We start from the raw sequence: 56928 nt of genomic DNA, 5'->3' as shown, positions 1-56928 counted from the left end.
CTTGAGGACTACATGGACGAGGTCGAACACAACGGCCAGAACCTGCTGATGGAACTGAAGTCACCGGAGCTCTACCCCGGCATCGAGCTGCAGACCCTGCGGGAGCTGCGGCACCAGGGCTGGCTGGACAGGTCGCACGTCAAGCGCCGGCTGATCATCCAGAGCTTCAACGCCGACTCCCTCAAGACCGTCCACGGCCTGCGGTGGGACATCAAGACCGGCTTCCTCGGCAGCCCGACGGTCGCCGAGCTCCCCGAGTACGCGAAGTACTGCGACCAGATCAATCCCCCGTACACGGCGGTCACACCGGACTACGTCTCCGCCGTGCACGGTCTGAGGGGCCCGCACCACCGCGCGATGGAGCTTTACACCTGGACCGTCAACGACGGTCCGACGGCGCTCAAGGTCGCCGGAATGGGCGTCAACGGCGTCATCACCAACAAGCCCGACGTGGTGCGCGACGCCCTGGAGGGCGGCGGCCACTGACCGGGCGGCCCCGGACGGCGAGCGGGACGGACAGGGCTTCCGGACCGCTCGGCGTCCCGTTGTCAGTGGTGCGTCCTACCCTGAAGACGTGACGCATGCAGAGCAGGGTCCAAAAGGCGTGCCGAGGCCCGCTGAGCATCAGGGGTCCGGTCCGGGGGTGGCGCCGGAGGCCGGACCGCCCGCCGGGACGGCCGAGCGCCGCGACTGGGGCTGGACGCGGCTGGAGACCTCCGTCGGGCCGCTGCTGCTCGCCGCGACCCGGGAGGGCCTGGCCGAGGTCGTCTTCCATGCCGATGAGCGGACGACCCGGCGCGCGCTGACCCGTCTGGAGCAGCACTTCTCCTCGGCCCCCGTCCCGGACATACCGCCGCTCGCGACCGCCGTCGCCGAGCTCACCGCCTATTTCGCCGGCGAGCTGCGTACCTTCACCGTCCCTCTGGACTGGTCCCTGTCCACCGGATTCCACGCCCGGGTCCTGCACGCCCTGGCCGACGGCGTCCCGTACGGCAGCGTGGTCGGCTATCAGGACCTCGCCGACCGGGTCGGGGAGCCGGGCGCCGCGCGGGCGGTCGGTGCGGCGATGGGCTCCAATCCGCTGCCGGTGATCGTCCCCTGCCATCGAGTCGTGGCGAGCGACGGCGGGATCGGCGGCTTCGGCGCCGGCCTGGAGACCAAACGCCTGCTGTTGGCCCTCGAGGGGATCCTCCCCGCGCCCCTGTTCTGACCTCCCCCCTCCCCCGGCCGGATCCGGCCCCCTATGGAATGCAGGTGCGATGTCCCGTCAGATCGCGTTGCTCCGCGGCATCAATGTCGGCGGCCACCGCTCCTTCCCCAAGGCACGGCAGCTGGAGCTGGCCGAATCGATGGGGCTGAAGGAGGTCTCGGTGCTGCTGCAGACCGGCAACATCGTCTTCGCCGACCCCGGCACGCCGCCCGGGGAGACCGAGCGGGCCCTCGCGGAACGGATCGCCGACGAGCTGGGGCTGTCGGTGCCGGTCCTCGTCCGGACCCGCGACGAGCTGGCCGCCGCCGTCGCCGCGAATCCGTTCCCGGAGGCCGTGGCCGAGCCCAAGAGCCTGCACGTCACGTTTCTCTCGGCGGCGCCCGCCGACACCTCCAAGCTGGACGCGCTCGACCTCGCCGCGTTCGCACCGGACCAGTTCCGGCTGACCGGTCGTGAGCTGTATCTGTGGTGCCCCGGGGGCATCGGCCGCTCCAAGCTGGCCGATGTCGTCAGCCGCACCCGGCTCGGGGTGACGGCCACCGTCCGCAACTGGAACACCGTCACCAAGCTGCTGGCACTGGCCGACGCCTGACGCCCGCGGGGCCCCGGGGCGGACGGCGCCTCAGCGCCAGCCATACCTCTCGCGCAGCCGGTTGACGACCAGGTTGAAGCGTCCCCTGTCCAGGGCGCAGGCCTCCCGCCGCATGCCGTCCGGGTGCACCCGCAGCACCCGGTCCACGTCGACCCAGGAATCGCGCCCCGCGCGGTCCCAGGGCCCGGAGCCGAGCGGGACCCACTCCCGGTCGTCGCTGTGCCGCTTGCTGGAGAGCTGCACCGCCAGCAGCGTCCCGCCCTGCTCCCGGGCGACGACCAGCACGGGCCGGTCCTTGCCCCGGCCGTCGTTCTCCTCGTAGGGCACCCAGGTCCACACGATCTCGCCGGGATCCGGATCACCGTCCGGGTCGGGCGCGTAGGACATCAGCACGGTGCCGACGGCGCGCGGCCGGGCTTCGACCGTCGCGGTGGGCCCCTGGCTGCCGGGCAGCGCCGGGGATTCTTCGGATGCGTGGAATGAAGTGGTCACGGGATCACGCTAACTGCCGGGCCCACCGCGCCGGCCTGCGGCCCAGGGCCGATTGTCAGTGGTCGACCCTACGGTTTTCAGCAGCGGGGGACGGTCGCTGGGACCGCCCGGGGAGGGGATCGCCATGTCCGAGACCACGACGACGTATCTGGAACTGTCCCAAGAGGGCGGCGGGGCCCACAAGTTCTACGAGGTGACCGTGCACGGCACCCTCGTCTCGGTGCGCTACGGCCGGATCGGGGCGGGCGGCCAGCAGCAGACCTCGACGTTCCCCACCCGGGAGAAGGCGCAGGCGGCGGCCGCCAAGAAGATCGGCGAGAAGGTCCGCAAGGGCTATGCGCCGGCCGTCCAGGGGCAGCGCGCCGCCCGTCCGGTGACGCGGCGCCAGGTTTCCTCCGCGCCGTCGACGGCCCGCGCGGTCGCACCGGTGCTGTGGCGCTTCCGTACGGGCGCCGCCGCGTTCGGGATCCACATCGCGGAGGACCGCTGCTGGGTCGGAAACCAGAACGGCGACGTCCACACCCTCGGCCACGACGGCGAGGTGCTCGCGCACTATCAGCTGCCCGACGGCGTCAAGTGCCTGGTGGCGGACGACTTCTGGATCTACGCGGGCTGCGACGACGGCTCGGTCTACGACCTCTCCTCGAAGCTGCCCTTCGCCGCCTACACCATCGCCCCGGACGTCGACATCTTCTGGCTGGACATCCACGAGGGCATCCTGAACGTCGCCGACCGCAACGGCGGCCTGACGGTCATCGACCACGAGGACGAGCACCAGTGGTCACGGCGCAGCGCGGGCGCGCACGCCTGGATGGTGCGGCGTGACGACCACGCCGTCTACCACGGCCATCAGCAGGGCGTCACCGCCTACTCCGCGGACGGCAGCGGGGAGTTGTGGCACACCCCGACCAACGGCGGGGTGCTGTTCGGCTGGCAGGAGGACCACGCGGTGTACGCCGGCACCGACCGGCGCGTCGTACAGCGGCTGGCGAAGGGCAACGGCGCGCTGGAGGCCACCTACCGGTGCGACACGGTCGTCTACTCCTGCGCCACCGCGCCCGGCGGCCGCTATGTCTTCGCCGGCGACTCGGCGTCCTCGGTGTACTGCTTCGCCGCCGACGGCACCCGCCTGTGGAAGCTGGGCACCGGTGGCGGATCGGCCCTGTCGATGCAGTATCTGGACGAGAAGCTGTACATGGTGACCACCGACGGCTCCCTGGTGTGCGTGGACGCGAGCGAGGCGGCGATCGCGGCCGCACGGTCGGGCACGGTCCCGGTCGCGCGGGACGTCAAGTCGGCTGCCGCACTGCCCACTTACACCCCGTCGGCCACGGTGGCCACGGTGTCGGCGGCCGCCGCCTCGGGAATCGTGGTGGAGTGCGTCCAGGAGTCCGGAAGGCTGCGGGTCCACGTCGTCTCGGCCGGCTACGAACCGTCCTGGAACGTCCAGTTCCCGCGCCACATACGCCGGCCCGGCGTGCGCTATGTCGTCGACGACCTGTCGCCGGCCTCGGGCGGCTTCTACCGCGTCCGGGGAGAGATCCGGCAGTTGGTCTGACACCCGGCCGGCCCCGCCGCCGTCCCATGGCGGGGCCGCCCCGGATAGGCAGGCCGCTCAGGCCGACCCGCTCCAGGCGGGCCGCCGGGGGTCATCGGCCCGTACGACGATGTCCGCGGCCTCCTCGGGCCGAGTCTCGCGCTCATAGCGGGCGAAGGCGGGCAACACCCAGCGGTCGCCCTCCGGCGTGCGGCGCGCGAGGGCCGCGGGCGACAACTTCAGATGGACGGCGAGATCGAAGGGGAACCAGTGGCCGAACAGCAGCGGACCATGCAGCAACAGGACGCCGCCCGGCGGAAGTTCGACGTACCCGCTGCGCGTCGCCCGGTCCGCCGCCGCGTCCCAGAGGTCCGGCAGCACCCGCCCGGTACCGCCGGGATCCAGCGGCTGGAACACCTCACGCCACAGCGCGCGGCGGTCGAACCACTCGTCGTGGTAGGCGTCGGGGTCCTGGTGGCCGTACTCCAGCCGCAGGGAGGCGGGGCGCAGGAATCCGAAGGTGTCGACGGGGCGCACGGCCCGCCCGCGGATCCGCAGCGCCTCGGCGAGCCGCGCCGCCAGGTCGCCGGGGGCCGCGGCGGGAGCCCCGTCGACGGCCACCCGCAGCCAGGGGCTCCCGTCCTGCGCCGTCGTCGCGGCAATGCGCTCGGCGAGCGCGTCGGTCAGTCGTTCCCAGGTGATCGCTTCGAGCCGCACCCCGCCATTCTGCCCGTCCGCTCGGCGCGCGGCATCCGCAGGTCAGCCGGGACTCCGCGCACTGCCCGGAGGCTCGTTGGTGGTGCGCACGGAGGCGCCCCCGCGGGGACCACCGTGCCGTACCGCACCCCGCCGCCGCTGCTGCGCTGCACCTCGCGCACGGTGTCAGGGCGCCGCTCCGGCACCGGTTCGCCCAGCAGGGCGCGCAGTTCGGCCCTCGCTGCCGGGTCCTCGCTCGGCAGGCGGCGCAGCCGCCAGGCGGCGGTGACTCCCGCCATCCCCTCGTCGTCGCCCGCATCGCCCTCGTCCCGCGCCGATGCCGGACCGGCGCGGGAGACCTCCGGCCCGCCGTCCATCGCCTCCTCGTCCGCCGTGCCCCGGCTCCGGGCGAGGGGCGACGCCGCTCACCCCGGGCCGTCGCCCCGCCCGGCCGTCGCCTTCTGCCGCACCGGCGTGACGGCCCCCGCAGCGGCCAGGGACGCCAACTCCGCTCCCGTCAGACCGTCTTCTGCCCCGGCGGCCGGATATCCGGCCGCCTGCCGACCGGTCGCCGGTCCTGAGGCAGCAAACCGCCCGTTTCTCGGTGCCACGGTGGAGAGGCGGGCCACCTCATGAACAGGACCGGGTCCTGCACGACCGGGGCGCCGGCCGGCCGACCCGGCTCAGGGCTGGTCCGCGGTGGGCAGGGCGGCTCCGTAGCGGCTGAGTGCGGCAGCCGCCTCCTTCGTCGCCTCGATGTCGCTGTCCAGGGCCACCGGCATCGCCGACTTGAGCTTGAGAAGCAGGACCGCCCCCATGATCGCGCCGTCCCACATGATCGGCGCGGCGCAGGAGTTCCAGCCCGCCATGCACTCCTCGTAGCCCAGTGCGTGCCCGAGGTCGCGGACCTCCGCCAGGGAGGCCAGCAGCGCATCGTTGTCCCGGTAGACGCCAGGGCCTGCCTGGTCGGGGACGGGCTCGCCCAGCACCCGCTGCTGGAGCACCTCCGGCAGGTAGGCGAGGATCGTCCGCCCCGACGCCCCGGTCCGCAGCGAGCGCGTCACGGACAGCACATCGCGCGGTGTCATCCCCAGTTCGGCGAGGTCGGAGTCCCCGACGGCCATGTCGACGCACTGCCGCTGCGCTCCGGAGAAGGGAGCCACCATGTAGAGGAACGCCAGTCCGCCGTCGGTGGCCTTCCGCAGTTCGCACAGCGCGGTCTGCGAGGTGGCACCGTCGAGACGGTGATCGAGCGCGGTGAAGGCGAGCTGGGCGGCCGAGGTACGCAGCCGGTAGAGGCCGCGGCCCACCCGCTCGAAGATCCGCTGGTAGATACCCGATTGCAGGATGCGGTAGACGACGGAGTCGTCCAGGCCGGTGAATTCGGCGATCTCACCGGGCCCGTGGGCGGACCCGCCGAGTTCGGCGAAGGCGGTCTGGACGAGGAAAACGCGTTCGGCATGGCCGGATCCCGACGCCCGGGGCCCCGCCGGCGAAGCCCCCTTGCCCGTCTGGTTGCCCGTCTGGCGCGCGCCCTTGGGGCGGACCGGGGTGCCCGGCGCCGCGGCCGGGGCGTCCGAAGCCGTGCGCGCCGCTGTGGATGCCGACGCCGTGGTGCTGTTGCCCATCGTGTGCTCTCTCCCCTGTCAGTGATCCGCGCCCCGAGGCGCGCAGCGTGTCCGGTGCGAGCGGTCCTCTCCCCCGCCCGCGGCTCCCACCGCACCCCGTGGCGGGCTGCTCCGGGACACCTCCCCGGAAGCACTGCGCCCGCCCGGCGCCCGGCGCTACCGCGTGACGTCGAGTGCGAGCTTCCCGGTCCCGGTGCGGGCCCCCAGGTCGTGATGCGCCTGCGCCGCCTCACCGAGCGCGTAGGCGGCGCCGGTCTGCGGCGTGAGGGAGCCGTCGGCGACGGCCGCGAAGAGCGCCCGCATGGAGGTCGGCAGCGCCGTCCGGTCCCCGTAGAGCTGCGGCAGCCAGAAGCCCGAGACCGTCAGGGACCGCTCCATCAGGTCCCGCGTCGGTACCGTCGCCAGCTCACCGCCCGCGTACCCGTACACCGCGAGCCTGCCGCGCGGCGCTACAGCGGCGAGGGTCCGCGTGAAGGTGGCGCCGCCGGTCATCTCCAGCGCCGCGGAGACCGGTCCGCCGGCGGCCTCCAGGATGCGTTCCGCGAGGTCGTCGGCGGTCGAGTCGACCACCGCGTGGGCACCCAGCTCCTGGGCCAGCTTGCGCTTCGGCGCGGAGCCTGCCAGGCCGATCACCTTCGCCCCGGCGCGCGCGGCGAGCTGGACGGCCAGCGAGCCGAGACCTCCCGCGGCGGCGGGGACGACGACGGTCTCGCCCTCGGTGATGCGCAGCGCGGTGAAGAGCAGATGCCAGGCGCTGTTGCCCTGCAGGGCCAGCGCGACGGCCTGTTCGTCGGTGATGTCGTCGGGAACGTCCCAGGTGACCCGGCGGTGCAGCAGCGTCCGCTCCGCGTATCCGCCGCCGCGGCACAGCCCGACGACACGCCGTCCGCCGTCCAGCGTCCCCACGACCTCGTTGCCGGGTGTGCAGGGCAGCTCGACGGGCGCCAGATAGGAGTCGCCCCGTACGTGCAGGTCCGCGTAGTTGACGCCGGCCAGCGTCACATCGACCAGCGCATGGCCGGAGCGCGGCGCGGGCTCGGGCACCTCTTCGAGCCGCAGCACATCCGGGCCGCCGAATTCTCGCATCACGATCGCGCGCACGACTCTCCCTCGGGTCATCAGGTGCTGTGCCCGCACAGGGTAGGCACGGTGTCCGCGGGCCCGGAGGCGCCCGATCAATTCGCGCCAACCATGCGGCCCTTCGGGCGCCCCGGCACGGCATCGCACGAGGAATACCGGCCGGCTTTCTCTCCCCGCGAGAAAGCAGCCGCGCGCTTTGAACCCATTGCTTCGTTTTGCAGTCGATCTACCGCTCGGTATCGCCGTGGTGGCTCCCGCGCGTCCTTCTCCCGCGTCCGGGTACCGGATGTGATCCGCGCCGCCTACGATCCGGAACCGTGCCCACCGTCGACCGGATGTGACGGCTGCGACTCCCGGGGCGGAGCGTGTTGTGCTCCACCGCCACACCGACCGCGCCACTCGATGGTACGGGCGGGTGGCCGAGAGCGTCGCCGCGGATGCGGTGGCGCGGGCACGGCCTGAGGGGGAGTCATGATGGGGAAAACGGGGGGCGGCAGGCCGGCGATTGCGCCGGCCTGCCGGGACCTTCAACGAGCGGAACCACTTCCACCGGCGCACCGGCGCCTCCTGCGGAGCGCGTCCGCTTCACTGCCGGCCACCTGGTCGGCGTCGCTCGCCGCCGCCACGGATGCCGTCATCGCCGCCGCGCGCCGACGGACCCGCCCGTACGCGCCACCACCCTTCCTGGACGCGTCCCGCTTTCGCGCCGGAACCCTGCCGTACCACTGCCCGGAACGGGACTGCCCATGAACGGATCACGCGGCACGAGCGGCGCCGGCCTGCACTTCAGACATCCGCATCTCGCGGTGGTGCTCGGCGGCGGCTTCACCGGCATGCTCGCAGCGGCGGCCCTGTCCGAGCACGCCGATGTGGTCGTCGTCGAGCGCGATCGGCTGCCCCGGACCCCCGCGCTGCCTACGGATCTTCCGCAGGCGCGGCATGCGCAGCTGCTGGCGTCGGACGGCGCCCGGATCGTCGAGAGCCTGCTGCCCGGCACGGTCGAGCACTGGCTGGCCGCAGGAGCCCGCCGCGTCCCGCTGCCACCGGGGCTCGCCGGTCTCCCTCCGCAGGGCCGGCTGCGCAAGCCGCGCGAACGCCATCTGATCGCCTGCTCCCCCGACCTGCTCGACCGGACCCTCCGCCAACTCGTTTCCGGCCTCCCCGGGGTGCGTGTCATCGACGGGACCGAAGCGGGGGCGCTGACCGGTACGGCGGAGCACGTCACCGGCGTGCAGGTCCGGTGCTGCGATACCGGCGAAACGTATCGCCTGGACGCCGATCTCGTCGTCGACGCCACCGGCCGGAACTCCAGCACCCCGGCCCGGCTCGTCGCACTGGGCCTGCCCGCGGTCCGCGAAGAGGCCGCGGACACCGGGGTGGTCTGTGCCACCCGCATCTTCCGCGCCCCCGACGGCCAGGAGAACTGCCCGGTCATCGCCGCCCGTGCGGACGCGCACCGCCCCGCGTTCCCCGGACCGGAGTCCGGGCACGGCGGGTGGGAGCTCCCCGGACCCGGCTCCGCGGGCACCGGCATGACGGCGACGCTGGTGCCCATCGAGGACGGCCGCTGGCTGGTCACCCTCACCGGCGCCGGGGCGGACCGGCCCTCCGCACACGCCGACCGGTTCGTACCGTTCGCCCGTCGCTTACCGCACTCCACCGTGGCGGACCTCATCGCCGGCGCCGAACCGCTCAGCGAGGTTCGGCTCTCCCGCGACACCGCCAACCGCCGGCGCCACTACGAACACCTCGCGTCCTGGCCCTCGGGCTTCGTCGTCCTCGGCGGGGCGGTGGCGGCCTTCAACCCCGACGGCGGCCAGGGCCCGTCCAACGCCGCCCACGGCGCCGCCGCGCTGCGCGACGCCCTGCAGCGGCGCGGGCTGGACGACGTGGCGCTCGCCCGCGGCGTGCAGCGGAGCGTGGGCCGCATCGTGCACGCCCCCTGGGCCACGGCGACCGGCAGGGGCCTGATCCCCGACCCGGGAGCGACGGCCGGAGTGTGGCCCTCCGCGACCGCGCGGCTGGCGCGTGCCGCGAACCGCGTCCTGAGCACCGCCGTCGGCGCCCCCGCCGCCCGCCGTGCGTACGCAGAGGAGGCTCCGCCCCCCACCGCCCCGGTGGCGCCCGTCCGGCGTCCCACCGATGCAACAGGGCTCGCCACCACGTCCGTTCAGGGCCCTTCCTCGCCCTTGCCGCGTTCGCGCACCGAGAGCAGGCGACTCCCTCGCCCGCTGGTTTTCGGGCCGACGGCGCTGCGGCGCCTGGGCAATTACGGGCGGCGGAAGCCGACGGGCTGAGGCACCGGATCATGAGGGGCCGCAGGGCGCCGGGCGGGCCGACGCGGCTGCTGCCCGCGCACAAAATGGGTCGCCGGGCGCCACGCCGTCGATCACAGTGAGGGCGGGCCTCGCAACGGGTGCGGCCGCGGGAATGCGCCGAACGGGGAAGAGACATGTCGACGCTGCGCGTCACGGTCGAGCAGGTGACGATTCACGAGCATCCGAACGCCGATGCCCTCGAACTCGCGCAGGTGGGCCTGTATCGCGCCGTCGTCGCCAAGGGGGTCCACCGGACCGGGGACTTCGCCCTGTACGTGCCGGAGCAGTCCGTTCTCCCGGCCGAGTTGGTGGCCGAGCTGGGCCTGACCGGGAAGTTGGCCGGTTCCGCGGGCGACCGGGTCAAGGCGATACGGCTGCGCGGCGAGCTGTCCCAGGGCATCGTCTGCCGGCCGCGCGCGCTGGACGGCGCGGACCTGGCGCGGGCGTGCGCGGAGGGCACCGACTTCGCATCGGTGCTCGGGATCGTGAAGTGGGTGCCGCCGGTTCCTCTTTCGATGAGCGGAGAGGTCGAGCCGGCACCGGATCTGCTGCCCTGGATCGATATCGAGAATCTGAAGCGCTACCCGGAGGTCTTCGCCGAGGGCGAGCCGGTGGCGGTCACCGAGAAGGTTCACGGCACCGCCTGTGCGCTGACCTACCGCGCCCGCGACGGTCTGGTCCGGGTGACGTCCAAGGGGCTCGGCGCACAGCGGCTGGCGCTGGCCGAGGATCCGCGGAATCTGTACTGGCGTGCGGTGCACGGGCACGCCATTGCGGAGGTCGCGGCCGGGATCGCCGGGGAGTTGGGGGCATCGCGGGTCGGGGTGTTCGGTGAGGTGTTCGGCGCCGGTGTCCAGGATCTCGCCTACGGCGCGGACAGCCGGCGCGGTGAGCCCGCGTACGCCGTCTTCGACGTCGCCGTGGAGGTCGGCGGACAGGTGCGGTGGCTGGCGCCGGAGGAGATGACCAAGGTCCTGGACGGGCGGCTTCCGGTGGTACCGAAGCTGTTCAGCGGCCCGTATGACACCCGGCGGGTGATGGAGCTGGCCGAGGGCCGGGAGACGGTGTCCGGCCGCGCCGTGCACCTCAGGGAGGGCGTGGTCGTCCGTCCGCTGGGTGAGCGCTACAGCGCCGTGGTGGGCGGGCGCGCCATCGCGAAGGTGGTCAGCGGTGCGTATCTGACGCGCAAGGGCGGCACGGAGTACGAGTGACGGGGGCCCACGGGGCCGCGGCGTGGCCTCGGGTGGCCGCCCGGGTCATCTCCCGCCGGCCTGCTCCGCTCCCGCCGTCCCGGTCGCCGGGCGGGTGTCGGTGTCCTTGTCCGCCTGCGGTGCGAGGCCCAGGAGACGGTGGGCGAGGGCGAGCGGGGCGCCCGGGTTCCGGGGCGGGGTGGCGGACTTCGCCCGGTGGGTGGGGAGGCGTTCGACGGTCGTGGCGCCGGTGTCGGATTCGAGAGTGGGGGCATAGCCCGCCGCGCGCAGCGCCTCCAGGGTGGCGGCCGGTGGGCGAGGGCTGACCAGGACCGTCGGGGCAATGGCGCGCAGCCCGAGGTCGTGCAGCGCCCGGTGGGCGGCGAGTTCGGTGACGAGGGTGGGGTCGTCGGAGCGGATGCAGCTGGCGGCGGGCAGCACCCGCATCCGGCCATGGGTGCGGGCGGTGTCCCGGATCAGGTAACCGAGGGGCTGCGGCAGGGTCCCGGTCGGCGACACCGCACGCAGGTCCTCCAGCAGGGCGTCCGCGGTCCGGCCCGTGTCGAGGGCACGGCGTACGGAGGCGGGGGTGAAGCGCCAGGTGACGGCGTGGCCCTCGGATTCGCGGTCGGCCGAGGCGGCGAGCAGGTCGGTGAGGGCGGCGGCGGGGCGGCCCGGGACGACGGCGGTCAGGTCGGCCTGGAAGTGGGCCTCGGCGAGGAGCGGCGGGAGCAGGTCGCCGAGCTGCTCCCCGAGGGACTGCGGGGCGGCGAGGAACGCCTGGCCCAGTGGAGTCAGGGTGCCGTGGGCGACGAGGCCCAGGAAGGCCGCTTCGTGGAGGGTGTGGGCGGCGCGCTCGCCGGTCATCGGCTCCCCCGCGACGGCGAGGGGCCGGTGCCAGGCGGCCGCTTCGAGGAGTGCCCGGGGCGCGGTGGCCGGGTCCTCTCCAGAGGCGCTCAGGGGCGGGAGGGGCTCACCGGCGCCGAGGGGGACGCCGGCCAGAGCGGCCAGCAGGGCGTGGCGCAGCGCCGGTGCGTACCGGTCCTGGCCGCGGACGAGTGCGGTCGCGGTCTCACCGAACGGTGTGTGCGTGGGGACGTCCCACAGTGCCGACCAGGCTGCCAGGACGGGGGCCAGGCGGGCTCCGGGCGGACGGGCCAGCCAGTCGTCGTAGGCGTCGGTGGGGAGCGCGGTGATGCCCGCCGGGGTGCGGGTGAGGGCGATCAGGTCGGCGGCGAGGGTGAGGTCGAGGAGGAGGCGGGTGTGCACTTCGGTGGCGCCGGCCGCTTTGGCCAGTCGTTTGATCTCGCGGATGGCCAGCCCGCCCGACTTGCGCAGCGCCGCGGGCTGCGTCGCCAGGGAGGCGAGGAGGCGGTCGACCGTGGTGGCGAGCGCCGCGGTGGCCGCGGCCGCTTCGTCGTGCAGCGAGGTCGCGGTGACGGCGCTGGGGCGGCCGGGCCGCGCGACGGACGGCGCGGTGCCGTCGGGGGTGGGCCGCGGGGCGTGGGCGGCGAAGGGGCCGAGGTCATGGGCGGCCAGGAGCTGCGGGGTGCGCGGGGGGACCACGACACGGCCGTCCTCGGTGGGGGCGGCGAGCCCGTCCTCGTAGAGGGCGTCCAGGGCCGCGTCGGCGGTCGTGCGCACGGGGCCGGGGTCGGCGGCTCCGAGCGCGGCGTGGATGTCCTCGGGCGGCACGGGCTCGGTGGCGAGCTGCGGGAAGGACAGCCGGTGCGCCATCAGCGACTGGTATCCGGCCCCCGGGGCGGGGGCCGCGGGAACGGGGGCGTCGCGCCCGGCGCGTTCCTGGCTGATGCGGGCAGCGGTGGCGAGCACCTGCAGCCGGGGGTGGTCGAGGTGCAGCACCAGGTGGTGAAGGGTTTCGTACGACCACAACGCACCTGCCAGCCCGCGCAGTTCGGTGGACGCGGGCCGGCGGGCGAGCGGCTCCGCATGCCGGGTCAGAAGTGCGGCGAGCTGCTCGGGGGTGCGCTGCGCGAGGGATCGGGTGAGTGTGTCGAGGCCTTCCACGTCCTTGAGGTTAGTCATCGCGCGAGCAGGGTGCTGAGGGCGCCCACGGGGTCGCGGTCCGCCGGGCCGGTGGGCCACCAGTCCTCGGCGCCCGGCTCCGACTCGTAGGGATACCAGCGCTTGTCGTGGCCGAATCGGAGCTGGATACGACGGCGGGCGTCGGTGAGGTGGTTGTGGTGCGGGCGCAGTGCCGGGAGGTCCGCGGCGAGCAGGGCGCTGCGCGCCCGGTCGAAGTCACCCGCCGGGGGGTCCCACGGGGCTTCGAGCAGGGCGAGCCCTTCGGGGCCGCCCTGGCGCCAGGCGGCGACGGAACGGGCGACGTCCGAGGGCGTGCGGCCGGTGGCCGCGGCGAGGTCCCGGAAGAGGGCGCGGGTCGCGGAGGTCAGACCGGCCGTGGGGTGGGCGGTGGCGGCCAGGCGGATGGCGTCCTCCCACGGAGGGAGCGCGGGGAACGGGCCGCTGGCGGGCGGACGTTGGCCTCCGGAGGCCGTGGAGGCCGTGGAGGCCGTGGAGGCCGTGGAGGCCGTGGAGGCCGTCGCGGGCGCGGCAGATGCGGCGGATACGCAGGCGTGGGCGCGGGCGGCTGCGTCGGCGGCCAGGAATTCGAGCGCCGCCGGGTCGAAGGGGAGGCCATCGGCATCCGGGAGGGCCGGCAGCCGGCCGGGGTGGGCCGGCGCCGGCAGGGGCGGGGGGAGCGGCGGACGGAGGCGGTCGGCGAGCGCCTCACGGGCGAGGACGCCGCGGGGGGTGCTCGTCGTCCCTGGCGACGCCGTCTCCGAGGCGACCGCGGCCGTCGGCCGGCGAGCGCCTGAGACACCGGCCGTCTCGGGGGCACCGTCGGCAGGGGCGGCGACGGCAGGGTCATCGATGCCCGGGGCGTCGAGGGCGGCCTGCCCCTTTGCCGCACGCGTCGTCTCCGCAGGCTTCGTGTCCGCAGCCTTCGTGTCCGCAGGCGTCCTGTCCGCACGCGTCGTGGCGGCATGGGCCGCCCTGGCGCGTCCGGTGGGCGCAGCGCCCGGTGATCCATGGGCAGGCGTTGCGCCGTCGGGCTGCGCGAGGGCCGCACCGAGGGTGTGGGCGCGCGTCTCGCGGGCCGTGTGGGTGGCGTTGCGGCGGGTGAGTTCGTCGAGGAGTTCACGTTCACCGCGGCCGCGCATCAACAGCAGGACGAACGGGTCCGCGTCCAGCAGCCGGGCCACCTGGAAGCAGAGCGCGGCGGCGTGCTTGCAGGGCCGGCCGCTGTCGGGGCACGAGCAGCGGGGGACGAGATCGCCGGGGCCCGGGAGCAGCCGCACCTCCCCCTCGGCCAGCGCACGGGGCAGCTTCTTGGCCAACAGGGCCGTGAGCTGGGTGGGCTCTGCGGCGATGGTGTCGAGGAGGACGTCCCATTCCTCGCCGGAGAGGGTCCGGAGGCGGACCTCGGCACTGTAGGGGCGGGGCTTGCTGCCGCGAACGGTGGCGACGATGCGGCCGGGGGTGATGTTGATGGTGTCCACGTGGCCGTCCCGGGCGTAGGTCCGGCCGCGGGCCAGCCGGGCGCTGTCGAGGGCGGTGGTCTCCAGGGCGTCCAACCAGGCGCTCCCCCACCAGGATTCGGCGAACAGGCCACGGGCTCCGCCGCGCTCGGGCAGCGGCGGGAACGTACGCGAACGGTCCGCGCGGGCCAGTCTGTCCGCGGCGGCGGCACGCCCCGACGGGTCCTGGCGCCCGGAGGGACGGTGCCCCAGCGGTCCCATCGGACCCGTAGGGCCTGTGGGGCCCCTATGACTCATGGGGCTCATGCGGGCCTCCTCAGGGAGACGAGGTCGGCCAGTTCGGTGTCGGAGAGTTCGGTGAGCGCTCTCTCGCCACCGGAGAGCACCGCGTCGGCGAGTGCCCTCTTGGCGGTGAGGAGTTGGGCGATGTTGTCCTCCACCGTGCCCTCGGCGATCAGACGGTGCACCTGCACGGGCTGGGTCTGGCCGATGCGGTAGGCGCGGTCGGTGGCCTGTTCCTCGACCGCCGGATTCCACCAGCGGTCGTAGTGGATCACGTGTCCGGCCCGGGTGAGGTTCAGGCCGGTGCCGGCCGCCTTCAGGGACAGCAGGAAGACGGGGGACTGCCCGGACTGGAAGCGGTCGACCATCCGTTCCCGTTCGGCGACGGGTGTGCCGCCGTGCAGGAGTTGGTGCGGGATCCCGCGGGTGGTGAGATGCCGCTCCAGCAGCCGGGCCATTCCCACGTACTGGGTGAAGATCAATGTGGCGCCGCCCTCGGAGAGGATGGTGCCGAGGAGTTCGTCGAGGAGTTCGAGTTTCCCGGAGCGGGCGGCCAGCCCCGGGGCAGCCTCCTTCAGATACTGCGCGGGGTGGTTGCAGATCTGCTTGAGGGCGGTGAGCAGCTTCATCACCAGGCCCCGACGGGCGATGCCCTCGGCGGCCTCGATCCGGGAGAGCGTCTCGCGGACGACGGCCTGATACAGCGCGGCCTGCTCCCGGCCCAGCGCCACCGGATGGTCCGTTTCGGTCTTGGGCGGGAGTTCGGGCGCGATCCCGGGATCGGACTTCTTGCGGCGCAGGATGAACGGACGCACCAGCCGGGCCAGCCGCTCCGCCGCCTCCGGGTCCTCACCGCCCTCGACCTCGCGGGCGTGCAGTGCGCGGAAGGTCTTGAGCGGGCCGAGGAGGCCGGGGGTGGTCCAGTCGAGCAGCGCCCACAGCTCGGAGAGGTTGTTCTCCACGGGGGTGCCGGTGAGTGCGATCCGGGCCGGGCTCTTGATGTCCCGCAGCGCCTTGGCCGTCGAGGAGCGCGGATTCTTCACGTGCTGCGCCTCGTCGGCGACGACCCACGCCCAGCGCTGTGCGGCGAGTTGGGCGGCGCTGCTGCGCATCGTCCCGTAGGTCGTCAGGACGAAGCCGCCCTCCAGGCCGTCCAGACTGCGGCCGGCACCGTGGAAACGGCGCACGGGTGTGCCGGGGGCGAACCGCTCGATCTCACGCTGCCAGTTGCCGAGGAGGGAGGCGGGACAGACAACGAGGACCGGCGCCGTCGGTTTCCGGTGGAGGTGGAGGGCGATGACGGTGATGGTCTTGCCGAGGCCCATGTCGTCGGCGAGACAGCCGCCGAGACCGACCGAGATCATCGTGTCCAGCCAGGCCATACCGCGCAGTTGGTAGTCGCGGAGCGTCGCCCGCAGGCCGGGGGGCTGGGGCAACGGGCGGGCTTCGGTGGTGAGGCGGCCGCGCAGCGCGGCGAGCGCACCCAGGGGCACCACGTCGACCTCTTCGCCGTCCACCTCGGTGGTGCCGTGGAGTGTCGCGGCGAGCGCGTCGACCGGGTCCAGGTAGCCCAGTTCGCGCTTGCGGGCCTTGCGGACGAGTGCCGGGTCGACGAGGACCCACTGGTCGCGCAGCCGGACGACGGGGCGGTGCGCCTCGGCGAGGGCGTCCATTTCCGCCTCGGTCAGCGGGGCGCCGTCCATGGCCACCTGCCAGCGGAACTGCAGGAGTTCATCGGTGTCGAAGAAGCCGAAGCCGTCCGCGGCGGAGCCCGGCCCCGGGCGCAGCACCGCCGCCGCCGTCAGGCCACGGGCCAGCTCCTTGGGCCAGTGGACGGCCACCCCCGCGGCGCCCAGCCGGGGCGCGGCCTCTCCCAGCAGTTCGTACAACTCGTCCTCGCCGAGCGGGAGCACATCGGGGACCGGGCGCTCCAGGAGGCCGTTGAGCGGTGGCCAGACGCGGGCCGCCCGGCGCAGCGCGAGGAGGGTGTCGACGCGGGAGCGGGGGCCGAAGTGGTCGGGTCCCTCGCCCTCCCAGAGTTGGCCGGCGTCGGCCACCAGGGTCGGGTCGGTGAGGCTGTGGACCTGCAGCACGGCGGCCGCCGCGCTCCGCTGCCGGCCGCGCCCGCCGGTGCGCCGGTCATGCCCAGCGGCTCCGCCGTCGTCCCCGGCGCCCGCCTCCGCGTCCGGGCCGGCGTCGAAGAGCTTGTGGGGGGCGAGATCGAGCCGCAGGGAGAGCCGGACCCCGGCGTCGACGCCCGCCGCGACCTCGGCGGCCCATTCGCGGGCTGCGGGCATCCGCTGCGCCGCGCTCGCGGCATACGGAGCGCCGGCGACGAGCGCGGCGGCGGGGGTACGCGGCAGGGTGTCGGCGACCGCGTCGACGAAGAGCCGCACCAGGGCTGCCGGGTCGGGCAGTTGGAGCGGCCCACTACCGGGGAGCGGCACGGCATACGCCTCGCCGGGCATGGCGGCGGCGACGGCCCGGAGGTGCGCCACGTCGTCGGGATCCAGGGGCCCGGCGCGCCAGGCGTCGGTGTCCTCGGCGGTCAGCCCCGGCAGCAGCCTTCCGCGCGCCGCGAGGTGCAGGGCGTGCAGGGTGGCCGCGCCCCAGCAGGCGGCGGCCGGATGGGCGGCCGGGTCGTGCCGGGCGCGGATCAGCAGGGGGACGGCTTCGGCCAGCGGGAGCAGCAGGGCGGGGACCTCGCGGGTGCGGGCGCCGTTGCCGTGCCGGCGGGCGACGGACAGCCGGGCCGGCTCGGCGGTCTCCCCGGGCGCCTCCTGACCGTCACGCACCGTTCGCGCGGCGCCCGCCCCTCCTCCGATGTCCGGGAGGGGGCCGCCGTCGGGCCGCCAGAAGGCGATCTTTCCGGCGCGCGGCGTCCGGGCGGGCAGGAAGACCGCGGCGCAGCGGACCGCCGCGGCCTCGGCTCCACCGGCCTCCGTGCCGCCTGCGGGCATTCCGGCGGGCGGGGCGTCCGACGGGCTGGGCGCCCCCGCTGCCGCTTGCCACCGCCTCGCCATGCCGTCCCCTCCCGCCGGTTCCTTGTGTGTCCGATCCGTCCACGCCGGCCGTGGCAGCCGCCCGGCCTGTCGCGGGTCCGCGCCCCCGACCTGCGAGTCTACGGTCGCACCCAAGCGCTCCGGGCTGTCACGCTCCGTCGCCCGCCCCTGCCTCACGATGCCCTCCATCCCCCACTGCCCCTCCCCCGCGTCGGGCCTCCCCGACATCGTTCGGTCGCTGCCGGCGGCCTGAGATCGATGGAACCAGACACCACTGACAATCCGTCCCGCGCAGGCGCCTGCGCGGTGGCGAGCACGCCCCGGCCGGCCCCCGCACCCTCGCCGGATCAGGGTTATCCACAGGCCGAGAACTCCCCCTCCCCCTCCGCGCGGCAAGCCATTACAGTGAGTGACGTCATCACTATCGGTAGTCATTCTGTGTCGATGAGGAGTTCCCATGCATGTGCCCACAGCCGAGCAGATCGCCGCGGCCGACGCCTTCCGGACCGGATCGCATCTCGTGATCCAGGCCGGCGCCGGCACGGGCAAGACGACGACTCTCGCGATGCTCGCGCGGGCGGCGCAGCGGCAGGGCAGGGCCGGCCGCTACCTCGCCTTCAACAGAGCCATCGCCCGCGACGCCGCCCGCACCTTCCCCGCGGAGGTGACCTGCGGGACCGCCCACGCCCTCGCGTACAGCACCGTCGCCAGGCGCTATCAGGCACGGATGAACACCCCACGGCAAGCAGGATGGCGAACGGGTGCCGCCCTGGGCATCGACGACGGCATGTCCGTACGCATCGGCGCACGCCGGGTCGACAACAAGGCGCTCTCCCACACGGTCCTGCGCACGGTCACCCGGTTCTGCCAGTCGGCCGACAGAGAACTCGCCGCCCACCACGTACCGCCCCTGCGCGGAGCGGAAGCCGAGCCGCTGCGCGAGGAGCTCGCCGGCCTCGCCCTGCCGTACGCACGAAAAGCCTGGGCGGACCTCCAGCAGCCGGACCGTGGCGTCGTCCGCTTCGAGCACGACCACTACCTCAAGATGTGGGCGCTCCGGGAGCCCGTCATCCCGGCGGATTTCCTGCTCCTGGACGAGGCGCAGGACACCAACCCCGTGATCGAGCAGGTCTTCACCGCCCAGCGGGACCACGCACAGCTGGTGCTGGTCGGGGACTCCGCCCAGGCCATCTACGGCTGGCGCGGCGCACGCGACGTCATGACCGGATTCGACGGACACCGGCTCAGCCTCTCCTGCTCCTTCCGCTTCGGGCCGGCACTGGCGGCGGAGGCCAACCGCTGGCTGACGATCGTGGGCGCACCGATCCGGCTCACCGGATCGCCATGGCTGACGACGGAATTACGGCCGGTGCAGGAACCGGCGGCGATCCTGTGCCGGTCGAATGTCGGGGCGATGGTCGAGGTCATACGGCAGCTGGAGGCGGGCCGCCGGGTCGCGCTCGCCGGAGGCGGCGAGGCCCTGCGCGCACTGGCAGGGGCCGCCCATGACCTCGAAGCGGGACGCCGCACCGCCCATCCCGAGCTGATGCTCTTCGAGTCCTGGGCCGAACTGCGGGAGTACGCGGAGTTCGATCCGGCCGGGCGGGACCTGCTCCCGCTCGTCGAACTCGTCGACGAGCACGGCTCATCAGCGGTACTGAGCGCCCTGCACCGCCTCTCGGCCGAGGGCGATGCCCAGGTGACGGTGTCCACGGCTCACCGGGCCAAGGGCCGGGAGTGGGCGAGCGTACGCATCGCGGACGACTTCACGGGCCCGGACGATCTCGAGGAGCGAGGCGACGACGGCGCCCCGGTCCCCGGGAAGATCGACGCCGACGAGGCGTGCTTGGCCTATGTGGCGGTGACGCGGGCCCGGTCCCTGCTCGACATCGGCGGGCTGGCGTGGATCAACGGGCATCCGGCGGGAGACCCGCCGCCCCCGGAAGCCAAGGCCGCCGGGCAGACGGGCGCAGACGACCCGGCCCACGCCCACAGCCCGCAGGCCGGCCACCGCCACTCCCCCGCGCCACACCATCCACCTCCGCACCTCGGGCACGGCCCGGGCCCCGGGATCGCGGATCGCCACACCTTCCACCTCGCGCAGCGGGACGGTCACGGAGGAGCGCTCAGCGGCGGCGCTGGGCCCAGGGCACCGGATCTCGGACACCGGGCACCGGGCACCGGGCACCCGGGCACCGAAAGCACCCCGAAAAGACAGGTGACTGAATCGGCGATCGGAGAGACCCTGGAGACAGGAGATGGGTGCCGATGCGTACGGGAAATGAGCCCCTGCAAGCACGCAGCCCGCTGAAGATCCGCCGCGGACTGGCGCTGTGGGGACTGCTGTGGGCCGTGGCCGGAGCAGTGGCCTTCGTCATGGCGGGCCGGCCGGAGTGGGCCGCGGCATGTGCCGCCGTGGCGGTCCTGGCAGCCATGGATCTGGCCATCGTGATCCGGCACATCCACCAAGGGGCGCACTATCAGCCTGGCAAGGAGATACCGCCCTATGAGCCCGATCGAGGCCGCAACAGCGCCTTCGGCAGAAGCAGCACGACCGGCCGAAGAAGGGGGACCCGACCGTAGACGAAGGGCCCGTACCGCATGAGGCCTCCGGCAGCGCGGCATGCCGGGCCGTGGCCGGCCGCTGCGGCCGGGCCGTCGCAGGCCGCTGCGCCACACGCGGTGGGCAGCCCGGTCAGCGCGTACGCTCCCGGATGCGCGCCCGGTGGCCCTTGATGTCGGGGTAGCCGATGTGACCCGGCGCGCGCTCCGACTCACCGAGCCACAGGTGCGCGGCGTAGTGCTGGACCGCCGTGACCAAGGGTTCGCGGTCGGCCCCCTTCGCGGGGAGGCGGTAGCGCAGTCGCGGCAGGGACGGGTGGATGGGTTCCTCGTCGCGGACGAGGTTCCACACTGCCGGGTGGTCCACGTCGATCGGACCGTTCGGGCACATCTCGATCGAGTATTGCTTCGGGGCGCCCCGCTTCTCCCCCTTGCTCCAGTACAGGCCGACTCCGGCGAGGGTGTCCCAGGGGATGACCTTGTTGCCCTTCGGGTTGCTGATCCACAGGCCGACATGGTCGACGCAGAGGAAGGAGTGACGGGCCGCCCAGAAGCCTTTGATGATCCCAACGGCGAAGAACCCGGCCACCAGTCCGAGGAGAACCCCCGCGTAGGCCCCGGGCTTCGGTTCCTTGCCGGTGAGACCGAGAGCCGCTACCAGACCGGCGACGATGGCGAGCAGTCCGAACACTCCACATCCGACCCCGGCAGCGAGGCCGCTTTTCATCTGGTTCCGACCGGTCTTGATCAGCGTCGCACCAGGCGCGGGGCCATGCGGATACGGGTTCGTCATGAGCATGAAGTGTAGATCCGGGCCCCCGCCCGTCCCCGCTCGACCCGGCACACTCCAGTGGATCCGGGCCGCGTTAGGCTCCGCCTCCATGAGCACATGGGGGAATCCGCACCGGCAACACACGCCTCAGCTGGACGAGTTGAGGGCAGGCTTTCATGAGCAGGGACGGTCGACGTTCGCAGAACACCGCTCCCGGGAGGCCCGGTCGGTTCGCAAGGCGGCATTGATCGCCTCACCGTTGCCGTTCCTCATCGGTCTCGTCGTCATCGTGGCGCGCATCGGCCCGGCCGGATTGGGGGTCTGGATCGCTCCCTGCGTACTGGCCATGCTCATGTGCCTACCGGCCTGGATGCTGGCGAAGCGCGGGCGAACTCGCTGGCAGATGGCGGCGATCGCCGCCGGCGCGGTGCTTGCCGAGGCAGGCGACCTCATCGCCACACACGTGACGCACTGAGCCCTGCGTCGACCGGTGACACGCCACACCCGTTGCGGTTCTACACGGTCCTCCACGGCCCGGGGAAGAACCGGGCAGGTCACGCGACCGCACCACCGGTCCGCACCCGGTAATGAACTTCCGCGATGACCTGCCCGTGGTACCGCCACCGGCCCACCACAACCCGCTACGCCCGCTACGCACCGACACAGGCGGCTGTAGCCGCTCCGCTCCCACTCGCCCTCCGCGAGAGCGCCCCGCACCACGCCCGGACCCGCCCCGGCCAACGACCCACACGACCGGCCAGGACCGATCGGACAGCCGATCGACCGGCCAAGCCCCACCCGTTGCTCCGGCCGATCGACCGGCCAAGCCCTACTCGTTACCGGTGCCGTTCTCGTTACCGGTGCCGTTCTCGTTCCCGCTGCCGTTCCCATTGCTGCGGTTGCCCGTGTCGCGTGCGAATCGCGCCGCTTCGATGAATTCGGGGCGCGGCTCCAGGGCGGCCGCGAGCCGGAAGTGGCGCAGCGCCTCCTCGGGGCGGCCGGCACGCTCCAGGGTGCGGGCCAGCGCGAAGTGCGCAAAGGCGTTGTCCGGTTCGCGTTCGAGGACGATCTGGAACTCAAGTTCCGCCGGGCGCAGTTGGGCGGCGAGGAAGAAGGCGCGGGCGCGCAGCAGGCGGGCCGCGGTGTTCTCGGGGTGCGCACCGATGACGGAGTCCAGCAACCGGATCGCGCCGCGCGGGTCGCGGGCAGCCAGCAGCTGCTCCGCAGCGCGGAAATCGATGACATGCGTCTCGGGGCTGCGCTCGGGCACGGCCGTCTCCTCTCCTTCGCCGTACGGGAGACCTCGGCCGTCCGCCGTCGGCGTCACGTGGCGCACAACAACCAGGCCGAGGACAGCATTCCCGGCCTGATGCGCCGCACCCCTGCGCCCCACGCCCGTACCCCTACGCCCCAACGCCCCTACGCGCTGATGTGGTACGCCTTGCGCAGCGTTTCGTGGACGGTCCACTCCGTACGGTCGCCCTCGCGCAGGACACAGGCATCGCCCGGTCCCACCTCCAGAACCGAACCGCCCTCCACCTTGATCGTGGCGCGACCGCTGACGACCACGAACAGTTCGTTGGCCTCGGTGTCCGTCACCACGCCCGGAGTGATCTGCCAGATTCCCCGGATCTGACTGCCGTCAGGGGACTCCCACAAGACCTTGCCGGTGACCACCGGGTCCCCGGAGACGATCTGGTCGGCATCCAGCGGCTCCGGCTCCAGTTCGGCGTCGGCTATGCCGGGGATGTGCACGACGAACGACGCGGGCCCGGAAGGGGCGGCGGCGGTGCCGGGCTCGATATCGGGGGCCTGGGAATCACGATCGGTAGCGCTCATGGCGCGAGGCTATCGTCCCGCCTCACGCCGCTCGCAGGCGCTCCCACACCTCGCGGACCTGCGGTTCCAGCGCCGCCAGCGGCCCGTCGTTGTCGATGACGAGATCCGCTGCCGCCAGGCGCTGTTCGCGGGTCGCCTGGGCGGCCATCCGGGCTTTTGCCTCGTCCTCCGCCATGCCGCGCAGCCGCACCAACCGGTCCAGCTGGGTCTGCGGGGCGGCGTCCACCACGACGACCAGGTCGTAGAGCGGCGCCAGGCCGTTCTCCGTCAGCAGCGGCACATCGTGCACCACCACCGTGTCCGGCCCGGCTGACGCCTCGAGCTCGGCCGAGCGCGTGCCCACGAGCGGGTGCACGATGGCGTTGAGCGCCTTGAGCTTCGCCGGGTCGGCGAAGACGATCTGGCCCAGCTTCGGGCGGTCCAGGGTGCCGTCGGGGGTGAGTACACCGTCCCCGAACTCCTCGACCACCGCCGCCAGTCCGGGCGTGCCCGGCTCGACGACCTCTCGTGCGATCTTGTCCGCGTCCACGATCACTGCGCCGTACGACGCCAGCAACCGCGAGACCTCGCTCTTGCCCGCACCGATTCCGCCGGTCAGCCCCACCTTCACCATGGGCCCACGCTATACGGTCGCGGTACGGCCCCGTCAGGCAGCGGCCGCACCTCACCGCATCGCCCACCGCAGGCAGCGGCCCCCTCGGCCGCCGCCCGGAACGGCGCGAAGGTCAGTGCCCGCCTCCGCCGCCGTCGCTCTCCCGCTCCGCCAGGAAGCGCTCGAATTCCCTGCCGATCTCGTCGGCCGAGGGGAGTTCCACCGGCTCGGCGACGAGATTCCCCCGGCTCTCGGCCCCTGCCACCGCGTCGTACTGGTGCTCCAGGCCGCTGACCAGGGCGACCAGCTCCTCGTCGCCCTCCGAGATCTGCCGTTCGATCTCCTCCTGCGTCCGCAGCGCTTCCGTACGCAGCGAGTGCGCCGCGGTGGGAAGAACCAGACCGGTGGCCGCCGTCACCGCCTCCAGGGCGGTCAGTGCCGCATCCGGGTAGGCGGACCGGGCGATGTAGTGCGGCACATGTGCCGCCACACCGAGTACGTCATGGCCCGATTCGGCCAGCCGGTACTCGATCAGCGCCTCCGCGCTGCCGGGCACCTGCGCCTCGTTGAAGAAGCTGGCGTGTCCGGGCATCAGGTCCGTGCGATTGCCGTGCGGGGTGATGCCCACGGGGCGGGTGTGCGGGACGCCCATCGGGATGCCGTGGAAGTTGACCGAGAGCCGCACACCGAGCCGTTCCACTATCTGGCGCACGGCGACCGAGAAGCGTTCCCACTCCACATCCGGCTCGGGGCCGGACAGCAGCAGGAAGGGCGCACCCGTCGCGTCCTCGACCAGCCGCAGCTCGATGCTCGGCGTCTCGTAGGCCGTCCATCGGTGGCTCTCGAAGGTGAGCAGCGGGCGACGGGCGCGGTAGTCGATCAGCCGGTCGTGGTCGAAGCGCGCGACGACGCGGTGCGTCAGGCCCTCCAGCAGCCGCTCCACGATCTGGTCGCCGGTCTCACCGGCGTCGATGTAGCCGTCGAAGTGGTACAGCAGCACCAGTCCGGCGGAGTCCCTGGCGGCGATGTCCTCCACCGCCGCGAGCCCGCTCGGCTCCCATTCGTACAACCCCTGGGCATCCAACACAGTGACCGCTCCTCCTCATATCCGTGGGCAAGAACGCCGCGCAGCGGGCCCGCATTCCCGCCCCCGCATTCCACCCCCGCATTCCGGCCCCGCGCCTCTCCCACTTCGCCGATCACCACCCTCGCCGTACCCGCCGACCGTACGGACGAGATCGCGCCACGCTCCTCCCGCCCCCGGCGCCCCCGTGTGGCGCGCCACACCGAATCCCGGCCCGTGCCCCACTGCTCAGGCCCCGTCCACAGGCGACCACTGCGCTCCCCCGCCGATTCACATCGCTGAACACCCGTGACATACGGGCCAGTTGATGCCCTTGCCCGCGCGCCAGCCCTACGGACCTCCCCCAACCCGACTTGGCCTGGACCTTGACGCCCCATCCAGCGCACCTCTAGCTTCACGGTCACTCTCGCTGTTCACACTCCCGCCCAACGTTCATATACGGAAAGGCAGTTGGATGCGCACCGGACTCCTCGCCACCGTCCCGGCCGCCGCGCTGCTGGCAGCCGGCACGCTCCTCACCGTCTCCACCACCGCCGTCGGCATCCCCGCCGACGCAGCCCCCTCCCCCTCCCCCTCCCTCTCCCACTCCCCCGCCGGCGTCATCGAGGTATCGACCGCGGCCCAGCTCAAGGAGGCTCTCGCCGGCGCCGGGCCCGGCGACACGATCCAGCTCGCCGATGGCACCTACAGCGGCAACTTCACGACGTCGGCGGCGGGCAGTTCCTCGTCCCGCATCACGCTCACCGGCTCATCGAAGGCCGTCCTGACGGCGGGCGGCGGCTACGGCCTGCACCTGGACGGCGCCTCCTACTGGACCGTCCAGGGGATCAGCGTCACCGGCGGCCAGAAGGGGATCGTGATGGACGCCGCCGCCGGCGTCGTCATCGATTCCGTCAGCGTCCACGACCTGGACATGGAGGGCGTGCACTTCCGCACGTCCAGCAAGGACGGCGTCCTCAAGAACTCCACGATCCGCGACACCGGCAAGGACGGACGCGGCATGGGCGAGGGCGTGTACGTCGGCAGCGCGGGCGGCACCGACGACAGGAGCGACCACGTTCAGATCCTCGGCAACACCATCGGTCCCGGCGTCGGCGGCGAGAACATCGACATCAAGGAAGGCACCACCGGCGCGAGGATCAGCGGCAACACCTTCGACGGCAGTGGCCTCACCGGGGCGCACTTCGACGACTCCTGGGCCGACATCAAGGGCAATGACACCGTCGTCGAGAACAACATCGGCCGCCGCACCACCAACAACGGCTACGAGACCCACTCCCAGCAGTCCGGCTGGGGCTGCGGCACGGTCTTCCGCGGCAACACGTCGGACCTGACCGGCGCCACCGGCTCGGGCCGCTACGGGTTCAACGTGACCAACTACGACGCGTCCGACTGCCCGGTGACGATCGCCGGGGACAACACCGTGAACGGCGGCAGGGGCGTCGCCAACCCGGGCGTCCCGGTGGGCTGAGCACCCACCGGGACGGCTCCGTGCACCACCGCCCCGGACACGACGAAGGCCCGCTCCCCGAGGGGAACGGGCCTTCGCCTATCGGCTAGTGCCTAGCGGTGAGCTTTTCAGCTCTGGCCGCCGGCCAGCTTCTCGCGGAGCGCGGCCAGGGCCTCGTCCGACGCCAGGGCGCCGGAGTTGTCCGCCGACTCCGAGGAGTACGAGCCGCCGCCGGAGGCGTTGCCGCCACCGCCGGTGCTGCTGCCGGCGCCCGGGGCCGCCGGTGCCGCAGCACCCTCGGCCGCGGCCTGCTCGTCGGCCTCGCGGGACTTGATGACCTGAGCCTGGTGCTGCTCGAAGCGCGTCTGCGCCTCGGCGTACTGGTTCTCCCACACCTCGCGCTGGCTCTCGAAGCCCTCGAGCCAGTCGTTGGTCTCGGGGTCGAAGCCCTCGGGGTAGATGTAGTTGCCCTGGTCGTCGTAGGACGCGGCCATGCCGTACAGGGTCGGGTCGAACTCGACCGTCGACGGGTCGGCACCGAAGGCCTCGTTGGCCTGCTTCAGCGAGAGGCTGATGCGGCGGCGCTCGAGGTCGATGTCGATGACCTTGACGAAGATCTCGTCGTTGACCTGGACAACCTGCTCCGGGATCTCGACGTGGCGCTCGGCCAGCTCGGAGATGTGGACCAGGCCCTCGATGCCCTCGTCGACGCGCACGAACGCACCGAAGGGAACGAGCTTGGTGACCTTACCCGGGACGACCTGACCGATCTGGTGGGTCCGGGCGAACTGCTGCCACGGGTCTTCCTGCGTCGCCTTGAGCGACAGGGACACGCGCTCGCGGTCCATGTCGACGTCCAGGACCTCGACCGTGACCTCCTGGCCGACCTCGACGACCTCGGAGGGGTGGTCGATGTGCTTCCAGGACAGCTCGGAGACGTGCACGAGACCGTCGACGCCACCCAGGTCCACGAACGCACCGAAGTTGACGATCGAGGAGACGACGCCGGAGCGGACCTGACCCTTCTGCAGGGTCGTGAGGAAGGTCTGACGGACCTCGCTCTGGGTCTGCTCCAGCCAGGCACGGCGGGACAGGACCACGTTGTTGCGGTTCTTGTCCAGCTCGATGATCTTGGCCTCGAGCTCCTTGCCCACGTAGGGCTGGAGGTCGCGCACGCGGCGCATCTCGACGAGGGAGGCCGGCAGGAAGCCACGGAGGCCGATGTCGAGGATGAGACCACCCTTGACGACCTCGATGACGGTACCGGTGACGATCCCGTCTTCTTCCTTGATCTTCTCGATCGTGCCCCAGGCACGCTCGTACTGAGCGCGCTTCTTGGACAGGATGAGGCGGCCTTCCTTGTCCTCCTTCTGGAGAACCAGGGCCTCGATCTCGTCACCGACGGCGACGACCTCGTTGGGGTCGACGTCGTGCTTGATCGACAGCTCGCGGCTGGGGATCACGCCTTCGGTCTTGTAACCGATGTCGAGCAGGACCTCGTCCCGGTCGACCTTCACGATGACGCCGTCGACGATGTCGCCGTCGTTGAAGTACTTGATCGTCTCGTCGATCGCGGCGAGGAAGGCTTCCTCGTTACCGATGTCGTTGACCGCAACCTGCGGGGTGGTGGCGGTGGTCTCGGTGCTGCTCGTCATGTGGGTAAAGGCTCCGGTGCGGACATTGAAGTCGTAGGTACTGCTACGCCGAGAGCCGTTATCGCCTCTGCACAAGCCGGACAGCGTCAGAGGCGCACTCTCCGGAAGCCCCGCGAAAAACCGGAGCAACCCGAAACGCCTCGAAAACCGAGGGGACATACATACAGATACGAGCGCGGCCTGCTCCGTCTGAGGCGCGCAAGCCCGCAGCGCAACTTGTAGCATACGGGGGCAGCCGGACACGGTCAATGCGCGAAGGCGCACACCCGGGGCGGAACGCCCCATTTCCGGCACACGCGATGTTCCGCGAGGTCGAACGGCCTCACAGTCCCTGCAGCGACAAGCAGACGAAGACTACGACGACGGGCGCCATGAACCAAGAGGACGAGCCGGAGGCGACCCGCCGTGTCACCTCCGACACCGAGAGCAGCCGGGCCAATCGTGGCTGGTGGGACCGCAATGCCGACGAGTACCAGAGCGAGCACGGCGCGTTCCTCGGGGACGACCGCTTCGTCTGGGGCCCCGAGGGGCTCGACGAGGCGGACGCCGCCCTCCTCGGGCCCGCATCGGAACTGAAGGGGCGGCGGATCCTGGAGATCGGGGCCGGCGCCGCGCAGTGCTCCCGCTGGCTGGCGGCCCAGGGCGCCCGCCCGGTGGCGCTCGACCTCTCGCACCGGCAGCTGCAGCACGCCCTGCGGATCGCCGGGGACGTGCCGGGCGACGGTTCGGCCGACGGCCTCGAACTGATCGAGGCGGACGCCGGGGCACTGCCGTTTCGCGACGGCTCCTTCGACCTCGCCTGCTCCGCGTACGGCGCGATCCCGTTCGTCGCCGATCCGGTGCGGGTGCTGAGCGAGGTGCGGCGGGTGCTGCGCCCCGGTGGCCGGTTCGTCTTCTCCGTCACGCACCCCGTCCGCTGGGCCTTCCCCGACGAGCCGGGGCCCGAGGGCCTGTCGGTGGCCGCCTCCTACTTCGACCGCGTGCCGTACGTGGAGCAGGACGACACGGGAGCGGCCGTGTACGTCGAACACCACCGGACGCTGGGCGACCGGGTGCGGGACGTGGTGGCCGCCGGGTTCCGGCTGACGGATCTCGTCGAACCGGAATGGCCGGAATGGAACACCCAGGAGTGGGGTGGCTGGTCCCCGCTGCGCGGGCATCTGATCCCGGGTACGGCGATCTTCGTCTGCGAGGCCGGGCGGTAGGACCAGGATCCCGGGGCGGCAGACTGGGGCCGTGACCCTCCCCCAGCCGCCGGCCGGGCGCAGCCCTGGCGACGCTCTCGACCAGCTGCCCGTCCGCACCGCACTGCCCGCACTGCGCGCCGCCCTCGACGGGCCCGGTGCCGCGGTGCTCTGCGCGCCACCGGGCACCGGCAAGACGACGCTGGTGCCGCTGGATCTCGCGGGCCTGACAGGTGCGGGCCCGCAGCGGCGGGTGCTGGTGGCCGAGCCGCGGCGGATCGCCGCGCGCGCCGCGGCGCGGCGGATGGCCTGGCTGCTGGGCGAGAAGGTGGGTGAGCGGGTCGGGTTCACGGTGCGCGGCGAGCGCCGGGCCGGGCCCCGTACCGCGGTGGAAGTGGTGACGACCGGGGTGCTGCTGCAGCGGTTGCAGCGCGATCCCGAGCTGGCCGGTGTCGATGTCGTGGTGCTCGACGAGTGCCATGAGCGGCATCTGGACGCCGATACCTCCGCGGCGTTCCTGCTGGACGTACGCGAGACGCTGCGGCCGGAGCTGCGGCTGGTGGCGGCGTCGGCGACGACGGACGCTCAGGGGTGGGCCCGGCTGCTGGGCGGCGCCCGGGGGCCGGCTCCGGTGGTGGAGGCGGCGGGAGTGTCGCACCCGGTGTCGGTCGAGTGGGCGCCGCCGGAGCGGCCCGTGCGGCCGTCGCACGGGACGCGGGTCGATCCGGCGCTGCTGACGCATATCGCCGGTGTGGTGCGGCGGGCGCTGCGCGAACAGGCTGGTGACGTGCTGTGTTTCCTGCCCGGGGTCGGGGAGATCGGCCGGGTCGCCGGGCAGCTGGACGGGGTGGACGCCGAGGTGCTGCAGGTGCACGGGCGGGCGTCGGCCGAGGTGCAGGACGCGGTGCTGGCGGGCGCGGAGGCGAGGGCGCGAGGCGCTGCGGGCAGGCGGGTGGTGCTGGCGACGTCGGTGGCGGAGTCGAGCCTGACGGTGCCGGGTGTGCGGGTCGTGGTGGACAGCGGTCTGGCCCGGGTGCCGCGGATGGATCACGCGCGCGGGCTCAGTGCGCTGGCGACCGTCCGGGCCTCCCGGGCCGCGGCGCGGCAGCGCGCCGGGCGGGCCGGGCGCGAGGCGCCGGGTGTGGTGTACCGCTGCTGGCCGGAGGGGGAGGACGGGCGGCTGCCGGCGTTCCCCGATCCGGAGATCAAGGTGGCCGACCTGACGGCGTTCGCGTTGCAGGCCGCGTGCTGGGGCGATCCGCGGGCGACGGGGCTGGCGCTGCTCGACGCCCCGCCGGCCGGTGCGCTGGCAGCGGCGCGGGAGGTGCTGACGGCGATCGGCGCGGTGGACGCGGACGGGCGGGCCACGGCGCGCGGGGTGCGGATGGGCCGGCTCGGTCTGCATCCGCGGCTGGCACGGGCACTGCTGGACGGCGCGCGGGAGGTCGGTGTGCGCCGGGCCGCCGAGGTGGTGGCGCTGCTCAGCGAGGAGCCGCCGCGGGCGTACGGCGACGATCTGGCCGCGGCGTGGCGGACCGCGCGGCGGGGCCAGGACGCGTACGCGGCGAAGTGGCGGCAGGAGGCGCGGCGGCTGACGGCGGCGGCCGGGGCGGAGGGTGACGGCGCCTCCGGGCCGGGCCCCGGGGACGATGCCGCGGCCGGGCTCGTCGCGGCGCTGGCGTTCCCGGAGCGGGTCGCGCGGGCCCGGGGCGCGGGGGGTTACCTGATGGCCTCGGGCACCGGCGCGGAACAGGCCGGTGCGGGGCCCGCCCCGGGGGCGCGGGCCGGTGACCGGTCGCGGCTGGGCGACGCGGCGTGGCTGGCGATCGCGGTGGCCGACCGGCCGGTCGCTGCGGCGTCGGCGCGGGTGCGGCTGGCTGCGGTCATCGACGAGGAGACGGCGTGTGCCGCGGCGCGGGCGCTGTACTCCTCGGGCGAGGAGGTCCGCTGGTCGGACGGGGACGTGGTGGCGCGGAAGGTCACGCGGTTGGGGGCGATCGAGCTGGCGGCCCGGCCGCTGGCCTCGCCCGGCCCGGGGCTGCTGCGGGAGGCGGTGCTGTCGGGGCTGCGCCGGGAGGGGCCGGGGCTGCTGCGGTGGTCGGCGGGCGCGCTGTCGTTGCGGCAGCGGATGGCTTTCCTGCACCGGGAGTTGGGCGCGCCCTGGCCGGATGTGTCGGACGCGGCGCTGCTGGAGCGGGCGGAGGAGTGGCTGGGCGTGGAGCTCGGGCGGGCCCGGCGGCGGGCCGACCTGACGCGGATCGACGCGGGGCAGGCGCTGGCCCGGCTGCTGCCGTGGGCCACCGGCGACGCGACCCGCTTCGACGAGCTGGCGCCGGAGCGTATCGAGGTGCCGAGCGGTTCGCGGGTGCGGGTGGATTACGGCGGTGCGCAGCCGGTGCTGGCGGTCAAACTGCAGGAGATGTTCGGCCGGCAGGAGTCACCGCGGGTGGCGGACGGGCGGGTGCCGGTGCTGGTGCATCTGCTGTCCCCCGCCGGGCGGCCGGCCGCGGTGACGGCCGATCTCGCCTCGTTCTGGAAGGACGGATACCGGTCCGTGCGGGCGGAGTTGCGCGGCCGCTATCCCAAGCATCCGTGGCCGGAGGATCCCTCGTCCGTCGCGCCGACCCGGCACACCAGCGCGCGGCTCAAGCGGGGCTGAGCCGGGCCGCCGGGGCCCGGGGTGTCAGGCGGGGGCGGGGCTCGGCCGGGGGTCGGGGTCCTGGTCGGGCACGTCGTCGGGGGCGGTGCTGCCGGCGCCCGCGCCCGGCCTGCGGCTGCGGGCCTCGACGTGCAGGCTCAGGGCGAGCAGGGCGGCGCCGGCGATCAGCAGGCCCCAGGGGAGATAGCTGGTGAGCAGCAGCACGAGGGTGCGCTGGGAGGTCACGAGGGCGACGGTGGAGTCGACGTAGTCGTCGCGCATCTTCACATGGCCGGCGAAGGCGGTGACCTTGCCCCCGCCGGGCAGCAGGTCGCCGCCGCGCAATTCCTCCTTGTGGATCTCCTGGCCGTTGACGGGCGCTCCGGTGACGGGGTCCACCCAGAACATCCGCTTGGTGGTGTACCAGCGGGTGGTGCCCATCTTCTCGACGGACTCGGCGGTGATGCCCTTGACCGGCATCTTCTTGGGGAGCGGGACCTTCGTCCAGGGGATGGTCTGCTCGAAGTAGTAGACCTCCAGGCCGTGGAAGGTGCGGGTCCCCTTGTAGTGGATGGGCGCGGAGGTGCGGGTCTGGGCGTCGAAGTAGGTGTAGTCGCGCTTCTCGGTGAGGAAGGGCCACTTGTACTCGATGCCTTCGCGGCGGACCGGGTCGCCGTCGACCCGCTCGCCGGTGGCGTGCACCGGTTCCTGGGAGTGGGCGTCGAAGATGTAGCGCTCGGGGATCTCGGAGACCATCTTGCCGTCGGGCCCGGACACGTAGGTGAGGGTGTCCCAGACGACGACGTCGCGGCCCGCGGTTTTCTCGATCCGGTCGGACGCGCCGACATTGCCCTTGAGGGTCTGCACGATGGTCAGCTCGGGGACCTTCTTGGCCTTCATCGTCCCGTAGTCGATGAGGGTGGCGGGCCGGGCCTCCAGGACCATGTCCTGGTACTGGCCGGCCGGGATCTTGGCGAGCCGCGGGAAGGCGTACCACCGCATCAGCGGGGACAGGGCGGTGCAGAAGACGGCGAAGGCGAGCAGGACGAGGCCGGCCTTGCTGCGCATTCCGCGCGCTTCGCGGCGCCGGCCCGGGGTGGCGTCCGCCGGGGGGCCGGGGGGTGTCTCACGGGTGGGCTCGGTTCGGCGCATGCGTGGCGTCCCTTGCTCAGGGGTGTTTGGGGACGGTGGTCAGCAGCGGCTTCGGCGAGGTCGTGCCGCTGGGTGCGCCGATCGCCGTGAGGGTGAGGACGAGGGCGAGGGCGGCGGCCAGTCCGGCCGCGGCGGCAATCAGGGCGCGCATGGTCGGCCTCCCGAGAGCTGATACAGCGTCAGAACTGGGGCACCGTAGCAACGGGCGGCGCAGATGAGAACAGCCGGGAGCACGAGAGACCGCCGCCCGGCCCGGGGTGCGGGCGGGACGGCGGTGGGTCGCGGGGCGGCCAGGGGCCGGTGGTGCGCCCGCTACGGGGCGGACGGGGCGGAGACGTTGAGCTTGACGGTGAGCACGGCGCCGTCGGCAGTGGTCAGCCGCAGCAGGAAGGTGCCGGTGTGGGCGTCGGTGTGGATCTTCGGGAGCTTCAACAGGCCGTCGGCGTCCGTCCGGAGGCCCGTGAGGGTGCGGAGCGGCTTGGCTTCGGCCTTCTCGGCCGACGTCGCTCCGGGGACGGTGGGGGCCGTGAAGTAGGGGCCCTTGTCGTTCTCCACGGGCTTCGCGCCGCCGGTGACCATGGTCGCGGTGACCGCCACGCCCGCCGCCTCCTTGCCCTGGAACGTCGCCCTGACCTCGACCGCGTCATCCGCGAAGCCCTTGCCCGCGGTGGCCGTGAGTTCCTTGTCGGAGGTACGGACGAGCCTGTCGGCCCGCGGCTCGGGCCGGTCCTTGACCGTGGCACCGAAGTCGACCGGCGGCACGTCGCGGCCGACGGCCGTGGCCCGGATGACGAAGGCGCCGGCCTTGCCGCCGGCGTGCAGCTTCGGCGCCGCGGCCAGACCGTCCTTGCCGGTGCGGACGGTCGCCTCCTTCGCGTCGTCGGGGAAGCGGGCGTCGGTGCTGCCGGTGAGGGTGAAGCGGACGGTGGCGTCGGCGACCGGCTTGCCGGCCGCGTCCTGGGCGCGGACCTGCGGCGATGCGGCGAACTCGGTGCCGGTGGCGCCCGACAGGTCCTTGTCGCCGACCCGGACGAGCGCGGCGAGCGGTGCGGACTCGGCCGGCGGCTTGGGGGTGGGGGTGGGCGTGGGGGTCGGCTCGGGGGCGGGGGCGCCGGGGCCGCCCGTGCCGCCGGAGCCGTTCGGCCCGCCGGGCGTGGGGCCGTCTCCCGGTGTGCCCGGCTTGCCCTTGCCCGGTGTGTGGCCGCCCTTGCCGCCGCCGGGGCGCGGGTGGATGACCTTCGCGCCGCCGGGGCGCCGGCCGCTGCCGCCGCCCGCTTGGTCACCGCGGGAGCCGCCGCGGTGCACGGGCAGGACGCCCTTGCCGTCCGGCACCTCGTGGATGCCCTTGCGGTAGAACGCGTACCAGGACAGGACCGTCCGCAGATACGCCTCGGAGTGGTTGTAGCCGAGGATCGCGCGGTCCAGGTCCCGCTGCGCCGACAGGTCGCGGCCGCCGTTGCAGAGGTAGTGGCCGGCGGCGAGCGCCGCGTCGAAGACGTTGTTGGGGTCCTTCTTGCCGTCGCCGTTGCCGTCGGCACCCCAACCGGTGCCGAAGGCACCGCCGCTGGACCAGGTGGACGGGATGAACTGCATCGGCCCCACGGCACGGTCGTGGGTACGGTCGCCGTCGAGCAGGCCGCCGTCCGTGTCGGTGATCCGCGCGAAACCCTTGCCGTTGAGCTGCGGGCCGAGGATCGGCTGGAGGGTGGTGCCCTCGGCGTCGACCGCGCCGCCGCGCGCCTGCCCGGACTCCACCTTGCCGATGCCGGCGAGCAGCTGCCAGGGCAGCCGGCACCCCGGATCGGACGCGCCGATCGCGGCCTCGGCCTTCTTGTACGCCGCCAGGACCGTCGCGGGAATGCCCGCCGCGGCCGGACCGGTGACGGCCTTGACGCCGCCGGGGCGCTCCGCACCACGCGGCGGGACAGGGCTGTTGAGGGGCGGCAGATCGGTGTAATACGACGATCCGCCGTCGATGGGAACGTCGGCGGGCGGCGCCGGGTCGCGTTCCTTGGCGCTCGCGCGGGTGGCGGCGGGCGCCTGAGAGGCCGTCAGCGCGGCCAGTGCCAGCGCCGCCACGGCCGTCGAGGCTGCTCCCCTGCGGAGCCGCCGCCGGTATGTGGCTGCCATGTCTGCCGTCCCCTCCGCGTTGACCTACCGCGCGGTGGACGCGGTGGCGCGCTCCCCAGCGCTTCAACTCCGGCGAGACTACGACAACTCGGGCCAGGCATCCACCATGCGCATCGGCGACATAATGATCCGAACCGATCGAGGAGAGGCAGATGCCGTTCACGCTCAGCCATGCCGCCGCCGTACTCCCGGCCATCCGGCGTACGGGTGCGGCACGCGGGCCGCTGATCGCCTCGGCGCTCGTCGCGGGCTCCTTCGCGCCGGATCTGACGTACTTCGCGGACACCGTGGTGCCGGGCGCGATGCTCTTCGGCGACGTCACCCACGGACTGCCCGGCGTGCTGACGGTGGACGTCCTGGTGACCGCCGTACTGGTCGCCGGCTGGCTGCTGTTGCGCGAACCGCTGGCGGCGCTGCTGCCCAGGGCCTGGCAGGGACAGGTGTACGCGCTCGTCCGGGGCCGCGCCCGCAACCCACGCGCCATCCGCGAACTTGCCGCGCAGGCAGGCCGGTTCTATGTCTCGGCGGTCCTCGGGGCGGCCACCCATGTCGTCTGGGACGCCTTCACCCACGCGGGCCGCTGGGGCACCCGGCTGGTCCCCGGCCTGGACCGGACGGTGGGCGGCCTGCCTGCCTCGATGTATCTGCAGTACGGCACGTCGGCGCTGGCGCTGGCGGCGATCGGGTGGTTCCTGTGGTCGGCGCTGCGCGGCGGGCGCGGCGTGCGGGCGGCGCAGGCCGGGCCCGGGGCGGGTGCGGCGGCCGGGGACATCCGGGAGGCGGACGCGGGGGACGGGGGTGCGGGGTGCGCGGCGGCCGATGCCGTGCCCGCGCTGACCGTACGGATGCGGCTGCTGCTGACCGTGCCCGTCGCGGGGTGTGTGATCGCCGGGGGCGTGTACCGCACGCTGCGGGCGCACGCCGTCTACGGGAGCTCCGCGACGTGGTTCGACCACCTCCCGCCCGCCCTGTTCGGTGCCGGCGCCGGCCTGGTCCTCGGGCTGCTGGTGTACGCGGTGGCCGTACGGCTGCTGCACCGGCGCGGCCGCGGGGCCGCCGGCGGGGCGGGCGGGGGCGGAGCTGCCCGGCCGGTGCGGCCCGGGGCGGACACCGCGGCGCACCCTGCCTCCCGGGGGTGACGGGAACGGCGCGCGACACCACGTCAGCAACGCGGGAGGCCCGCACCCCTGGGTGCGGGCCTCCCGGTCCTGGCACGGTGGTGCCGGACCGCTGCGGTCAGTGGGCCGCCGACTCCCAGTCCTTGCCGGAGCCGACCGAGACGTCCAGCGCGGCGCGCAGTTCGACCGCGGCAGCCATCTCGCGGCGGACCAGCTCCTCGACCTTCTTGCGCTCGCCGGGCGCCACCTCGACCACGATTTCGTCGTGGACCTGGAGCAGCATCCGCGACTCCAGCTCCGCCGCACGCAGCGCCGCGTCGACCTTCAGCATCGCGATCTTGACGATGTCGGCGGCGGTGCCCTGGATCGGGGCGTTCAGCGCCATCCGCTCGGCCATTTCGCGGCGCTGGCGGTTGTCGCTGTTGAGGTCGGGGAGGTAGCGGCGGCGGCCGAGAATCGTCTCGGTGTAGCCGGTGGCGCGGGCCTCCTCCACGACACGCTGGAGATAGTCGCGCACCCCGCCGAACCGCTCGAAGAAGTTGTCCATCAGCTTGCGGGCCTCATCGGGCTGGATGCCCAGCTGCTGGGACAGTCCGAACGCCGACAGGCCGTAGGCCAGGCCGTACGACATCGCCTTGATCTTGCGGCGCATCTCCGGGTCGACCTGGTCCTTGGCGACCGAGAAGACATGCGAGGCGACGGTGGTGTGCAGGTCCTCACCGGAGGCGAACGCCTCGATCAGGCCCTCGTCCTCGGAGAGGTGGGCCATCACCCGCAGCTCGATCTGGCTGTAGTCGGCCGTCAGCAGCGACTCGAAGCCCTCGCCGACGACGAAGCCACGGCGGATCGCCCGGCCCTCGTCCGTCCGCACCGGGATGTTCTGGAGGTTGGGGTCCGTGGAGGACAGGCGGCCGGTCGCCGCCACCGTCTGGTTGAAGGTGGTGTGGATCCGGCCGTCCGCGCCGATGGTCTTGATCAGGCCCTCGACCGTCGTCCGCAGCTTGGCCTGCTCACGGTGCCTGAGCATGATCACCGGGAGTTCGTTCTCGGTCTGCGCGGCCAGCCAGGCCAGGGCGTCGGCGTCGGTGGTGTAACCGGTCTTGGTCTTCTTGGTCTTGGGCAGGCCCAGCTCACCGAAGAGGACCTCCTGCAGCTGCTTGGGCGAGCCGAGGTTGAACTCATGACCGGCGGCGGCATGCGCCTCCTGCACGGCCTGCTGCACCGCACCCGCGAACTGCTGCTCGATGCGCTCCAGCCACCCGCGGTCGGCGGCGATACCGGCGCGCTCCAGCCGGGCCAGCAGTTCACTGGTCGGCAGCTCGATCTCGCTCAGCAGCCCGGCCGCGCCGACCTCCACCAGCCGTGTCTCGAACGCCGTACCGAGATCCAGGACCGTACGCGCCTGCCCCATCAGGGCGTCCGCCTCGGCCTGCTCGTCCGCGCCGAAGGCGAGCTGCCCGCTGCCGGCCGCCGCCTTGGCCAGCTCGCGGCCCAGGTATTCGATCGAGAGCGCGTCGAGCGCGAAGGAACGGCGGCCGGGCTTGACCAGATACGCGGCCAGCGCCGTGTCCATCGACACGCCGTCGATGGACCAGCCGTGCTCGCCGAAGACCCGCATCAGGCCCTTGGCGTTGTGCATCACCTTGGGCCGGGCGGCGTCCGCGCTCCAGGCCGCGAAGGCCCGCTCGTCGGCCTCGTCCAGCTGGGACGGGTCGAACCAGACGGCCGGGCCCCCGGCGGTGGCCAGCGCCACCTCGGCGACGCTGCCGCTGCCCAGGGTCCAGACGTCGACCGTCGCCACGCCCAACGGGCCCGCGCCGTGCTCGGCCAGCCACGGGGCCAGCTCGCCCGCGCCGACGACGGTGCCGTCCACCTCGGCGCCGGCGGCCGGCGCCTCCTCGGCGGCCTCCGCGGCGCCCGGGTCGACGGCGTGCAGCCGGTCCCGCAGGCCCTGGTTGCGGATCTCCAGGCCGTTGAGGAACACCGCGAGCGCCTCGCGGTCGTACGCCTCACGCACCAGCGCCTCCGGGCCGCACGGCAGCTCGACATCGCGCACCATCTCCGTCAGCACACGATTGAGCTTCACGGCATCGAGGTGGTCCCGCAGATTCTGGCCGGCCTTGCCCTTGACCTCATCGGCCCGCTCCACCAGATCCGCGAACGAACCGAACTGGTGGATCCACTTCGTGGCGGTCTTCTCCCCCACACCGGGGATGCCGGGGAGGTTGTCCGACGGGTCGCCGCGCAGCGCGGCGAAGTCCGGATACTGGGCCGGGGTCAGGCCGTACTTCTCCTCGACCTTCTCCGGGGTGAAGCGGGTCAGCTCCGAGACGCCCTTGGTGGGGTAGAGGACCGTCACGTCATCGGAGACCAGCTGGAAGGCGTCACGGTCGCCCGTCACGATCGAGACATGGAAGCCCTGCGCGCTCGCCTGGGTCGTGAGGGTGGCGATGACGTCGTCGGCCTCGAAGCCCTCGACGGCGAACCGCTTCACCTTCATCGTGTCGAGCAGCTCACCGATCAGCTCCACCTGGCCCTTGAACTCGTCGGGCGTCTTGGAGCGATTCGCCTTGTAGTCCGGGAACTCCTCGGAGCGCCAGGTCTTGCGCGAGACGTCGAACGCCACCGCGAAATGCGTGGGCGCCTCGTCGCGCAGGGTGTTCGCGAGCATCGACGCGAAGCCGTAGATCGCATTGGTCGGTTGCCCCGTGGCGGTGGTGAAATTCTCCACGGGCAGGGCGAAGAACGCCCGGTACGCCATGGAATGCCCGTCCATCAGGAGCAGGCGCGGACGGCCGCCCCCCGCCTCGGTGCCGGTCGATTCGCTCTTCTTCGCTGCCTTTGCTGCCACGCCCCCGATCCTGCCACGCCCCACTGACAATCCCCGCCGCGACGGCCGGCCCACCACCGCCCCGGCACCCGCCGGCCCGCGACACCACGCACCCGCCCCCTCACCCTCCGCACGCCCCGCCCCTGCCGAGCGGCGCCGCCGCCGTCCGCCCTCCCGGCTCCCCGCTCCCCGGTCCCGGCCACCGTCCCTACTCCCGGCCACCGTCCCTACTCCCGGCCGCCGCCCCATGACAGGATCGGATGTGTACGGCAACGATCCGCCCCGCACCCGGCGGACACGGCACAGCCCACGGCTCAAGGGAGAGCGCCATGGCAGGCAAGCCGCCCGCTTCGGACCCCATACAGGACGCGCCCGAGGTCGGCGAACCCGAGCACTCCGCCGTCGGCCTGCCGGCCATCACCCACGCCCTGCGCATCTCCCAGCAGCAGATGGGCGTGCGCCGCACCGCCCTCACCCTGCTGCGCGTCAACCAGAAGAACGGCTTCGACTGCCCCGGCTGCGCCTGGCCCGACGGCGACAAACGGCACACCGCCGAATTCTGCGAGAACGGCGCCAAGGCCGTCGCCGAGGAAGCCACCCTGCGCCGCGTCACCCCCGACTTCTTCGCCGAGCACGCCGTCGCCGACCTCGCCGAACGCAGCGGCTACTGGCTCGGCCAGCAGGGCCGCCTCACCCACCCCATGTACCTCGCCGAAGGCGCCACCCACTACACGCCGGTGAGCTGGCAGCAGGCCTTCGACATCATCGGCGAGGAACTCACCGCCCTCGCCTCCCCCGACGAAGCCGTCTTCTACACCTCCGGGCGCACCAGCAACGAAGCCGCCTTCCTCTACCAGCTCTTCGCCCGCGAGTACGGCACCAACAACCTGCCCGACTGCTCCAACATGTGCCACGAGTCGTCCGGCACCGCCCTCACCGAAACCATCGGCATCGGCAAGGGCAGCGTCCATCTCGAAGACCTCTACAAGGCCGACCTGATCATCGTCGCCGGCCAGAACCCGGGCACCAACCACCCCCGGATGCTCACCGCGCTGGAAAAGGCCAAGGCCGGCGGCGCGAAGATCATCTCGATCAATCCGCTGCCCGAAGCCGGCCTGGAGCGCTTCAAGAACCCGCAGACCCCCCGCGGCCTGGCCGGCGGCGGCACCGCGCTCACCGACCTCTTCCTGCAAGTACGCCTCGGCGGCGACCAGGCACTCTTCCGCGCCCTCAACCGCCTCCTCCTCGCATCCCCTGCCGACGACGCCCTCGACGAGCCCTTCATCCGTGAACACACCCACGGCTTCGAAGAGTTCGCACGCGCCGCGCGCGAGAGCGACGACTGGGACGAGACGCTGCGCGCCACCGGCCTGACCCGCGAGGAGATCGACAGCGCCCTCGGCATGGTCCTCGCCTCCCGCCGCACCATCGTGTGCTGGGCCATGGGCCTGACCCAGCACAAGCACTCCGTCCCCACCATCCAGGAAGTCGTCAACTTCCTCCTGCTGCGCGGCAACATCGGACGGCCCGGCGCCGGCGTCTGCCCCGTACGCGGCCACAGCAACGTCCAGGGCGACCGCACCATGGGCATCTTCGAGCGCCCCGCACCCGCCTTCCTCGACGCCCTGGAAAAGGAATTCGGCTTCGCCCCGCCCCGCGAACACGGCTACGACGTCGTCGCCGCCATCCGCGCCCTGCGCGACGGCCAGGCCAAGGTCTTCGTCGCCATGGGCGGCAATTTCGTCGCCGCCACCCCCGACACCGACGTCACCGAGGCCGCCGTACGCCGCGCCCGCCTCACCGTCCACGTCTCCACCAAGCTCAACCGCTCGCACGTCGTCACCGGCGCCCGCGCGCTCATCCTGCCGACCCTCGGCCGCACCGAACGCGACCTGCAAGGCAGCGGCGAACAGTTCGTGACCGTCGAGGACTCCATGGGCATGGTGCACGCCTCCCGCGGCCGCCTCGAACCGGCCGGCGCACAGCTGCTGTCCGAACCAGCCATCGTCGCCCGCCTCGCCCGCCGCGTCCTGGGCCAGGACAGCGCCACCCCCTGGGAAGACTTCGAGAGGGACTACGCCACGATCCGCGACCGCATCGGCCACGTCATCCCCGGCTTCGAGAACTTCAACGCCAGGGTCGCCGACCCCTCGGGCTTCGCCCTCCCGCACGCCCCCCGCGACGACCGGCGCTTCCCCACCGCCACCGGGAAGGCCAACTTCACCGCGGCACCCGTGGAGTACCCGCACCTCCCCGACGGCCGGCTGCTGCTGCAGACCCTGCGCTCCCACGACCAGTACAACACCACCATCTACGGCCTCGACGACCGCTACCGCGGCATCAAGAACGGCCGCCGCGTCGTCCTCGTCAACCCCGACGACGCCGACCGGCTCGGCCTCGCCGACGGCAGCTACACCGACCTCGTCAGCGAATGGATGGACGGCAGTGAACGCCGCGCGCCCGGCTTCCGAGTCGTCCACTACCCGACGGCCCGTGGCTGCGCCGCCGCGTACTACCCCGAGACCAACGTCCTGATCCCCCTCGACCACACCGCCGACACCAGCAACACCCCCGCCGCCAAATCCGTGGTGATCCGCCTGGAGCGCCCCCACCAGGACTGACCACGGCCCCGGGACACCGGACGAACACCCACCCCGCGCTGAGCGCCCGCTCAGCGGCCTGATAGGAACAGCCCGGACCGACGACGACCACGGGCAAGCGAACGGAGCCGTAGGACATGGGCGAGCAGAGCACCACGACATTCCCGCAGGACGTCCTCGACCAATGGGCCGGACTCGGCCTCGACCTGCCCGCCCTCTTCTCGGCCGGCGACCTCGGCCGCCGGATGAGCGTCCAGGTCACCGAGGCCGCACCCGACCGCGTCGTGGGCACCATGCCCGTCGAGGGCAACACCCAGCCCTACGGACTCCTGCACGGCGGCGCCTCCGCCGTCCTCGCCGAGACCCTCGGCTCCGTCGGCGCCATGCTGCACGGCGGCCCCACCAAACTCGCCGTCGGCGTCGACCTCAACTGCACCCACCACCGTGGTGCCCGCTCCGGCCTCGTCACCGGCGTCGCCACCCCCGTCCACCGCGGCCGCTCCACCACCACCTACGAAATCGCGATCACCGACGAAGCCGGCAAGCGCGTCTGCACCGCGCGCCTGACCTGCATGCTGCGCGACGCCCCCACCGACGCCTACCGCAGCTGAACCGCCGGCCGGCACCGCCGAGCCCGCCACCACGGCCCCGCACCCGGACACGGGAGCGGGGCCGCACCCGTTTCCGTCACGCTGCGTCACCCTCGCGCGGTACCGCGCCACCCCCACATCCCGGGCCCCCCACCGGCCCCGGACCCGGCACGCCCACCACGTCCGATAACCGGACGCCGAACCGTCACAGCGCGCCGCATCACCCCAGGGAAGTGCGAGTTCGCCCTCCGCACGACGTTCGCCCCCGCGTGTAAGGACCATAAAGGCATAACGCTCATCGCATGTCATAACAAGAGCGTCACATCCTGCACAGCGCCACTCCCGACTCGCCCGACACCGCTCTAGAGTCACCGCCAGTCACCGCGCGCCGGGCGCGCTGCGGCACGGAACCTGCATCAGCCCGTACAGCCCGGCGGCGAAACGGCCATGCGACAGCAAGGCCCCGCCAGGGGAAAGGACTGATCGTGCGTCACCGTTCCTTGCTCATACTCACCACCGCGGTCACCGCAGGCGCCCTCACGCTCTCCGCGTGCGGCTCCCGAGGCGACGACAAGAAGAACGGCGACGGCTCCAAGACGACCGTCGTCATCGGCCTCGACGCCCCGACCACCGGCGAGCTCTCCGCTCTCGGCCTGGGCATCCGCAATTCCGCCCAGCTCGCCGTCGACAACGCCAACAAAGCCGGCGAAGCCAAGGGCGTCACCTTCAAACTCGAAGCCCTCGACGACAAGGCCCTGCCCAACGTCGGCCAGCAGAACGCCACCAAACTCGCCGGCGACAAGGACGTTCTCGGCGTCGTCGGCCCCCTCAACTCCGGCGTCGCCCAATCGATGCAACAGGTATCGAAACAGAACGACCTCACCCTGATATCCCCGGCGAACACCACGCCCGATCTCACCCAGGGCAAGGACTGGAAGCAGAACAAGCGGGTACGCCAGTTCCCCACCTACTTCCGCACCGCCACCACCGATGAGGTCCAGGGCGCCTTCGACGGCCAATACGCCTGGGAAAAGATGAAGGTCAAAAAGGCCTACATCATCGACGACCAGAAGACCTACGGCGTCGGCCTCGCCACGTCCTTCAAGGACCAGTTCAGCAAGCTCGGCGGAAAAATCGCCGGCACCGAACACATCAGCCCCGACGACCGCGACTTCAAAGCCGTCGTCTCCAAGGTCAAATCCGCCAAGCCCGACATCGTCTTCTACGGTGGCGAATACCCCGCATCCGGCCCCCTGAGCCAGCAGCTCAAGGACGGCGGCGTCACGGCCCCCCTCATGGGCGGCGACGGCATGTACAGCGGCGACTACATCAAGCTCAACAAGAAGGCCCAGGGCGACTACGCATCCTCCGTCGGCAAGCCCGTCGAAGAACTCCCCTCCGCCAAGAAATTCATCGCCGACTACAAGGCCGCCGGATTCAAGGAGGCCTACGAGGCCTACGGCGGCTCCACCTACGACGCCACCTGGTCCATCATCCAGGCCGTCAAAAAGGTCGTCGACGACAACGACGGAAAGCTCCCCGACGACGCCCGCAAAAAGGTCGTCGCCGCCATGAACACCGTCACCTTCGACGGCGTCACCGGCCCCATCGCCTTCGACAAATACGGCGACACCACCAACACCATGATCACCGCCTACCAGGTCGACAAGGGCGCCTGGAAATCCCGCTTCAGCGCGGAATTCAAGAAGTTCGACAAGAGCTGACCGCCCGACGAGGAACCCACCGATGAACACGGGCCGCGCCAGGACACCACCCACCGCCCTGGCGCGGCCCGCGGCACACCGGCACCACGGAAACTCGTAACTTCCCACCCCACGGAGGCCCTGCGGTGAACGAGCTGCCGCAACAGCTGGCCAACGGACTCATCCTCGGCGCGATGTACGGACTCATCGCGATCGGCTACACGATGGTCTACGGAATTGTCCAGCTCATCAACTTCGCCCACGGCGAGATATTCATGGTGGGCGGCTTCGGAGCGCTCAGCGTCTACCTCGCCCTGCCCACCGGCACCTCACTCGCCCTCGCCCTCCCCGTCATGCTCATCGGCGGCATCGCCGTATCCGTCCTCGTCGGCGTCGCAGCGGAACGTTTCGCCTACCGCCCGCTGCGCGGCGCACCCCGGCTCGCCCCCCTCATCACCGCCATCGGCCTGTCCATCGCCCTCCAGCAAGCCGTCTGGAAGTGGTACCCCGACGGCAAACAGGCCCGCGTCTTCCCCCAGTTCAAAGGCCACTCCTTCGACATCCTGGGCGCCACCGTCCAACGCGGCGACATCTTCGTCCTCATCGCCGCCCCCGCCTGCATGATCGCCCTCGGATTCTTCGTCGCCAAAACCCGCAGCGGCCGCGCCATGCAAGCCACCGCCCAGGACCCCGACACCGCAAAGCTCATGGGCATCAACACCGACCGGATCATCGTCCTCGCCTTCGCCATCGGCGCCGCATTCGCCGGCGTCGCCGCCATCGCCTACGGCCTGCGCACCGGCGAGGTCCAATTCCGCATGGGCTTCATCATGGGCCTCAAGGCCTTCACCGCCGCCGTGCTCGGCGGCATCGGCAACATCTACGGCGCCATGCTCGGCGGTGTCGTCCTCGGCGTCGCCGAAGCCCTCGCCACCGCATACATCGAAGAAATCCCCGGCATGCAGCAATTCGGCGGCGGAGCCTGGAAGGACGTCTGGGCCTTCGTCCTCCTCATCCTCGTACTCCTCCTGAGGCCACAAGGCCTACTGGGCGAACGCGTCGCGGATCGGGCGTGATAGCGATGACCACCACCATCAACACCACCAAGAACACCCCGCGCGGCGTCCTCCCCCTCCCCGAACGCGCCGCCCGCATCACCACCGCCGCAGGCGCCCTCGCCACCGCCGTCACCACCGGCCTCGCATGGACCTGGAGCAGCGACTTCCCCGGCGACCTCACCTACTACGGATCCCCCGCCGGCCTCCAGATCATCACCCTCGTCGGCGGCATCCTCACCCTCCTCCTCGCCACCGCGGGACTCGGCCTGCGCGGCCTCCAATGGCTCACCCCCGGCGGCCGCAACGCCGCAACCCTCCTGGCCGCCCTCGCCACCTTCGCCGCGACCTGGTTCACCCTGATCGCCATCTCCGTCGAACTCGGCGGCCTCGTCAACCTCGAACCCGGCGGCTTCCTCGCCGCCCTCACCTCCCTCCTCACCCTCGCCGGCGCCCTCGCCCTCCCCCCCGACCGCACCACGGGGACACCGCCCGCCGGCCCCTGGCAGCGCTTCACCAACGCCCTCGCCGCCACCCCCGTAAGGCCCCGCACCCGCGAACTCCCCTCCTGGGCCGAGATCCTGGTCATCGCCGCCGCCTTCGCCGCGGGCCTGCTCGCCTTCACCTACGGCATCGACACCGACGACGGCGCCCCCTTCGTCGGCTACCTCCTCTTCATGGTCCTGGCCATCCCCGCGCTCAACCGCGCAGGACTCATCGCCCGGCTCACCGAACTCGCCCGCACCCACCGCGGCGTCGCCCTCGGCGCCGCCTTCGTCGCCGCGGCGTGCTTCCCCTTCACCCAGGACACCGACCAATACACGATCATCGGGGCCAACATCCTGATCTTCGCCACCGTCGCCCTGGGCCTCAACGTCGTCGTCGGCCTCGCCGGCCTCCTCGACCTCGGCTACGTCGCCTTCCTCGGCGTCGGCGCCTACGCGGCCGCCCTCGTCTCCGGCTCCGCCGAATCCGTCCTCGGGTTCCACTTCCCCTTCTGGGCGGCACTCCTCACCGGCGCCGCCGCCTCCCTCCTCTTCGGCGTCCTCATCGGCGCCCCCACCCTCCGGCTGCGTGGCGACTACCTCGCCATCGTCACCCTCGGCTTCGGCGAGATCTTCCGCATCGCCATGCTCAACCTCAACGGCACCACCGGCCCCGACATCACCAACGGCGCCATGGGAATCCCCAACATCCCCAACCTCGAGATCTTCGGCTTCAACTTCGGGGAACCCCACACCATCCTCGGCTTCCCCATCGCCACCTACGGCAACTACTACCTCCTGATGATCCTGGTGACCGCCTTCGTCGTCCTCGTCTTCCGCCGCGCCGCCGCCTCCCGCATCGGCCGCGCCTGGATCGCCATCCGCGAAGACGAGACCGCCGCCATCGCCATGGGCATCAACAGCTTCCGCCTCCGCCTCCTCGCCTTCGCCCTCGGCGCCGCCCTCGCCGGACTCGCGGGCACCGTCCACGCCCACGTCGTCACCACCGCCACCCCCGAACAATTCCAATTCGCCGGACCCCAGCCCCCCAACTCCGCCTTCCTCCTCGCCGCCGTCATCCTCGGCGGCATGGGAACCCTCAGCGGACCCCTCATCGGCGCCGCACTGCTCTTCCTCATCCCCGCCAAACTCGACTTCCTCCAGGACTACCAACTCCTCCTCTTCGGCATCGCCCTCGTCCTGCTGATGCGCTTCCGGCCCGAAGGGCTCATCCCCGACCGCCGCAAGCAACTCGAATTCCACGAGACCGGCCAGCTCGACGTGCCCGACCAGCGCCTCCCCGACGGAGACGCAGCCCTCGGCGTCACCAAGGCAAAGGCGTGACGACACCATGACCACACCCACCAAAACCGCGCACCGCGCCGACACCGGCACCATCCTCCAAGCCTCCGGCGTCACCATGCGCTTCGGCGGACTCACCGCCGTACGCGGCGTCGACCTCACCGTCGGCAGCGGCGAAATCGTCGGCCTCATCGGGCCCAACGGCGCCGGAAAGACCACCTTCTTCAACTGCCTCACCGGCCTCTACGTCCCCACCGAGGGCACCGTCAGCTACCAAGGCACCCGGCTCTCCCGCAAACCCCACCTCGTCACCCAGGCCGGCGTCGCCCGCACCTTCCAGAACATCCGCCTCTTCGCCAACATGACCGTTCTGGAGAACACCCTCGTGGGCCGCCACACCCGCACCAAAGAAGGACTCTGGTCAGCCCTCCTCCGCGGCCCCGGCTTCAAAAAAGCCGAACGCACCTCCGAGGAACGCGCCATGGAACTCCTTGAATTCACCGGCCTCGCCGCCAAACGCGACCACCTCGCCCGCAACCTCCCCTACGGCGAACAACGCAAGCTGGAAATCGCCCGCGCCCTCGCCAGCGAACCCGGCCTGCTGCTCCTCGACGAGCCCACCGCCGGCATGAACCCACAGGAGACCCGCGCCACCCAGGACCTCGTCCTCGCCATCCGCGAACAGGGCATCGCCGTCCTCGTCATCGAGCACGACATGCGCTTCATCTTCAACCTCTGCGACCGCGTCGCCGTCCTCGTCCAGGGCCAGAAACTCGTCGAAGGCACCGCGGACATCGTCCAGGCCGACGAACGCGTCATCGCCGCCTACCTCGGCACGCCCATGGACGACACCGCCGACACGGCCGCCACCGCCGACACCCCGGACACAGCCGGACCGGACGCACCACCGGACGCACCGGACGCACCGGACGCACCGGACGCACCGGACGCACCGGCCAAGGGAGACACCCCATGACCGCCCTCCTCGAGGTCGAGGACCTTCGCGTCGCCTACGGCAAGATCGAAGCCGTCAAAGGCATCTCGTTCTCCGTCGAAGCCGGCCAGGCCGTCACCCTCATCGGCACCAACGGCGCCGGCAAGACCACCACCCTGCGCACCCTCTCCGGCCTGCTCAAACCCCTCGCCGGCAGCATCACCTTCGACGGCGAACCACTGGCCGGCGTACCCGCCCACAAAATCGTCGAACGCGGACTCGCCCACTCCCCCGAAGGCCGCCGCCTCTTCCCCCGGCTCACCATCGCCGAAAACCTCCAACTCGGCGCCTTCCTCCGCAAAGACACCGCCGCCATCGGCAAGGACATCCAGCGCGTCTACGACCTCTTCCCCATCCTCGGCGAGCGCAGCAAACAAGCCTCCGGCACCCTCTCCGGCGGCGAACAACAAATGCTCGCCATGGGCCGCGCCTTGATGTCCCGCCCCAAACTCCTCATGCTCGACGAGCCCTCCATGGGCCTCTCGCCGATCATGATGCAGAAAATCATGGAGACCATCCGCGAGCTCCGCTCCCAGGGCACCACCATCCTGCTCGTCGAACAGAACGCCCAGGCCGCCCTCTCCCTCGCCGACCAAGGGCACGTGATGGAAATCGGCCGCATCGTCCTCTCCGGCGACGGCCGGACACTCCTGCACGACGAATCCGTCCGCAAGGCCTACCTCGGAGAGGACTGAACCCACCCCCGCGCACGCCGACGGCCCCGCACCGATCACCGGTACGGGGCCGCCCACACAGCTACGCGCTACTGGTCCTTCTGGTCCTTCTGCTTCTTCTCCTCGGCGTCCTCGATAACCGCCTCGGCCACCTGCTGCATCGACAGCCGGCGGTCCATCGACGTCTTCTGGATCCACCGGAACGCCGCCGGCTCCGTCAGCCCGTACTGCGTCTGGAGAATGCTCTTCGCCCGGTCCACCAGCTTGCGCGTCTCCAGCCGCAGCGTGAGGTCGGCGACCTCCCTCTCCAGCGTCCGCAGCTCCGTGAACCGGCTGACCGCCATCTCGATCGCCGGCACCACGTCCGTCTTCGAGAACGGCTTCACCAGATACGCCATCGCGCCCGCGTCCCGCGCCCGCTCCACCAGCTCACGCTGCGAGAACGCGGTCAGCATCAGCACCGGTGCGATGCTCTCCTCGGCGATCTTCTCGGCCGCCGAGATCCCGTCCAGGATCGGCATCTTCACATCGAGGATCACCAGGTCGGGGCGGTGCTCCCGGGCCAGCTCCACGGCTTTCTGCCCGTCCCCGGCCTCGCCGACGACGGTGTAGCCCTCTTCCTCCAGCATCTCTTTGAGATCGAGACGGATGAGAGCCTCGTCCTCCGCGATCACCACGCGCGTGGTCAGCGGCGGGACGTGCGACTGATCGTCATCGGCGACGGGCTGCTCGGGCTCGGGGGCGCTCACGGGACTCCTCATTACAGGCAGGTGGTGCCCCATGAGCCTACCCAGCTCCTGTAAGGTGGTCCCACAGCAGGTAGGCACTAGCCTTGGATTCCGCTGGCCCCGGTAGCCCAATTGGCAGCAGGCAATGGATTCAAAACCCATACAGTGTCGGTTCGAGTCCGACCCGGGGCACTTTTCCTTCGATTCCATGGTCACCCGAGAATCAGGGAAGTTCGCTCAATAGAGCGGAAGCTCGGCCGAACGGACGCGCGATTCCGTCACTCCAGGCCAGAGTCGACTCCATGTACGACCGCGAAACCCGCGAACGAACCCTCGCCCTCGTCGCCCAGGGCCACAGCCTCAACTCCGTGAGCATGCAGACCGGCATATCCCGGTACGCGATCCGCTCCTGGCAGACCCGGATCCAGCCGGTCTCCCGCACCACGCACTGCGTGCGGTGCGAGCCGACACCACGACCGCCGGAGGACGCCACGGCGTATGCGTACTTACTCGGCCTCTACCTCGGCGACGGTTGCCTCAGCAAGCAGCCCCGGCAGCGCGGGTACGCCCTGCGGATCGCGTGCGCCGACGCGTGGCCGGGCCTGATCGGGGTGTGCCGGGACGCGATCAAGGCCGTCCGCCCCATGAACAGCGTGTGCGTGATCCAGCGACAGGGGTGCGTGATGGTGACCAGCTACAGCCATCACTGGCCCTGTCTCTTCCCGCAGCACGGTCCGGGTAAGAAGCATGAGCGGCCGATCGTCCTCGAACCCTGGCAGCAGCAGATCGTGGACGCGCACCCCTGGGAGTTCGTCCGGGGGCTCATCCACTCCGACGGCTGCCGCATCATCAACTGGACGACGCGCACGGTCGGCGGTGAGCGCAAGCGCTACGAGTACCCGCGGTACTTCTTCACCAACACGTCCACCGACATCCTGCGCCTGTGCACCGACACCCTCGACAAGCTCGGCGTCGACTGGAAGCCGTGCCGCCAGTCGCGGGCGGGCCAGAACGTCTCCATCGCCAAGCGCGAGTCCGTGGCCCTCATGGACCGCCACATTGGGCCGAAGTACTGACGGGGGCGGCAGTCAGGACCTCGGCCCGGCATCGACGTGCGGGGGTGCGGGGCTACTTCGGGGCGTCGTCCTCGCCGATGTGGTGGACGCGGACGAGGTTGGAGGAGCCGGGGACGCCGGGCGGGGAGCCGGCGGTGATGATCACGACGTCGCCCTTCTGGCAGCGGCCGATCTTCAGGAGCTGCTCGTCGACCTGGGCGACCATCTCGTCGGTGGAGTCGACGGTCGGGCCGAGGAAGGTCTCCACGCCCCAGCTGACGTTGAGCTGGGAGCGGGTGGCCTGGTCGGGGGTGAAGGCCAGCAGCGGGATGGGCGAGCGGTAGCGGGAGAGGCGCCGGACGGTGTCGCCGGACTGTGTGAAGGCGACGAGGAATTTCGCGCCGAGGAAGTCGCCCATTTCGGCGGCCGCGCGGGCGACGGCGCCGCCCTGGGTACGGGGCTTGCTGCGTTCGGTGAGCGGCGGGAGGCCCTTGGCGAGGATGTCTTCCTCGGCGGCTTCGACGATGCGGCTCATGGTGCGGACGGTTTCGGTGGGGTATTTGCCGACGCTGGTCTCGCCGGAGAGCATCACGGCGTCGGTGCCGTCGATGACGGCGTTGGCGACGTCGGAGGCTTCGGCGCGGGTGGGGCGGGAGTTGTCGATCATCGAGTCGAGCATCTGGGTGGCGACGATGACCGGCTTGGCGTTGCGCTTGGCGAGTTTGACGGCGCGCTTCTGGACGATCGGGACGGTTTCGAGGGGCATTTCGACGCCGAGGTCGCCGCGGGCGACCATGATCCCGTCGAAGGCGGCGACGATGTCGTCGATGTTCTCGACGGCCTGGGGCTTTTCGACCTTGGCGATGACGGGGAGGAAGCGGTCTTCCTCGCGCATGATGCGGTGGACGTCTTCGATGTCGCGGCCGCTGCGGACGAAGGAGAGGGCGATGATGTCCGCGCCGGTGCGCAGGGCCCAGCGGAGGTCGTCCTGGTCCTTTTCGGAGAGGGCGGGGACGGAGACGGCGACGCCGGGGAGGTTGAGGCCCTTGTGGTCGGAGACCATGCCTCCTTCGATGACCTTGGTGTGGACGCGGGGTCCGTCGACGCCGGTGACTTCGAGGGTGACCTTGCCGTCGTCGACGAGGATGCGTTCGCCGGTGGTGACGTCGTCGGCGAGGCCGTCGTAGGTGGTTCCGCAGAGTTGGCGGTCGCCCTCCACGGAGGGTTCGACGGTGATGGTGAACTCGTCGTCGCGTTCGAGAAGTACGGGGCCTTCGCGGAATCGGCCGAGGCGGATCTTCGGGCCTTGAAGGTCGGCGAGGACGCCGACGCTGCGGCCGGTTTCCTCGGATGCCTTGCGTACCCGGTCGTATCGCGCCTCGTGATCGGCGTAGGTGCCGTGACTGAGGTTGAAGCGGGCCACGTCCATTCCGGCGTCGACGAGGGCTTTGATCTGCTCGTACGTGTCGGTGGCGGGTCCCAGTGTGCAGACGATCTTTGCTCGGCGCATACCTTCGACTCTATGACTTACCCATTGGTAGGGAACTGTGGGGAAGTGACTGCTCAACGACCGCTTGATGAAAGGCTGTTGACAAGTAATGGAATGGGCGTGACGTCGCTCCGATGAGCGCAATTCCGGGCTCGTGCGGCGGGGTCTCAGAGTGCGGGACGGGTCATGGTGAAACGGGCGTTCACGTGGGCGTGAACGGTTTGGCGCTGGGGTTCGAGGTCGAGGGCGGGGGGTGCGCCGCCCGGCTCGGGGGGCGGGCCGGCGAAACCGCCGTAGGAGCGCATGGCGGGGGCGGGTGCGGGGGGCTCGGCGCCGAGGTCGGCGAGTTCGACGAGGGCGTCGAGGCGGGCGCCGAGTGCTTCGGCGTATTCGCGGGCGCGTTGGACGGCTTCGCGTACGGCGTGGGTGCGAGCGGTCCGGTGGGCGGGTGAGTCGGGGCGCAGGCTCCACCAGGGTCCGTTGACGTGGGTGAGGTCGAGGTCGCCGAGGCGGGTGGTGAGTTCGCCGAGGGCGGTGAAGTCGTTGAGGGTGGCGGTGAGGGTGACGCGTCCGTGGTAGGCGCGGATGCGTTCGTGGCGGCCTTTTTCGGTGAGTTGGGGGGTGATGCTGAAGGTGCCGGTTTCGAGTCGTTCGACGGCTTCGCCGTAGCTCTTGATGAGGGTGAGGGCTTGGTTGTTGCGGTGGGTGAGGTCGGTGAGCGCGGTGTTGCGGTCGGTGCCGCGGGCGCTGGTGGTGACGGTGATGCGGGCGATCTCGGGGTCGACCTCGATGCGGGCTTCGCCGCGTACGGCGAGCCGGGGGGTGTCGGGGGTGCCGTAGGGCAGGGGCGTGCCGTACGGCTGGGGGGTTTCGTGGGGCAGGGGGGCGGGGTCGGTCATGGGCGGGCTCCGTGGGGTGCCGGGTGGTGTGGTGGCTGTGGTGAAGGGTCGCATGGGAGGGGGGTTCAGCGGCGGGGTACGAGGGTGGAGTTCTGGTGGGGGACGGAGGGTGCGGGGTCGGAGGGGGGTTGGTGGAGGCCGAAGGTGGTGAAGGCGGTGCGGGCGGGGAGGGGGTAGGGGGTGTCGCCGGTGAGGGTGTTGAGGATGCGGGCGCTGCGCCAGGCGGCGAGGCCGAGGTCGGGGGCGCCGACGCCGTGGGTGTGGCGTTCGGCGTTCTGGACGTAGAGGGAGCCGGTGACGGCGGGGTCGAGGACGAGGCGGTGCTGGGGGTCGATGCTGGGGCGTCCTGCGGTGTCGCGCTTCAGGTGGGGGTCGAGGGCGGCGAGGAGGGTGTCGAGGCGGCGTTCGCGGTAGCCGGTGGCGAGGATGACGGCGTCGGTGGTGAGGCGGGTGCGGGTGCCTTGTTGGGTGTGGTCGAGGTGCAGCTCGATGGTGTTGTTGCCGGCGCGGTCTGCGGTGCGTACGGCGACCGACGGGGTGAGGGTGGCGTCGGGCCAGCCGCCGGGGAGGGTGCGGCGGTAGAGCTCGTCGTGGATGGCGGTGAGGGTGTCGTGGTCGATGCCCTTGTGGAGTTGCCATTGGCTGGGGATGAGGTCGTCGCGTACGGGTTCGGGGAGGGCGTGGAAGTAGCGGGTGTAGTCGGGGGTGAAGTGCTCCAGGCCGAGTTTGCTGTATTCCATGGGGGCGAAGGCGGGGGTGCGGGCGAGCCAGTGGAGGGCTTCGTGGCCGGTGGGGCGGGCGCGTAGCAGGTCGAGGAAGATTTCGGCGCCGGATTGGCCGGCGCCGATGACGGTGATGTGGTCGGCGGCGAGCAGGCGTTCGCGGTGGTCGAGGTAGTCGGCGGAGTGGATGACGGGGACGGCGGGGTCGTCGGCGAGGGGGCGCAGGGGTTCGGGGATGTGGGGGGCGGTGCCGATGCCGAGGGCCAGGTTGCGGGCGTAGGTGCGGCCGAGGGCTTCGGCTTCTCCGTCGGTGTCGAGTTGGGTGAAGTCGACTTCGAAGAGGGCGCGTTCGGGGTTCCAGCGGAGGGCGTCGATCTGGTGGCCGAAGTGGAGTGCGGGGAGGTTTTCGCTGACCCAGCGGCAGTAGGCGTCGTATTCGGCGCGGTGGGTGTGGAAGCGCTCGGCGAAGTAGAAGGGGAAGAGGCGGTCGCGGGTGCGGAGGTAGTTGAGGAAGGACCAGGGGCTGGTGGGGTCGGCGAGGGTGACGAGGTCGGCGAGGAAGGGGACTTGGAGGGTGGCGCCGTCGATGAGGAGGCCGGGGTGCCAGTGGAAGGCGGGGCGTTGGTCGTAGAAGGCGGTGCGGAGGTGGGTGAGGGGCTGGGCGAGGGCGGCGAGGGAGAGGTTGAAGGGGCCGATGCCGATGCCGGCGAGGTCGAGGGGGTGGTCGGGGCCGTTGGTTTCCGGGGTGTGGGGGGCGGGGTTGTTCATCGGGGGATGTGGCCTTCCACGAGGTTGAGGAGGGTGGTGAGGTCGCCGGGTTGGGTGTGGGGGTTGAGGAGGGTGGCTTTGAGCCAGAGTCCGGTGGGGGTGGTGGCGCGGCCGAGGACGGCTTGTCCGTCGTTGAGGAGGGTGCGGCGGATGTGGGCGAGGGTGGTGTCGTCGGCTCCGGTGGGGCGGAAGAGGACGGTGCTGAGGGTGGGGCGGGTGTGGAGTTCGTAGCGGGGGTGGGCCTCGATGAGGTCGGCGAGGGTGTGGGCGGCGGCGAGGGTGCGGTCGACGAGGTCGCCGAGGCCGTGGCGGCCGAGGGCTTTGAGGGTGACGGCGATCTTGAGGATGTCGGGGCGGCGGGTGGTGCGGAGTGAGCGGCCGAGGAGGTCGGGGAGGCCGGCTTCGGTGTCGTCGTCGGCGTTGAGGTAGTCGGCGCGGTGGGAGAGGGCGGCGAGGGTGGTGGTGTCGGGGACGGCGAGGAGGCCGGCTGCGACGGGTTGCCAGCCGAGTTTGTGCAGGTCGAGGGTGACGGTGTGGGCGCGGGCGAGGCCGGTGAGGGCGGCTTGGTGGGTGTCGCTGAAGAGGAGTGGTCCGCCGTAGGCGGCGTCGATGTGGAAGCGGGCGCCGAAGTGGGTGGCGAGGTCGGCGAGGTCGGGGAGCGGGTCGATGGCGCCGGAGTCGGTGGTGCCTGCGGTGGCGGCGAGGAGTACGGGGCCGGTGTGTCCGGTGAGGTTGGCGAGGCAGGTGTGGACGGTGTCGGGGGTGAGGGTGCCGTGGGGGGTGGGGAGGGTGACGGGGTCGGGGAGGCCGAGGAGCCAGGCGGCGCGGTGGATGCTGTGGTGGGCGTTGGCGCCGCAGACGATCTGGAGGGGTGCGTAGGGGCCGGGGCCGGGGCGGGCGGCGGCTTCGCGGGCCAGGAGGACGGCGAGTTGGTTGGATTCGGTGCCGCCGGTGGTGACGAGTGCGTCGGGTGCGTCGGCCCGGGGGTAGACGAGGGCGGCGAGTTCGCGGCTGGTGAGGGCTTCGAGTGCGGAGGCGGCCGGGGCCTGGTCCCAGGAGTCCATGGAGGGGTTGAGGGCGCTGGCGGCGAGGTCGGCGGCCGCGGCGAGGGCCAGCGGCGGGCAGTGCAGGTGGGCGGCGCAGTGCGGGTGGGCGGGGTCCGCGGCGCCGGCGGCGAGGGTCTGTACGAGGGTGCGCAGGGCGTCGTGCGGGCCGGTGCCGTGTGTGGGGATGAGGGGGGTGCAGGCGGCGTGCACGGCACGGGCGACGGTGTCGGGGCCGCCGGGCGGGAGGGGTCCTGCGCGCATCTCGGCGCCGGTGGTGAGGGCGTCGAGGACGGTGTCGAGGAGGGGGCGCAGGGCGGCGGGGCCGTTGGTGCCGCCTGCGAGGGCGGTGCCGGCAGGGGGCACGGACATGGGGGTGCTCTTCTTCACGGGGGCTTGGGGCGGTTCGCCCGGTCCGGTCGGCCGGGTCGGCCTGGCTGGTCCGGTCGGTCCGGCCGGTAGGGCTGGCCGGTCGGGGCCGTTGAGGCCGGCGTCGGCCACCTCTTAGGTCGCCCTAAGTTACTTTCCCCGTGCGGTGTGTATCCACTGGTCCGGGTGGTTCCACCCATACGTGGTACGGGTCTGCCGCACGTGTTCGGGTGCCGCAGGACGGCGTCCGGCGGCACCCGTGTCGTGCGGCGGTGCGCTATCCCCCGTGGGTGCGGGTGCGGACGTGCAACGCCCGGCGCAGGTCGTCGAGTTGGTCGTCGAGTTTGCGGCGCAGGGCGGGGGTGGGGTCGCCTTCGGCGAGGCAGGTTTCGCCGAGGCGGAGGGTCTCGGGCTCGATGACGGTGGGGAAGGCGTGGCGTCCGGCGGCGTCGGCGAGGGCGGGGCCGCGACGGGCGGCGAGGGCCGGTGCGTCGGTGAAGTAGCGGGCGACGTAGGGGCGGAGCAGGTCGTGTTGTTCGGGGTGCCAGAAGCCGGTGGCGGTGGCGGTGAAGAGGTGGTTGGAGAGGGCGGTGCGGTCGTCGGTGGTGAACAGGGCGTCCCAGGCGGCTTGTTTGGCCGCGGGGTCGGGGAGGGCGGCACGGCAGCGGGCGGCGCCCTGTTGGCCGGTGGCGCTGGGGTCGCGGGCGAGTTCGGCGTCGATGGTGGCGCGGAGGTGGTCGAGGGGGGCGGTGCCGAGGGTGGCGAGCCGGGTGAGGATGCGCCACCGGAGTTCGGGGTCGAGCGGGGGGCCGCCGGGGATGGTGCCGCCGTCGAGCCAGTCCTGGATGCCTTCGTCGCTGGTGGCGCTGTCGATGAAGGTGCGTACGGCGATCAGGCGCAGGCCGGCGGCGGTGCTGTGGTCGGTGCCTTCGGTGCGGCGGAGCAGGTCGCGGCTGATGGCGGTGAGGGTGGTGAGGGCGGTGTGGCGGTCGATGGGGGTGTCGGTGAGGGTGTGTCGCTGCGCGTGGGGGTCCGGCTGATCGTGGCGGGCCGCGGGGGGTGGCGGGGTCGGGAGCTGGGGGGAGGGGAGGTAGCGGTCGGCGATCTGGGTGCGGGCGAAGGTGAGGACGCCCTGGACGAGGGCGAGGTCGGTTTCGTGCGGGAGGTGGGTGCGGGCGGCGTCGAGGTAGGCGGCGGGTGGGAGGACGCCGTCGCGGACCATGTCGCGTGCGGCGTTCCAGACGACGGCGCGGGTGAGGGGGTCGGGCAGGCCGCTGAGGGCGCGGGCGGCGGTCTGCCAGGAGGCGGCGTCGAAGCGGATCTTGGTGTAGGTGAGGTCGCCGTCGTTGAGGACGATGAGGTCGGGGGTGGGGTGCGCGAAGGTGTGGGAGGTGCGGCCGGGGTCGGCGGGGATGTCGAGGTCGAAGCGGCGCTGCGGGGTGAGGCGGGTGGGGTCGGCGGGGTCGTGGGTGTAGGTGCCGACGGTGATGTGGTGGGGGCGGCTGCCGGTGTGGAGGAGGTCGAGGCGCCAGGTGTCGTCGCCGGTGTGGGGTTCGGGGGTGAGGGTGTCGACTCCGGTGGTGCGCAGCCAGCGGTCGGCCCAGGTGTGCACGTCGCGGTCGGTGGCGCGGGCGAGGGAGTCGATGAAGTCGGCGAGGGTGGCGTTGCCGAAGCGGTGGCGGGTGAAGTGGTCGTTGATGCCGGTCAGGAAGTCTTTTTCGCCCATCCAGGCGACGAGTTGGCGGAGCGCGGAGGCGCCCTTGGCGTAGGAGATGCCGTCGAAGTTGAGGAGGGCGGAGGCGGTGTCGGGGACGTCCTGGGGGGTGGGGGCGACGGGGTGGGTGGAGGGGCGCTGGTCGGCGTCGTAGCCCCAGCCCTTGCGGGTGACGGCGAAGTCGGTCCAGGTGTCGGTGAAG

45 protein-coding genes and 1 tRNA gene (2 of these 46 cut by a window edge) are annotated in these 56928 nt (G+C 72.1%); 22 read left to right on the top strand and 24 right to left on the bottom strand.

What is annotated here, in order from left to right; genetic code table 11:
• The 3 genes from ACIRQ7_RS16850 to ACIRQ7_RS16840 form a co-directional block, all read left to right on the top strand.
• A protein-coding gene (locus ACIRQ7_RS16850) for a glycerophosphodiester phosphodiesterase (RefSeq protein ID WP_403675535.1) crosses the window boundary here: on the top strand, positions 1-486 show its 3' portion. 399 nt of this gene lie to the left of the window's left edge; the window shows 486 of its 885 coding nt (coding positions 400-885); its start codon lies off the left edge, out of view; its stop codon occupies positions 484-486.
• An 88-nt stretch (positions 487-574) separates the two neighbouring features.
• On the top strand, positions 575-1210 hold the full coding sequence (locus ACIRQ7_RS16845) for a methylated-DNA--[protein]-cysteine S-methyltransferase (RefSeq protein ID WP_404263109.1): 636 nt from the start codon (positions 575-577) through the stop codon (positions 1208-1210).
• Positions 1211-1259: 49 nt separating this feature from the next.
• A complete protein-coding gene (locus ACIRQ7_RS16840; RefSeq protein ID WP_404263107.1) occupies positions 1260-1802 on the top strand; it encodes a DUF1697 domain-containing protein in 543 nt (180 codons plus the stop codon).
• Positions 1803-1832: 30 nt separating this feature from the next.
• Here ACIRQ7_RS16840 and ACIRQ7_RS16835 read toward each other — a convergent pair whose 3' ends face one another.
• A complete protein-coding gene (locus ACIRQ7_RS16835) occupies positions 1833-2294 on the bottom strand; it encodes a type II toxin-antitoxin system PemK/MazF family toxin (RefSeq protein WP_401478993.1) in 462 nt (153 codons plus the stop codon).
• A 124-nt stretch (positions 2295-2418) separates the two neighbouring features.
• Here ACIRQ7_RS16835 and ACIRQ7_RS16830 point away from each other — a divergent pair, with 124 nt between their 5' ends.
• Positions 2419-3852 carry a WGR domain-containing protein gene (locus tag ACIRQ7_RS16830; protein ID WP_404263105.1) on the top strand — a complete coding sequence of 478 codons (1434 nt, stop codon included), beginning with the start codon at positions 2419-2421 and terminating at the stop codon, positions 3850-3852.
• Positions 3853-3909: 57 nt separating this feature from the next.
• Here the strand turns inward: ACIRQ7_RS16830 and ACIRQ7_RS16825 are convergent, their stop codons facing one another.
• The 4 genes from ACIRQ7_RS16825 to ACIRQ7_RS16810 all read right to left on the bottom strand — a co-directional run bounded on the left by ACIRQ7_RS16825 (position 3910) and on the right by ACIRQ7_RS16810 (position 7256).
• Positions 3910-4548, bottom strand: coding sequence for a uridine kinase (locus ACIRQ7_RS16825; RefSeq protein ID WP_404263104.1), 639 nt, complete (start codon positions 4546-4548; stop codon positions 3910-3912).
• A complete protein-coding gene (locus ACIRQ7_RS16820) occupies positions 4515-4904 on the bottom strand; it encodes a hypothetical protein (protein WP_404263102.1) in 390 nt (129 codons plus the stop codon). The genes ACIRQ7_RS16825 and ACIRQ7_RS16820 overlap by 34 nt, the downstream gene beginning before the upstream one ends.
• A 306-nt stretch (positions 4905-5210) precedes the next feature.
• On the bottom strand, positions 5211-6155 hold the full coding sequence (locus ACIRQ7_RS16815; RefSeq protein WP_404263100.1) for an IclR family transcriptional regulator C-terminal domain-containing protein: 945 nt from the start codon (positions 6153-6155) through the stop codon (positions 5211-5213).
• A gap of 156 nt (positions 6156-6311) precedes the next feature.
• A complete protein-coding gene (locus tag ACIRQ7_RS16810; RefSeq protein WP_404263098.1) occupies positions 6312-7256 on the bottom strand; it encodes a zinc-binding alcohol dehydrogenase family protein in 945 nt (314 codons plus the stop codon).
• A 725-nt stretch (positions 7257-7981) separates the two neighbouring features.
• Between ACIRQ7_RS16810 and ACIRQ7_RS16805 the strand changes: the two genes are divergently transcribed.
• Both ACIRQ7_RS16805 and ACIRQ7_RS16800 read left to right on the top strand, forming a co-directional pair.
• Entirely contained in the window at positions 7982-9532 is a 1551-nt protein-coding gene (locus ACIRQ7_RS16805) for an NAD(P)/FAD-dependent oxidoreductase (protein ID WP_404263097.1), read from the top strand.
• A gap of 155 nt (positions 9533-9687) precedes the next feature.
• Complete coding sequence (locus ACIRQ7_RS16800) at positions 9688-10764, top strand: RNA ligase (ATP) (protein ID WP_404263095.1); 1077 nt, start codon at positions 9688-9690, stop codon at positions 10762-10764.
• Positions 10765-10809: 45 nt separating this feature from the next.
• Here the strand turns inward: ACIRQ7_RS16800 and ACIRQ7_RS16795 are convergent, their stop codons facing one another.
• Genes ACIRQ7_RS16795 through ACIRQ7_RS16785 form a run of 3 tightly spaced genes read right to left on the bottom strand, consistent with a single transcriptional unit; the run spans position 10810 to position 17551 of the window.
• On the bottom strand, positions 10810-12789 hold the full coding sequence (locus ACIRQ7_RS16795; protein WP_404263094.1) for a helicase-associated domain-containing protein: 1980 nt from the start codon (positions 12787-12789) through the stop codon (positions 10810-10812).
• Complete coding sequence (locus tag ACIRQ7_RS16790) at positions 12786-14552, bottom strand: SWIM zinc finger family protein (protein WP_404263093.1); 1767 nt, start codon at positions 14550-14552, stop codon at positions 12786-12788. The genes ACIRQ7_RS16795 and ACIRQ7_RS16790 overlap by 4 nt, the downstream gene beginning before the upstream one ends.
• The gene (locus ACIRQ7_RS16785; RefSeq protein WP_404263092.1) at positions 14549-17551 is read right to left on the bottom strand and encodes a DEAD/DEAH box helicase; all 3003 of its coding nucleotides are present in this window, start codon (positions 17549-17551) and stop codon (positions 14549-14551) included. The genes ACIRQ7_RS16790 and ACIRQ7_RS16785 overlap by 4 nt, the downstream gene beginning before the upstream one ends.
• 436 nt (positions 17552-17987) lie before the next feature.
• Here ACIRQ7_RS16785 and ACIRQ7_RS16780 point away from each other — a divergent pair, with 436 nt between their 5' ends.
• Together ACIRQ7_RS16780 and ACIRQ7_RS16775 are read left to right on the top strand one after the other, a co-directional pair.
• Positions 17988-19841, top strand: a complete 1854-nt coding sequence (locus ACIRQ7_RS16780; RefSeq protein ID WP_404263090.1) for a UvrD-helicase domain-containing protein — start codon at positions 17988-17990, stop codon at positions 19839-19841.
• The gene (locus ACIRQ7_RS16775) at positions 19799-20113 is read left to right on the top strand and encodes a DUF6343 family protein (protein ID WP_404263089.1); all 315 of its coding nucleotides are present in this window, start codon (positions 19799-19801) and stop codon (positions 20111-20113) included. Before ACIRQ7_RS16780 ends, ACIRQ7_RS16775 begins: the two co-directional genes overlap by 43 nt.
• A gap of 112 nt (positions 20114-20225) precedes the next feature.
• Here ACIRQ7_RS16775 and ACIRQ7_RS16770 read toward each other — a convergent pair whose 3' ends face one another.
• Entirely contained in the window at positions 20226-20885 is a 660-nt protein-coding gene (locus ACIRQ7_RS16770; RefSeq protein ID WP_404263087.1) for a hypothetical protein, read from the bottom strand.
• A gap of 88 nt (positions 20886-20973) precedes the next feature.
• Here ACIRQ7_RS16770 and ACIRQ7_RS16765 point away from each other — a divergent pair, with 88 nt between their 5' ends.
• Complete coding sequence (locus tag ACIRQ7_RS16765) at positions 20974-21339, top strand: hypothetical protein (RefSeq protein ID WP_404263085.1); 366 nt, start codon at positions 20974-20976, stop codon at positions 21337-21339.
• Positions 21340-21693: 354 nt separating this feature from the next.
• Here the strand turns inward: ACIRQ7_RS16765 and ACIRQ7_RS16760 are convergent, their stop codons facing one another.
• From ACIRQ7_RS16760 to ACIRQ7_RS16745, 4 genes are all read right to left on the bottom strand, one after another.
• Entirely contained in the window at positions 21694-22134 is a 441-nt protein-coding gene (locus tag ACIRQ7_RS16760) for a tetratricopeptide repeat protein (protein WP_404263084.1), read from the bottom strand.
• A 149-nt stretch (positions 22135-22283) separates the two neighbouring features.
• A complete protein-coding gene (locus ACIRQ7_RS16755) occupies positions 22284-22703 on the bottom strand; it encodes a cupin domain-containing protein (protein WP_401479032.1) in 420 nt (139 codons plus the stop codon).
• A 22-nt stretch (positions 22704-22725) separates the two neighbouring features.
• A complete protein-coding gene (coaE, locus tag ACIRQ7_RS16750; RefSeq protein ID WP_404263082.1) occupies positions 22726-23316 on the bottom strand; it encodes a dephospho-CoA kinase in 591 nt (196 codons plus the stop codon).
• Between the two features lie 112 nt (positions 23317-23428).
• A complete protein-coding gene (locus ACIRQ7_RS16745; RefSeq protein WP_404263080.1) occupies positions 23429-24382 on the bottom strand; it encodes a PAC2 family protein in 954 nt (317 codons plus the stop codon).
• A 451-nt stretch (positions 24383-24833) separates the two neighbouring features.
• On the opposite strand from ACIRQ7_RS16745, the gene ACIRQ7_RS16740 reads away from it, so the two are divergent.
• Positions 24834-25850, top strand: coding sequence for a right-handed parallel beta-helix repeat-containing protein (locus ACIRQ7_RS16740; RefSeq protein WP_404263079.1), 1017 nt, complete (start codon positions 24834-24836; stop codon positions 25848-25850).
• A gap of 107 nt (positions 25851-25957) precedes the next feature.
• Here the strand turns inward: ACIRQ7_RS16740 and rpsA are convergent, their stop codons facing one another.
• Complete coding sequence (gene rpsA, locus ACIRQ7_RS16735) at positions 25958-27484, bottom strand: 30S ribosomal protein S1 (protein ID WP_401479041.1); 1527 nt, start codon at positions 27482-27484, stop codon at positions 25958-25960.
• A 371-nt stretch (positions 27485-27855) separates the two neighbouring features.
• Here rpsA and ACIRQ7_RS16730 point away from each other — a divergent pair, with 371 nt between their 5' ends.
• Both ACIRQ7_RS16730 and hrpB read left to right on the top strand, forming a co-directional pair.
• Positions 27856-28689 carry a class I SAM-dependent methyltransferase gene (locus ACIRQ7_RS16730; protein WP_404263077.1) on the top strand — a complete coding sequence of 278 codons (834 nt, stop codon included), beginning with the start codon at positions 27856-27858 and terminating at the stop codon, positions 28687-28689.
• A gap of 31 nt (positions 28690-28720) precedes the next feature.
• The gene (hrpB, locus tag ACIRQ7_RS16725; protein WP_404263075.1) at positions 28721-31327 is read left to right on the top strand and encodes an ATP-dependent helicase HrpB; all 2607 of its coding nucleotides are present in this window, start codon (positions 28721-28723) and stop codon (positions 31325-31327) included.
• A gap of 24 nt (positions 31328-31351) precedes the next feature.
• Here the strand turns inward: hrpB and ACIRQ7_RS16720 are convergent, their stop codons facing one another.
• The 3 genes from ACIRQ7_RS16720 to ACIRQ7_RS16710 form a co-directional block, all read right to left on the bottom strand.
• Positions 31352-32374, bottom strand: coding sequence for a DUF3068 domain-containing protein (locus tag ACIRQ7_RS16720; protein ID WP_404263074.1), 1023 nt, complete (start codon positions 32372-32374; stop codon positions 31352-31354).
• Positions 32375-32474: 100 nt separating this feature from the next.
• The gene (locus ACIRQ7_RS16715) at positions 32475-32609 is read right to left on the bottom strand and encodes an SPW_0924 family protein (RefSeq protein ID WP_401479052.1); all 135 of its coding nucleotides are present in this window, start codon (positions 32607-32609) and stop codon (positions 32475-32477) included.
• 161 nt (positions 32610-32770) lie between these two features.
• Complete coding sequence (locus ACIRQ7_RS16710) at positions 32771-34588, bottom strand: lytic transglycosylase (RefSeq protein WP_404263072.1); 1818 nt, start codon at positions 34586-34588, stop codon at positions 32771-32773.
• Between the two features lie 152 nt (positions 34589-34740).
• On the opposite strand from ACIRQ7_RS16710, the gene ACIRQ7_RS16705 reads away from it, so the two are divergent.
• Entirely contained in the window at positions 34741-35727 is a 987-nt protein-coding gene (locus ACIRQ7_RS16705) for a DUF4184 family protein (RefSeq protein WP_404263070.1), read from the top strand.
• A 97-nt stretch (positions 35728-35824) separates the two neighbouring features.
• On the opposite strand, the gene polA is transcribed toward ACIRQ7_RS16705, so the two are convergent.
• Entirely contained in the window at positions 35825-38557 is a 2733-nt protein-coding gene (gene polA, locus ACIRQ7_RS16700; RefSeq protein ID WP_404263068.1) for a DNA polymerase I, read from the bottom strand.
• Positions 38558-38865: 308 nt separating this feature from the next.
• On the opposite strand from polA, the gene ACIRQ7_RS16695 reads away from it, so the two are divergent.
• The 7 genes from ACIRQ7_RS16695 to ACIRQ7_RS16665 all read left to right on the top strand — a co-directional run bounded on the left by ACIRQ7_RS16695 (position 38866) and on the right by ACIRQ7_RS16665 (position 47960).
• Positions 38866-41157, top strand: a complete 2292-nt coding sequence (locus ACIRQ7_RS16695; RefSeq protein WP_404263067.1) for an FdhF/YdeP family oxidoreductase — start codon at positions 38866-38868, stop codon at positions 41155-41157.
• A 116-nt stretch (positions 41158-41273) separates the two neighbouring features.
• Entirely contained in the window at positions 41274-41747 is a 474-nt protein-coding gene (locus ACIRQ7_RS16690) for a PaaI family thioesterase (RefSeq protein WP_401479067.1), read from the top strand.
• 479 nt (positions 41748-42226) lie between these two features.
• Entirely contained in the window at positions 42227-43450 is a 1224-nt protein-coding gene (locus ACIRQ7_RS16685) for a branched-chain amino acid ABC transporter substrate-binding protein (protein WP_401479144.1), read from the top strand.
• 125 nt (positions 43451-43575) lie between these two features.
• A complete protein-coding gene (locus tag ACIRQ7_RS16680; protein WP_401479069.1) occupies positions 43576-44505 on the top strand; it encodes a branched-chain amino acid ABC transporter permease in 930 nt (309 codons plus the stop codon).
• 5 nt (positions 44506-44510) lie between these two features.
• A complete protein-coding gene (locus ACIRQ7_RS16675) occupies positions 44511-46313 on the top strand; it encodes a branched-chain amino acid ABC transporter permease (protein ID WP_404263065.1) in 1803 nt (600 codons plus the stop codon).
• A 7-nt stretch (positions 46314-46320) separates the two neighbouring features.
• Entirely contained in the window at positions 46321-47247 is a 927-nt protein-coding gene (locus ACIRQ7_RS16670) for an ABC transporter ATP-binding protein (RefSeq protein WP_404263063.1), read from the top strand.
• Positions 47244-47960, top strand: a complete 717-nt coding sequence (locus ACIRQ7_RS16665; RefSeq protein WP_401479077.1) for an ABC transporter ATP-binding protein — start codon at positions 47244-47246, stop codon at positions 47958-47960. Before ACIRQ7_RS16670 ends, ACIRQ7_RS16665 begins: the two co-directional genes overlap by 4 nt.
• Before the next feature lie 68 nt (positions 47961-48028).
• On the opposite strand, the gene ACIRQ7_RS16660 is transcribed toward ACIRQ7_RS16665, so the two are convergent.
• Positions 48029-48688 carry an ANTAR domain-containing response regulator gene (locus ACIRQ7_RS16660; RefSeq protein WP_401479079.1) on the bottom strand — a complete coding sequence of 220 codons (660 nt, stop codon included), beginning with the start codon at positions 48686-48688 and terminating at the stop codon, positions 48029-48031.
• Positions 48689-48784: 96 nt separating this feature from the next.
• Between ACIRQ7_RS16660 and ACIRQ7_RS16655 the strand changes: the two genes are divergently transcribed.
• Both ACIRQ7_RS16655 and ACIRQ7_RS16650 read left to right on the top strand, forming a co-directional pair.
• Positions 48785-48859: transfer RNA gene (locus tag ACIRQ7_RS16655), tRNA-Leu, on the top strand.
• A gap of 110 nt (positions 48860-48969) precedes the next feature.
• Positions 48970-49743, top strand: a complete 774-nt coding sequence (locus ACIRQ7_RS16650) for a transcriptional regulator (RefSeq protein WP_404263061.1) — start codon at positions 48970-48972, stop codon at positions 49741-49743.
• Positions 49744-49795: 52 nt separating this feature from the next.
• On the opposite strand, the gene pyk is transcribed toward ACIRQ7_RS16650, so the two are convergent.
• The 5 genes from pyk to pepN all read right to left on the bottom strand — a co-directional run.
• Positions 49796-51232, bottom strand: a complete 1437-nt coding sequence (pyk, locus tag ACIRQ7_RS16645; protein ID WP_404263059.1) for a pyruvate kinase — start codon at positions 51230-51232, stop codon at positions 49796-49798.
• Positions 51233-51378: 146 nt separating this feature from the next.
• The gene (locus ACIRQ7_RS16640; protein ID WP_404263058.1) at positions 51379-52110 is read right to left on the bottom strand and encodes an SIMPL domain-containing protein; all 732 of its coding nucleotides are present in this window, start codon (positions 52108-52110) and stop codon (positions 51379-51381) included.
• 65 nt (positions 52111-52175) lie between these two features.
• Complete coding sequence (locus ACIRQ7_RS16635; protein WP_404263057.1) at positions 52176-53600, bottom strand: lysine N(6)-hydroxylase/L-ornithine N(5)-oxygenase family protein; 1425 nt, start codon at positions 53598-53600, stop codon at positions 52176-52178.
• Complete coding sequence (locus ACIRQ7_RS16630) at positions 53597-55015, bottom strand: pyridoxal phosphate-dependent decarboxylase family protein (protein WP_404263055.1); 1419 nt, start codon at positions 55013-55015, stop codon at positions 53597-53599. The genes ACIRQ7_RS16635 and ACIRQ7_RS16630 overlap by 4 nt, the downstream gene beginning before the upstream one ends.
• 274 nt (positions 55016-55289) lie before the next feature.
• Positions 55290-56928 carry the 3' portion of an aminopeptidase N gene (pepN, locus tag ACIRQ7_RS16625; RefSeq protein ID WP_404263053.1) on the bottom strand. 986 nt of this gene lie beyond the right edge of the window, so the window shows 1639 of its 2625 coding nt (coding positions 987-2625); the start codon falls outside the window, past its right edge; it ends in the stop codon at positions 55290-55292.

Source organism: Streptomyces sp. NPDC101393, assembly GCF_044767385.1.
In the GTDB taxonomy this organism is placed as follows: domain Bacteria; phylum Actinomycetota; class Actinomycetes; order Streptomycetales; family Streptomycetaceae; genus Streptomyces.
The sequence above is the reverse complement of the archived record's forward strand: the minus strand, read 5'-3'. Positions and strand labels throughout refer to the sequence as shown.

Excerpts from the sequence above, each read along its gene's own strand:
- ACIRQ7_RS16840 (WP_404263107.1), top strand. The coding sequence starts at position 1,260 with ATGTCCCGTCAGATCGCGTTGCTCCGCGGCATCAATGTCGGCGGCCAC.
- ACIRQ7_RS16830 (WP_404263105.1), top strand. The coding sequence starts at position 2,419 with ATGTCCGAGACCACGACGACGTATCTGGAACTGTCCCAAGAGGGCGGC.
- ACIRQ7_RS16820 (WP_404263102.1), bottom strand. The coding sequence starts at position 4,904 with ATGGACGGCGGGCCGGAGGTCTCCCGCGCCGGTCCGGCATCGGCGCGG.
- ACIRQ7_RS16815 (WP_404263100.1), bottom strand. The coding sequence starts at position 6,155 with ATGGGCAACAGCACCACGGCGTCGGCATCCACAGCGGCGCGCACGGCT.
- ACIRQ7_RS16805 (WP_404263097.1), top strand. The coding sequence starts at position 7,982 with ATGAACGGATCACGCGGCACGAGCGGCGCCGGCCTGCACTTCAGACAT.
- ACIRQ7_RS16800 (WP_404263095.1), top strand. The coding sequence starts at position 9,688 with ATGTCGACGCTGCGCGTCACGGTCGAGCAGGTGACGATTCACGAGCAT.
- ACIRQ7_RS16795 (WP_404263094.1), bottom strand. The coding sequence starts at position 12,789 with ATGACTAACCTCAAGGACGTGGAAGGCCTCGACACACTCACCCGATCC.
- ACIRQ7_RS16790 (WP_404263093.1), bottom strand. The coding sequence starts at position 14,552 with ATGAGCCCCATGAGTCATAGGGGCCCCACAGGCCCTACGGGTCCGATG.
- ACIRQ7_RS16785 (WP_404263092.1), bottom strand. The coding sequence starts at position 17,551 with ATGGCGAGGCGGTGGCAAGCGGCAGCGGGGGCGCCCAGCCCGTCGGAC.
- ACIRQ7_RS16780 (WP_404263090.1), top strand. The coding sequence starts at position 17,988 with ATGCATGTGCCCACAGCCGAGCAGATCGCCGCGGCCGACGCCTTCCGG.
- ACIRQ7_RS16775 (WP_404263089.1), top strand. The coding sequence starts at position 19,799 with ATGCGTACGGGAAATGAGCCCCTGCAAGCACGCAGCCCGCTGAAGATC.
- ACIRQ7_RS16770 (WP_404263087.1), bottom strand. The coding sequence starts at position 20,885 with ATGACGAACCCGTATCCGCATGGCCCCGCGCCTGGTGCGACGCTGATC.
- ACIRQ7_RS16765 (WP_404263085.1), top strand. The coding sequence starts at position 20,974 with ATGAGCACATGGGGGAATCCGCACCGGCAACACACGCCTCAGCTGGAC.
- ACIRQ7_RS16755 (WP_401479032.1), bottom strand. The coding sequence starts at position 22,703 with ATGAGCGCTACCGATCGTGATTCCCAGGCCCCCGATATCGAGCCCGGC.
- coaE (WP_404263082.1), bottom strand. The coding sequence starts at position 23,316 with ATGGTGAAGGTGGGGCTGACCGGCGGAATCGGTGCGGGCAAGAGCGAG.
- ACIRQ7_RS16740 (WP_404263079.1), top strand. The coding sequence starts at position 24,834 with ATGCGCACCGGACTCCTCGCCACCGTCCCGGCCGCCGCGCTGCTGGCA.
- rpsA (WP_401479041.1), bottom strand. The coding sequence starts at position 27,484 with ATGACGAGCAGCACCGAGACCACCGCCACCACCCCGCAGGTTGCGGTC.
- ACIRQ7_RS16730 (WP_404263077.1), top strand. The coding sequence starts at position 27,856 with ATGAACCAAGAGGACGAGCCGGAGGCGACCCGCCGTGTCACCTCCGAC.
- ACIRQ7_RS16720 (WP_404263074.1), bottom strand. The coding sequence starts at position 32,374 with ATGCGCAGCAAGGCCGGCCTCGTCCTGCTCGCCTTCGCCGTCTTCTGC.
- ACIRQ7_RS16715 (WP_401479052.1), bottom strand. The coding sequence starts at position 32,609 with ATGCGCGCCCTGATTGCCGCCGCGGCCGGACTGGCCGCCGCCCTCGCC.
- ACIRQ7_RS16710 (WP_404263072.1), bottom strand. The coding sequence starts at position 34,588 with ATGGCAGCCACATACCGGCGGCGGCTCCGCAGGGGAGCAGCCTCGACG.
- ACIRQ7_RS16705 (WP_404263070.1), top strand. The coding sequence starts at position 34,741 with ATGCCGTTCACGCTCAGCCATGCCGCCGCCGTACTCCCGGCCATCCGG.
- ACIRQ7_RS16695 (WP_404263067.1), top strand. The coding sequence starts at position 38,866 with ATGGCAGGCAAGCCGCCCGCTTCGGACCCCATACAGGACGCGCCCGAG.
- ACIRQ7_RS16690 (WP_401479067.1), top strand. The coding sequence starts at position 41,274 with ATGGGCGAGCAGAGCACCACGACATTCCCGCAGGACGTCCTCGACCAA.
- ACIRQ7_RS16675 (WP_404263065.1), top strand. The coding sequence starts at position 44,511 with ATGACCACCACCATCAACACCACCAAGAACACCCCGCGCGGCGTCCTC.
- ACIRQ7_RS16670 (WP_404263063.1), top strand. The coding sequence starts at position 46,321 with ATGACCACACCCACCAAAACCGCGCACCGCGCCGACACCGGCACCATC.
- ACIRQ7_RS16665 (WP_401479077.1), top strand. The coding sequence starts at position 47,244 with ATGACCGCCCTCCTCGAGGTCGAGGACCTTCGCGTCGCCTACGGCAAG.
- ACIRQ7_RS16650 (WP_404263061.1), top strand. The coding sequence starts at position 48,970 with ATGTACGACCGCGAAACCCGCGAACGAACCCTCGCCCTCGTCGCCCAG.
- pyk (WP_404263059.1), bottom strand. The coding sequence starts at position 51,232 with ATGCGCCGAGCAAAGATCGTCTGCACACTGGGACCCGCCACCGACACG.
- ACIRQ7_RS16640 (WP_404263058.1), bottom strand. The coding sequence starts at position 52,110 with ATGACCGACCCCGCCCCCCTGCCCCACGAAACCCCCCAGCCGTACGGC.
- ACIRQ7_RS16635 (WP_404263057.1), bottom strand. The coding sequence starts at position 53,600 with ATGAACAACCCCGCCCCCCACACCCCGGAAACCAACGGCCCCGACCAC.
- ACIRQ7_RS16630 (WP_404263055.1), bottom strand. The coding sequence starts at position 55,015 with ATGTCCGTGCCCCCTGCCGGCACCGCCCTCGCAGGCGGCACCAACGGC.